This window comes from Streptomyces erythrochromogenes, assembly GCF_040684695.1.
In the GTDB taxonomy this organism is placed as follows: domain Bacteria; phylum Actinomycetota; class Actinomycetes; order Streptomycetales; family Streptomycetaceae; genus Streptomyces; species Streptomyces erythrochromogenes_C.
Map to the genome: position 1 here is coordinate 57,100 of NZ_JBFBGM010000032.1, position 44,473 is coordinate 101,572.

Sequence of the window (44,473 nt, forward strand, 5' to 3'; positions counted from 1 at the left end):
CGGGAGCGCAGGGCGGTGTGCCGGGCGGCGAGCCTGCGGGCGGCGGCCCCCAGGCGTTCGGGGTCGACGGTTCCGGAGGGGAAGGCGAAGAACATCGGCACCAGGTCGGGGCGTCCCGTCGGGTCCAGCGCACGCACCAGCACGAAGCGGCGCTGCGCCCCGGTGACCGGGAGGAGGGTGTCGGACCGGTCACCGGCGAGACGCCGGTAACGGGCCAGGTACTGACTGGTGATGCTGAGCACGTGGTCCTCTTCGTCGTGGCCGCGGCCGCACGCAACGGTGTGCGGCTGTGGCGGCTGTGGCGGCGCTCCCCCGGGCGCCGTGGTGCGGTGGTCAGCCGGCGGTGGTGGCGGCCGGCCGTTCGTCGCTTTCGGCGCGGGCCGCGTCCCGGGGGGTCCCGGGGGCGGCGTCGGCGCCTTCTTCGTCCTGCGCGGCGGGCAGGTCCCGCATCCGGCGCAGCGGGGAGAGCAGCAGCGGCAGGGGTACGGCGAGGATGCCGACGGCGCACCAGGCGAGCGCCGTGCGGGATCCGTACGACTGGGCGAGGGCTCCGCCGAGGAGTGCGCCGAGCGGCAGGGTGCCCCACATGAGGAAGCGCAGGGTGGCGTTCATCCGGCCGAGCAGGCGTGGCGGGCACATGCCCTGGCGGAAGCTGACCTGGGCGACGTTGTAGACGACGGCGCCGAAGGAGACGACCGCGGACCCGGCGGCGAAGAGGACCGCCCCGGCGACGCCGTGCCCGGACAGGGGCCACAGCAGTGCGAACGGGCCGGTCACGAGGAGGGACAGCAGGATGACCCGGGCCTGCCCCAGCCGGGCGGCGATGCGTCCGGCGGCGAGGGCGCCGAGGAGGCCTCCGACGGCCGACGCGGACAGCACCAGGCCGAGTCCGCCGGCCTCCAGGCCGACGACGCGGACGAGGTGCACGGTCTGGGTCGCCATGAGGACGGCCGTGAAGAAGTTGGCGAGGCCGGTGGTGAAGGCGATGACGCGCAGCAGCGGGTGGCCGAAGATGAAGCGGACGCCCTCGCCGATCTCCTTGCGCAGGGAGCCCCCGGCGGTGCGCTCGGGCGCTTCCTCGGTCGTGTCGATGCGCAGGAGGAACAGGGCGGAGAGCAGGTAGCCGACGGCGTCGACGACGACCGCGAACTGCGCGCCGACGAGCTGGACCAGGCCGCCGCCGATGCCGGGTCCGCTCACGTGGGCGGTGGAACGGACCGTCTCCAGCGCGCCGTTGCCGGCCACCAGCTGCTCACGGGGCAGGATCTGCGGCAGGTAGCTCTGGTGGGCGACGTCGAAGAACACGGTCGCCACGCCGGTCACGAGCGCGACGACGTAGAGCTGGGCCATGGTCAGTACGCCGCCGAGCGCCGCGGCGGGGATGCTCGCCATGGCGACCGCGCGCACCAGGTCGGCGCGGATCATCAGGGGCCGTTTGCGCATGCGGTCGGTGAGGGCGCCGGCGGGCAGCCCGACGAGCAGGAAGGCGGCGGTCTCGGCGGCGGTCAGGAGGCCCACCTGGAAGGCGGGGGCGTCGAGTACGAGAACGGCCACGAGGGGCAGCGCCACCAGCGTCACCTGGGCACCGAACTGTCCCGTGGCGGCTCCCGCGAGCAGCAGTCGGAAGTCGCGCAAGCGCAGGGGGCCACCTCTGGCGGCTCCGGATGTGTCGGACATGTGAACGACATTCACGGATCCATCGATCAGGAGTCAAAGTAAACCTGTCACTTTCGGACTTGTTTTGCGGCTCCTCGGACGTGGATCGGGAAATTTTTCGCGCTACTCGGGGTAAGGCGACGTGAATTCCTGTCGTTTCCGCACACGGCGCGCGCAGGCGGGGCAAGGGGGGACAGGGGGCACGGCGGGGCGGCGGGCGGCCGCACTTACCCTGAGTAACGGGTTCCACCCTGACCGAAAAGGATCATCCGGGATCGCATGCCAGCGGAGGCACACATTCCGTCCGTTATGAACAACGCCTGAAATAGGGGCAGTTGTCGCCCGCCGTCCCCTGACGTCCGCTATGGGTCGGTCAGCTGTGGCTGACGGCCGGCGGGAGCACGGCGGGGCGGTCGAGGAACGCCAGCACGGCCCGCTTCTCCGGGAGGTACACCTCGGGCAGGTCGATCTCCGGCAGGGTGATCTCGCTGTGCCCGACGAAGCCGAGCCGGTTCAGGAGGGCGACCGCCTTGGCGTTGGAGGCGTCGGGCTCGGCCACCGCGCGCAGGACGGCCGGGTCGCGGAAGGTGAACCGGGTGAGCGACCCGATCAGGGTCCTGCTGAACCCGGGCCGGGGCCGGCCCGTCGCCGGGGCCAGCATCAGGTGGACGCCGATGTCGCCCTCCCGCACCTCGTAGCAGAGGCTGACCCGGTCCTCGGTGGGCTCGTAGGTCTGGAAGAGCGCCACGGGCTCGTCGTCCAGCCGGACCATGTACGCGTGGTGGGTGTCGCGGCGGTCCACGTCCTCGTAGATCTCCTGCACCAGCTCCCGGGTGGCGCCGTTCATGCCCCAGAACTGTGCGCGCTCCTCGACGACCCAGGCATGCAGCACGGCGGAGTCCGCGGCGGGGTCGACCGGGGTGAACCGGACCGTGCCGAAACCTTCGACGGTCTCGGTCATGACGTCCGCGCGGGCGGAGACGAGGGAGGTGGACTCGGGTCTCATACGGGTTCCGTTTCTGCTCGGCAGGCAGGGGCCGGCGAGGGCGAGGAGCACTCACGCGCCCCAGGAGTTAGGGTGCCCTAACTATAGGGTTCCCTAGAAGCGGCTCTGCCCAGGGGGGTACGGACCCGTACGGGACGGTGCTCAGCCCAGGAAGCGCTCCAGGGCCTCGCGGGCGCGGGCGTTCGAGGCCGCCGCCCGCGCCAGGGACCGGGCCAGGGCGTCGACCCACTCGTCCAGTTCCACTTGGCGCCGGGAGAGCACGATGCCCCGTACCTCGTGCAGGACCTCTCCGACCACCCGCCCGCGCTCCAGGCGCAGCGCCAGCCGCTGCTCGCCGAGGGCGACGTCCAGTTCCACGACGGAACCCTCGCGCCCGGCCACCCGTTCCGCGAGGGAACGCCTGCGGCGGACCCGCACGGCGCCGCCCGGCAGGGAGTCCGCCAGGTTCGCCGACAGCACCTGCGCGTACAGGTCCAGGTCAGCACTGTCCCGGCGCAGGGCCGCGGCCAGCAGCTCCACGTCCGTCTCAGCCATCGAGGCTCACCACCAGGGCCGGCCGGTCGATGACGTGGTCGTCGCGCAGCGGGCGCACGGCCGTCCCGACGGCGAAGAACTCGGTGGTGTGGCCTCCCCAGCCGTGCGTGTGCTGCTTCAGCCGCACCGCCACGATGCCTTCGGCCTCCAGGGCCTCGCCCTCGGCCCGCATGCGGCTCATGGCCAGTTCGCGCGCGTCGTAGAGCGCCTGCGTGAAGGGCTCGATCTCGACGTTGCGCCCCGCGTTGCCCAGCACTTGGGTGAAGCGCTGGTGCGCCACGTGGTAGACGCACGAGCCCATCACCAGGTCGAGCGGCGCGTAGCCGGCCCGGATCAGCGTCCAGAACTCCTGGCCGGACAGGTCGGAGGTGAAGGGCCTGCCCTTGTTGTTGAGCCACGTCCCGCCCGGGCCCGGGTCCGCACCGTCCGCCTTCACGGCCGTGCCGACCGCGATGAACTCCGCGATGTCCGAGCCGAACTCCTTGAACTCGATGTCCAGCCGGACGCCCACGACGCCGTCCGCCCCCAGGGCGCTCGCCTCGGCCTCCATCCGGCTCATCGCGAGCTCGCGTGCGTGGTACATGGCCTGGGACAGCTTGGTCAGTTCCTGGTTCTTCGACCACCGGCCGAGCTGCAGGCCGACGTGGTAGACGGAGGAGCCGAGGACCAGGCCGAGCGGGCGGAAGCCTGCCTCGCGCACCAGCAGGAACTCGTTCACCGTCAGGTCCGAGGTGAACAGCGGGCCCTTCTCCCCGGGCCGGTGGCGTGCGAGTCGGCGCATGGCGTCCTCGGCGGCGTCCTGTGCCGCCGGCCGCGCGGCTTCCCCGATCGTATCCGGCCCCGTTCGTTCGCTCATCTCAGCCCTCTCGCTCCAGTCTCATGATGGTCAGCGGCGGTCTGGTGCCGGCGGGCCGTTCGGAGCGGCCGAACCGGGCGATCGAGGTGCCGACGAAGACCGCCTCGGCGGTGAGGTCCCGCGTCGATCCGTACGAGGGGCACTCGCTCTCGCCGACGCGAAGCTCCAGGTCGTTCACGACGACCCCGTCGCCGCCGTGCTTCTCCGTATCGAGGGCCAGTTGCTTGCGGGCCTCCCGCCGGACGTGGCCGATCAGCTCGGTGTAGCAGTCGACCTCTTGGTTCCGGGCCGCGAAGGGGATCCGGAAGGAGGTGCGCCAGTCGTCGTGCCGGATCGCGAAGGCGACGCCGAAGGCGAGTGCGACGGGAACCCACCCGGCGTCGATGAGCCGGGCGAAGTCCTGGCCGCCGAGGTGGGAGGTGAACGGCGCGCACGGCCGGATGCGCGATCGGGCCCGGACCGCGGTGCCCCGCACCGTGAACTCCATTCCGCCCGCGGCGAATTCACCGACCTGCAGGTCTACGCCGACGATCCCGTCGCCGCCGAGCGCGCCGCATTCGGCCACCGCGCGGGCCAGGGCCGACCGGCGCGCCGCGTACATCGTCCTCACCAGCTGCGACAGGGAGGGCGCCCACCTCGACGACGGCACCGGTTTGCCGTCGTCGGTGACCGCCCAACGGCCCGGGCAGCCCCAGACCCCCGTGTACCCGATGTTGAAGACGGCCGTGCCGAGCACCTGCCCGACCGGCTCGAAGCCGACACCGCCGATCGCGGTGAACTCCTCGCCCGACAGCGCCGAGTCCCAGGTCGGCCCCGACCGCGGCGTTGCACCGCCTCCGGCGCTGGATCCCGGCGGACCGGCGTTCCCCGGATGTGTCATCGGCCCCCGCCATCGGTCTCCGGCTCCCCGCGCGGATCGCGCCCCCGTTCGGCCGATTATGTCACCACCGGGCGGACGCGGCGGTGATCACGAGCGCCGACTGCCCGTCCGGCCCGGGGTCTTGGGCCCTCGTGCGGCGGCGTGCCGGGGGTGCCACGCCATACCGATGGTCAGCGGCGACGCGCCCGCGCAGGTCCCGCTCGGCCGGCGCGGCGTCCAGGGGCCCTTCTTCGAGACGGGACAAGCCGGGTGCAAGTGGCCTGCAACAGGGCTCCGAAGACTGGGTGTCATGACTTCGAGCAACACTTCCGCCCCCACCGTCCACCCCCACCCCTACACCCGCGAGATGGCCATGATCCACCAGGTGTTCCGCCGCGAGTCGCGGCTGCTGGCCGAGCTCGTGCAGGACGTGAACGCCCGCGACACCGCGCGTTCCCGGGTCCTCGCCGAGCACTGGCGCCAGTACGCCGTCGGTCTGCACGCCCACCACACCGGTGAGGACGAGGTGCTCTGGCCGGTGCTCCTCCCCCACCTGGACCTCGACGCCGAACAGGTCCTGGCGATGGAGGCCCAGCACCGCGCACTCGACGACACGATCGCCGAGGTCCAGGGGCTCATGGACCGGTGGGAGGCGCAGGCCCTGGCCGAGGACCGCGACGAGCTGGCGGAGGCCCTGCGACGGCACCACCGGCAGCTCTGCGCGCACCTCGACGAGGAGGAGCGGGAGGTCATGCCGCTGGTCGCGCTCCACGTGAACGAGAAGCAGTGGCACGCCGTGGGCGAACGGGGCCTCGCCGAGACGCCCCGCGACCGGCTGATGATCGCCCTGGGGGCGATCCTGGAGGACACCCCGCCCGAGGAGCGCCGGGAGTTCCTGGCGCGGCTGCCCCTTCCCGCCCGGGTGCTGTGGAAGCTTCTGGGGCAGCGGCAGTACCGCCGCGAGACCGACCGGATCCGCGGCCGCCGCACGGCCTCCTGACGCACCGTCCCCTCCCGCCACCGCCCCGTCGATCGAGGAACTCCCGCCGATGCGCATCGGATTCTCCGTCCCCCAGTTCGGCCCGTTCGCCGACCCCGGGCTCGCCGCCCGGATGTGCACGGAGCTGGAGGCCCTGGGCTGTCACAGCCTCTGGGTCGCCGACCGGCTCCTGTCCCCGCTCGTGCCGCCCCAGGGCTACGCCGACGGGAAGCCGATGCCCCTGCGGTACGGGACCCATCTCGATCCGCTCCTCGCACTGGGCGTGGCGGCCGCGGCGACCGAACGGGTGCGGCTGGGCAGCAGCACCCTGAACGCGCTGTGGCAGCCGCCCCTGGTGCTCGCCCGGGCGCTGACGACCCTCGACCTGATCAGCCGCGGACGCCTCGACGTGGGCATCGGGCTGGGCTGGATGCGTGAGGAGTACGAGGCCGCCGGGGTGCCCTGGCAGGGCCGCGGAGCGCGGCTGGAGGAGACCCTCGACGTCCTCGACGCCGTGTGGGGGTCCGACCCGGTCGTCCACACCGGTCCGCTGTGGACGATCCCCGAGTCGACCGTGCTCCCCAAACCCCTCCAGGCACCGCGTCCGCCGGTCCTGCTGGGGGGCTTCAGCCCGCCCGCGCTGGAACGGGTGGGCAGGCGGGCGGACGGCTGGCTCGCCGCCTCGATGCCGCTTCCGTACTTCACCGGCCTGTGGGCGGTGGCCGTCGAGGCGGCCGAGCGCGCGGGCCGGGACCCGGCGGGGCTGCGGCGGGTGTTCCGGGTGAACCCGGAGGTCACCGGTGCCGAGGCCGCGCCCGAGGAGGCCCATCACCGCGGGACCGTCCGCCAGATCTGCGACCACCTCGGGACGATGTGCGCGGCGGAGACCGACGAGGTGCTGGTCGACCTGCAGTTGACCACGGACTCGCCCGGGGAGTTCCTCGACCTGGCGGGCTCGTTCATGGCCGAACTGGCCGGTTCCGCCCCGTGAGGGACCGCCCGCCGCACAGGCCACCGCACCGTCGACCGCGCCGCCCGCCGCACCGGCCGTTCGCCGCTACGCGGGGGCCGGCGGCAGGGTGGCCAGTGCCGACCGGGCGGCGTCCGCCCAGAGGGGCGACTCCCAGGCGGCCGCCACCCGCGCGGCTTCGTCGTAGTGGCCCCGGGCCTGTTCCGGGCGGCCCAGGAACTGGGCGAGTTCGCCCAGGGTCTGTGCGACGGGCCGGAAGACCAGGCTGAGGCTGGCGGCCCCGCCGGCCAGCCCCTGGAGGGGCAGCAGGTCGCGGTAGACCTCGGCGGCCGCCTCCCGGTCGCCGAAGGCGATGGCGGCCGTGCCGCGCAGCGCGGCCAGGATGCCGTAGGCGAAGTCGCGCCGGAGCGGCACGCGCATGCCGAACACCTCCCGTGCCTGCGCGGGGCGTCCGGCGGCCAGCAGCGCGAGGGCGGCGAGGGCTTCGTTGTGCGGTTTGTACTGCTCCCAGACCACGAGCAGAACGGGCAGCATCTCGGCGAGCCGCCCCTGCTGCAGCCGCATGCACCCGACGCCGAGGGCGGCCAGTCCGCTGAGGTCCACCGCGCCCCGGGCCCGCAGTTCCTCCACCGCCGCCGCCATGTCCTGCTCCGCCTCCTCGAAGCGGCCCCTGGCCATGGCGACCATGGGGCGGCGCAGCCTGGCCACCGCGAACGCGCCCTGGAGTCCGTACCTGCGGGCGATCTCGTCCGCCCGTACGAGGCACCGCTCCATCTCCGCCGGGTCGTTGCCGGCGGCCGCGATCCGGGCGGCGATGTAGGCGTCCATCCACGCGTACTCGGGACGTTCCCGGACGTCGGCCACCTCGGCGAGTTCGAGGTGGAGCTCCCGGTAGGCGGCGGGTTCGAGTTCGCCGTCGACCTTGCGCAGCAGGGACGTGAGGGTCAGCCCGCGCAGGCGCGGCTCGCCCAGGCGCCGGGCGAGCTCCACGGCCCGGCGGGCCACGGCCACGGCGTGGGGATCGGTGTCGTCGAGCGCGTCGGCGAGCTGGTCGAGGAGCAGGCAGCGCTCCCGGTCCGTCGGCTCCGGGCGCTCCAGCAGCATGCGGAGCTCCTCGCCGGCCTCGGGGTCGGACGCCGCGTACGCGCGCACGCGCCAGGGCGTCGGTTCGGTCCACGTCGTATAGGCGGCGATGAGCAGATCGGCGCGGCCCTCGGCGCGGGCCACCCGTACGGCCTGCTCCTGTGCCTCCCGGGCGGGTACCACGGCTCCCATCCGGATCCGGCAGTCCACCAGCCGGCCCAGCAGGGTGACGCGGAGCAGGGCGGCGTCCTGGCCGGCGAAGGCGGACGGATGCTCGTCGAGGAGCCCGAGAGCCGCGGTCAGGACGGTCTCGGCGTTCTGCGGGACGTAGCGCCGCACCGCCTGTTCGCCCGCCAGCAGGGCGTGATGGACCGCGGGCGCGGCGTCGGCGGTCACCACCGCGGCCGCCCGCAGCAGGTGGTGGGCCGTGGCGGCGACGTCGTCCGAGGCGAGGGCGATCAGGCTCCGGCCCAGCCGGGAGTGCATCCGGGCGAGCCTCAGCCGCGTGAGGTCGCCCTCCAGCGCGTCCCGGACTAGGGCGTGGGTGAAGCGGACCGTGCCCGGGCGCGGCTCGGTGAGCAGCCCGGCGGTGACCCCCGCGTCGAGGGCGTCCAGGAGCTGCTCGGGATCGCTGTCGGCGGCGTGGACGAGGAGGGAGACCGGGCTCTCGCGGCCGGCGACGGCCGCCAGCCGCAGTCCGGCCGTGACGGCCGGCGCGAGGAGGGCGAGCCGTCGCCGCAGTACGTCCTGGACTCCCTGCGGGACGTGGGCCAGCGCCCGCCGCTCGCCCTCGCCGGCCAGCAGGAGCGAACTCTCGCGCAGGTAGAAGGGGTTCCCCCCGGCTCGTTCGGCGAGGGCCACCGCGGCCCGGTCGCTCATGCCGGTCGCACCGCGCCGCAGCAGCTCCGCCGCGTCGGCGTCGGACAGTCCGGCGAGGGGCAGCCGTACGGGCTCGCAGGCGGCCAGTCGGGCCAGTGCGGCGGTGAGGTCGCCCTCGCCGGTGCGGTACGCGGCCACCAGGAGCAGGGGTACGTCCCGCAGCTGTTCCGCGCAGAGGAGGAACAGCTCGATGCTCTCGCGGTCGCCCCGGTGCAGGTCGTCCAGCACGATCGCCAGCGGCTGCCGCAGGGCGGTGTCGCGGAGCCAGCCGAGCAGCGCCTTGTGCAGGCGGAAGCGCTGGGCCGGGCTGCCGTCCTGCTGCGCGGAGCGGGGCGCGGTGCCCGGGGCCAGGAGCGGGGCGAGTTCGTCCGCGTACGGGCCCGCGGGCGCGGCCCCGGCGAGGCGCGGCAGCATCTCGAACCAGGCCCGGCCGGGCGGTGCGCCGTCGGTCTCCGGACACTGCCCGGCCCCGACCAGCCAGCCCTGCAGGGGCAGTTGGCGGACGGCGGCCTCCAGAAGGCTCGATTTGCCGATGCCGGCTTCGCCGGAGGCGAGGACCACCTGGGCCCGGCCGGCCCGTGCGCGGTCCGCCGCGGCGGCGATCCGGGCCAGCTCCCGGTCGCGGCCCAGGAGGCGGTCCGCCGTCAGCGCGGTCGGGACGGTGACCGCCGCAACGGCGGAAGTCACAGCGGCGGAAGTCACAGCGGCGGTCGTCGGGACGGCGACCGCGAGGTCGGCAGCGACGGCGGAGGCCTCTGCGGGGTCGGAGACCGCGGGGACGGGTACGACGGCGGCGGGTGTTCCGGTCGCCCGGTGGAGCACGTCGAGACGCTGGTGCAGCAGGGCCTGTTCCAGCTCCAGCAGCGCGGGCCCGGGCTCGACGCCGAGGTCTTCGCCGAGCACGTGCCGGGCCCGCCGCAGCGCTGCCAGGGAGTCCCCCTGGCGGTCGCGGGCCCACAGGGACAGGGCCAGCAGCCGCCAGCCCTCCTCGTGCAGCGGCTGCTCCCGGGTCAGCGCGCCCGCTTCGGTGAGGGCCTGCTCGGCCCGGCCCGAGCCGAGGCGGGCCGCGACGAGCCGCTCGCGGGCGGCCCGGTGCAGCTCCTCCAGGCGGACGCGCTCACCGGCGGTCCACGGCTCGTCCGAGAACTCCGCGTACGGCTGCCCGCCCCAGGAGGCGAGCGCCTCGGCCAGGGCGTCCGCGGCGGCACGGGCGGGCAGCCCCTGCGCGGTGGCGGCCGCGACCCGGCTCTCGAAGACCCAGGCGTCCACCGCGTCCTGCTCCACGGCGAGGGCATAGCCGTAGGGCGCGCTGACGAGCAGCCGAGCGGGCGTTCGCGGCGGGCGTTCCGGTTCGAGGACGCGCCGCAGACGCGCGATGTAGGCGTGGAGCGAGGACTGCGAACTCGAAGGGACGCGCGTCGGCCACAGCCGCTCGACGATCCGCTCGGTGGGTACGACCGCCCCGCGGGCGAGCAGCAGCTGGACGAGCACCATCCGGGAGAGCCGGCCGCCCGTGTCGACCGTGCGGCCGTCGACCTCGACCCGGAGCGAGCCCAGAACCTTCAATCTGATCATGACAAGTACATCGTAGGCGGAACCGTCGGCCGGTCCGGGCGGTGCCCGGCGTGCGGACGTTCGCCCGCCGGATTCGAGACAACCGCACGCCTTCCGCTGGACGGTGCCGGGCGGCTGGTGTTCCGTGGTCCCGGACTGTGCCGGGTTGTCCGCGGACGGATCAGGGGGAAGGCATGGCGCGAGCCGGACGCCCGCAGGGGGCCATGAAGGGCGCGACGGGGGCGGCGGACGAGCTCGCCCGGTTCCTCGTCGAACTCACCGCCGGGCTCACCGTGCGTGAGATGGCCCGGCGGTACGGCGGGGGCAAGACCAGTTGGGGCGAGTACCGCTCCGGGGTCAGGATCATCCCGCGGGGCCTGCTCAACGAAGTGGTACGGGACCGGGTGCGCGACGGGCGGGGCCGCACGGCCCTGCTGCGCCGGGCGGGTCGATTGCACGACGCCGCCCTGGTCGCCGGGGCGGAGGCCGGCCCGCCGCCCCGGCTGGACGAGGCGTTGCGGCGCGCGGAGGCGGATCTGGCGGAGTCGGAGCGGATCGTGCGGCAGCTGGCCACCCTGATCGCCGCACTGCTGGCGGAGCAGGAGGGCGCTCCCTCCGAGGCGCAGGGCCAGGCGCACGGCCAGCCGCAGGGCCAGGCGCAGGCACCGCCCGCGGAGCCGTGGCCGACGCCGGCCGCGTCCCGGCCCGCTGCCGGGCCGACGGCCGGACCCTGGGCCGGGCCCGGGGCCGGCGCCGCCGGGGGCGGGCTGCTGGACCGTGCGGCGGAGCAGCTCGCGGCGGTGTGGGCCGTCCGTGCGTCCGCCCTGCGGATCGCCTCCCTCCGGGGAACGGCCGCGCGGACGGTTCCCACCGCGTCCGAACGCAGGGCACTGCCTGCGGGGTCGGGCGGGCTCGCGCTCGAACTGGCCCGTACGACGGACGTGCTGGAGTACGCCCGGTGGGAGGTGGAGCGCCTGGAGCACGACGTGGAAGGGGAGCGCCGGGCGTACGGGGGGCCGATCGAGGGCGTGGTCCTGGAGCGCACCGACCGCCCGACGGCGGTACCGGTCGGCGCCCTGCCCGCCCGCTCCGGTGGCCCGCTCACCGTGGTCCTCCCCCCGCCTGCCACCCGGGCCGCCTCCGGCCGTACCGCTCTCGTCGCCGCGGCGGTGCTCTGCGTCGTCACGATCGCCGTGGTGGTGCTGGCCGTTCTCGGGGGCCGGCAGCCGCTGGTCGTTCCGGTCGGTGCGGGTCCCGTACAGCCGTACCCGCCGACCGCCGGCGGTGCGCAGGCCGGTTCCGGGACCGGTTCCGGGACTCCGTCCGCCGGGCCGTCCGGCTCCGCCCCCGCGACCACGACCGCCGCCGCTCCGTCGGGTCGGGCGCCCCTCCCGACGCCGCCCGCGCCGACGCCGGTGTCCCCGTCCGTTCCTTCACCGGGCGCCGTCGGTCCGGTCCCGCCCGCCCCCTCGGCCTCGCAGGCGCCTCCGGCCGGTGCGGAACCGACCGTACCGGCCGCCGGTCTGGTCCGGCTGGCCAACACGGGCAGCCGCAGGTGTCTGTCCGTACCGCAGGACAGCACCCTGCCCGCCGACCCTCTGCGCCTGGCCGACTGCGGTGAGCGGCACGAACAGCTGTGGCACCTCACGAAGGAGTCCGACGGACCGGCGGGGACCGTGTACTCGATCCGCAACCGGTTCAGCGGCCTGTGCCTGTCCGTGGACGCGGCCCGGGTCACCAACGACGCCGCTGTCACCCAGTACCTGTGCGGGGACCGGCAGGGGCTGTTCCCGGACCAGTTGTGGACGATGCGGTTCCACGCCGCCTCGGCCGCCTGGCAGCTGGTCAACGTCAACAGCGGCAAGTGCGTGGCGGCCCGGGTCGGGGGCGGAACGAGCGATCCCGCCTTTCAACAGGACTGCCGTGAGGACCCCTGGCTGACCTGGCGGCTGTGACCGCGACCTCCGGTTGCGGCACGGGCACCCGCCTGCCCCGTCCGGGTGGAATCTTTCCCCCGACCGGGGATCTCCGCTGGTCGCATGGGGTGAATGGGACACGCCACTCGTTTCCCGACCCCCTGCGGGCGGCGTTGAGCGGGACGTGAATACCTCGAGCACCGCCCCGATACTGTCCGCCCCTCTCGCGACCGAGGTCCCGCTCGCCGTGCACGACTCGGGCGCGGACACCGCGCCCGGCGTCATACTCATCCACTCCTGCACCACCCTCGGCAGCACCCTGGTGGTCCATCTCGCGGGCGAGATCGACCACTTCAGCGCCGCTCCGCTGCGGGCGTTCCTGGCCTCGGCGGCCGACAACGGTCATACCGGCCTGGTGCTGGACTGCTCGCGGATCACCTTCTGCGACTCCGGCTTCCTGGCCGCCCTCGACTGGTGGCCCCGACAAGGGCGCCGCCTCAGGCTCACCCGCCGCTCCCGGGCGGTGGAGCGCCTCCTGTACGCGGCCGGCAGGGCGGCCCGCCTTCCCTGCTACGGCCCTCCGGCACCCTGCCGCCCGGCACCCCGGCGCCCGGGCTCCACGCGGTAGTCGGCGCGAGGTGGTGGGCCCGCGTCACCCGCGGGCCCACCACCCGCACCACCCCAACTGTCCGCACCACCCGCACCGGCCGTCCCGTGGGACGGTGTCTCGGCTCAGCCTTCCGTCCACGCGCGGAGCTTCTCCGGGTTGCGGACGGCCCAGATGCGGCCGACACGGCCGTCGGCCACCTCGAAGGCGGCCACCGTCACCGCGACGCCGGTGTGCCGGGCGACCAGGCCGGGCCGGCCGTTGACCGTCCGCTCCAGGAGTTCCAGCCCAGGGGCCTTGTCCGCGATGTGGATCAGGTACTGGGCGATGCTCCTGCCGCCCTCGACGGGGCGCAGGACGGTCCCGACCATGCCGCCGCCGTCGGCGGTCATGACGGCATCGGGGTCGAGGAGGCCGACGAGGGCCTCGATGTCCTTGGACTCCCAGGCCTCCTTGAAGTGCCGGACCACGGTGGCCTGGCCGGCGGCCGGGGCCGCCGGGGGCCGCCCGGCCCCGATCCTGCGCCGGGCCGATGTCGCCAGCTGCCGGCAGGCGGCGGGCGTGCGGCCGACGATCTCGGCGACTTCGGCGAACGGGTAGCGGAACACGTCGTGCAGGACGAACGCGACGCGTTCGGCCGGCGTCATCGACTCCAGGATGACGAGGAAGGCCATGTTCACGGATTCGTCCAGGGTGATCTGGTCGGCGGGGTCCGCCGGTTCGCAGCCGCCGCCCGTCCGCCCGGCGAACCACTCCCCGCGGTCGGGCAGCGGTTCGGGTATCCACGCCCCGACGTAGCGCTCGCGCCGGGCCCGCGCCGAACCGAGCACGTCGAGGCAGATGCGGCCGGCGACCTTCGTCAGCCAGGCGCCGGGCGACTCGATGGCGTCCTGCTGCTGCGGCGACATCGCGTACCAGCGCGTGTACGTCTCCTGCACGACGTCCTCGGCCTCGGCGACCGAACCGAGCATGCGGTAGCCGAGATTGATCAGCCGGCGCCGCTCGCCGACGATCGCGCTCAGGTCTCCCGAGTCCTGCGGGTCCTGCAGGTCCTGCAGGTCCTGCAGGTCCTGCGGGTCCTGTGCGTCCTGCGTGGACTCCTGGTGCCCGGGCCCGGATGGGGTGTTCATGGTCGCGGCCGCTCCCTCGCTCGTCACATCGGCTTCTCTTCCGCCGCTACGACGAAACACGGCCCCGCGATGTGAGGCGGGTCCCCGCCTCACATTTCGCGGACCCGCGTCGTCGGACCGTCGAGACACCAATGATCCACAGCCGCAGGGCAGAAGAGGGGACCAGATCATGAGCGCGCAGATGACGACAGCACCGGGCAGGCTCACCTTCCAGGGGGTCGCGATCGCCCTGCAGACCCTGTCCCTGCTCTTCCAGGCGGTCACCGCGGGGCTGTTGCTGTCCACGTCCTACGGCGAGGTGCTGCACAGCGTCGGAGCGCGGGTGATGTACGGAGCGTCGATGCTGTACGTCCTCGCGGCGGTCCTGGCGTGGCGGCCGGGCGGTGGCTCGCCCCGGCCCGTGCTGCACGCGTCCGGCTTCCTCGCTCTGGCCTCGCTGCAGGTGGTCATCGGCATCGCGCACGTGCCGGGGCTCCATGTCCCGCTGGGCGTGGTGATGTTCGGGCTGAGCGTGCTCGCGCTGCACCGGTCCCTGGCCACCGGCCCGCGCGGGGCGGCGTAACCCGCTCGGGCCGCCCGTCCGCCCGTCCGCCCGTCCGCCCGAACCGAGCGTGCGGGCGGACGGGCGGGTCACCGCATCAGCCGAAGCTTCGCCGGTGTTCCCTGGTCTGCTGCGGTGGGATGGTGCGCAGCCGGCGGGCAGGGGGCCGGCCCGGGTCCGTCCTGCGTGCGTCCTCGTCACCGGATCGGGATGCGGTCTGGTCGGGTTGCGCGGATGCAACCCCCGGGACGAGCGCGATCGCAGCGATGGATGCCGCCACCACGACGAGGATGATTGCAATGCTCACGGACATGAATCCCGCCTTTCGCCTTGACCTTTACACCTTGTGGCTACTCAGCGTTTCCAGTATTGCCCGCTTTAAACACGTTAAGTGACGCCGGGTCGGGCTACGTCAGTTGTTCTCGCAGGTGAACGTCACCGGCCCGCTCCGCGCGCTCATCTTCTGGTCGGGCAGGTGCAGCGTGGCGTGGACCGTCACCGTCGAGGCGTTCGGCTTGGCCGGTACGTCGGCCACGTGCAGCAGGGCCTGTGTCGTGGTACCGGCGGGGAAGTCGGCCGTGCCGGGTGAGACCGGCTTGGAGCCGCCGTCGAGGGTCCAGTGGAATCGGACCTTCCCCGGCCCGGTGGCCGTGATCTTGCCGTCGAACTCCGCCGTCGTCGGCTTCGTGCAGTCGACGGCGGTTCCGGGCGGCGTCAGGACGACCACCTCGACCTTGCCGACCTTCACGGACTGCTTGCCGCCGCCCTGTTTGTCGGCGGGCGGGACGGCGCAGGTGACGGTTGCGTCCTTCTGGGACCCGCGGGCCTTGTACGTCACGCGGTACGCGCCGTGCTTCAGGCCCTGACGGTCCAGTTCGCCCTTGCCGTTCACGGTGGCCCGGAAGGACGTCTTCGGCCCGTCGACGCGGACCGCCTGCTTCGCGGGGAACCCGCCGAGACGCAGTGTGTAGCGCGCGTCGGCGCCCGGCTTGCCGCTGCCGGACACGACGAGCCGGCAGGAGGCTGCCGCGGGTGCGGCTCCCGGCTCGGCCTGCGGGCGGCCCTGGGCCGCGAAGGCCGGGGTGATGCCGACCGCGGAGGCGAGGAGCGGTGCTGCGAGAAGCAGGAGACGCCGATGCCGGTTGGTCTGCCGGTCCATCGTGCTGCCCTTCGTGAGGAGAGCCCCCGGGAGAGGACATCAGGATATCGGCCACCTCGCCGCACGGCACGGCGTCACGTCCACAGGTGCCGGCCGTCAGGCCTGCCGGCACGTGTGGAAGCGGCTGGAGCGGACGTGTCCGAAGGACGCCGCGAGCTGCGGGATCCCCTGGCCGGGCTGGACAGTCAGTCGTGCTCCGGCGTAGTCGGGCTTGTTGTACACGGTCACGCAACGGCCCAGGCGCACGCCGTTCGCGCTCCACGTCCTGCCCGCGTTCCACACCGACGCGGCGTCGTTGAATCCGACATAGGCGGTCGTCTCGGGGTACCGGCGCATGTCCTGCGCGACGAGGCTGGCCACACCGGTGTATCCGGGGCCGGTCCATCCGCACAGCCATCCCGGGGAACAGGGCGGTTCCGGGGCGGCCCGTGCCGCGGGGGCGAGGGCCGGCAGGAGGCACAGGACCCCGAGAACGCTCACCGTCCGCGCCCAGCGGCGGGCCACGCCGACGCAGACACTGGCACTGGCACTGGCACTGGCACTGGCGGCTTCGGAACGTGTCGTCACCGGACTCGCCTCCCGGCTGGTGGGAACTTCCGCGCTGTCTGCTTCCATCCCACCTCTCCCCCGCGGTGATCGCACGCCGTCCCGTTCCCACCCGCCGCTTGCGCACCGGGACGGTTCAGTCGCGCGCGAGCAAGGTACGGGCGAGCGTGCGGAGTTCTTCGTCGGGGTGGACTTCCGCGAAGGGCGTCGCGGGGAGCAGGCGCAGCGGCGAGGAGGCGAACGACCGGAGCGTCGGGCGCAGTTCTTCGGGGATCCGCCCGATGGATGCGAGGGCTCTGAGGGCGCGCAGTCCGACCGGGGTGGGGCCGATCAGGGCGGCGAGAACGGGGACGGCCCGCTCCGGGGAGCCGGTGACCGTGTGGTGGGCCTCGGCGGCCGCCATACGGGTCCACTCGTACCGGGCCGTCAGCATCGGCTCGATGAGCGGCAGGAGCGGGGCGGCGGCGCTGCCGAGCGGCTGGAGGCCGCTCAGGTGCCAGTGGACGGGGCCCGGCGCTGCGAGCAGGTCCTCGAAGACGCGCAGTGCCGTATCCGCCGCGCCGGTCAGCCGGTGGTGGGCCACGGCCGCGGCGGCACTGAGCGAGGAGTCGGTGCTCCCCGCCGCGTCGTCGAGCAGGGCGATGGTCTCCGGCGTCACGATGCCGGCCCGGCCGATCCGGCGGGCGGCCACGACGGCCGCGCGGCGGGTGCGCAGGCAGTCGAGGAGTTCGGGCTGGGCCTGCCGCGCGGCGGCGCCGCACCGCTCAAGGGCGCCGATGAGGGCGATGGCCCCGTTGCCCGTGGCCCCGGCGGCCAGCGTGCGGCGTATCGGGGGTACCAGCCGGTCGACCGCTTCGGGGAAGGCCGAGGCGGCCGCGCCGAGGGCCTCCGGGCCGGGGTTGCGCAGCACCAGATCCAGGGCGCGGGGGTCGCGCGAGCGCACCAGGGCGAGGAGCGCGGGTGCGGCAGCCTCGTCCTCCCCGCGGGCGTGGTCGTACAGCGCGTCCCTGAGGTCGGCGCCGGGCTCGGGCAGGCGCTCGATCCAGTCGCCGATGGTGGTGAGGCAGTGGGCCGCCGCCCGGGCGTCGCGCTGGTGCGGCAGGGCGGCGAGCGTCAGGGCCACCGCCTCGGGTTCCCGGTCGCGCCAGGTCTCCGCGATCCGCCGGACGAGCCGGGATCCGCGTGCGCCGAGGTCTCCGGCCGCGATCCACCGGGCGGCCGCGGTGAGTCCCGCGTCCGCGTCGCGGGTGAGGAGGTCGGTGAGCCGGTCCTCCTGCGACACGCCGCTCGCCCAGGGGAACTCGTCGTCCCCCGGGTCCGGTTCGGACCCGGCCCCGGCGAGGACGTCCACCGTCCGCCGCTCGTACGGCGGCCCGGAGCGTTCGGCGGCGAGCACGGCGGCGGCCAGCCTGACCTCGGGGAACGGGCTGTCGAAGGCCTCGGCCCCGCGGCCGAACCGGTCGAGGGCGACCAGGGCGTCCGCCCGTACCGCCGCGACGGGATCGGTGGCGTACAGCGCGTCGACCCGGCGCTCGGCCGTGGCCCGCACCTCGGCCGGCAGCCGGTCGGCGACGGCGGCGACCACCCGGAGCGCCGCCCTGCGGACCGCGCGCTCGGCGTCGTCCAGGCAGGGGAGCAGGTCCGGGAGCACCCGGGCGAGCTCAGTACAGACCGCGGCGGCCGAACTGCCCTGCCAGGAAGGCGACTCGGTGTCCTGCGGGTCGTGGTCGGCCAGGACGGCGAGCAGCACCAGCAACGCGTCGCGCCGGCCGGGGGCGTGGAGCACGGCGTGGGCGAGGAAGGGGACGGCGGGTGCGGAGGCCGGGTAGACGGTGCCCTGGTGGTGGATGGTGCCGTACAGCTCGTGGATCGCCTCGCCGACCGTGTCGTCGTCGTCCGCGTAGAGCGCCCTGATCAGCTCGGGCACGTCCTCGGCCGGGCCGTGGGCATGGGTCAGGTCGTGCCAGTGGACGTGGCCCAGCTCGGCCGGAGATCTCATGGTGGGCGCTCCTCAGCGATCAGGTGTGCCGACCGTAGCGATCACCACTGACAACGGCTGCGTCCCTGCTGGGGGGTGTGCCGAACTGCCGCCGGTACTCGCGGCTGAACTGCGACGGGCTGTCGTAGCCGACGCGGTGGGCGACGCCGGTGACGTCGCCGGGGCGCGTGGCGAGCAGCAGGCGGGCTTCCTGGAGCCTGATCTGCTTCTGGAAGCGGAGCGGGCTCATCGCGGTGACCGCCTGGAAGTTGCGGTAGAAGGCGGACTGGCTCATGCCGGACAGCCGGGCCAGGTCCTCGACCCGGAACGGCTGCGCGTAGTGGCTGCGGATCCACGCCACCGCCCGTGCCACGTGGCTGAGGCCGCTGTCGGCGAGACCGAGCTGGCGCACGGTGCAGCCCTGCTCCCCCGTCATCACCCGCCACAGGATCTCGCGTTTGACCAGCGGAGCGAGCACGGCCCGGTCGCGGGGCCGGTCGAGGAGCCGCAGCAGCCGCAGCACGGCGTCGAGGAGTTCGTCGGGCGCGTCGCAGACGGCGAGGGCCGGCACGCCGGTGCCGCCGGCCCGGGGGACGTCTCCCGGGCCGGCGAGCAGGAGCAGTTCGGCGATGTCGGCGGGCTCCAGGACCAGGCCGAAGCCCAGCGCCGGGCGGTCGGGGCCGACGCGCAGGAACTGGCCGGTGACCGGCAGGTCCACGGAGGCCACGAGGTACTGTCCGGCGCCGTACTCCAGGACCCGGTCCCCGAGTGCGAGGCGCTTGGTGCCCTGCGCGATGACCGCGAGCACGGTGCCGGTGGTGGCCGGCTCCGGGGCGTCCGACCGGTCCACCTTCGATACGAGCACCCCGTCCACGGCCGTGGTCGCGTCGGGGCGCGCGTGCCGGGCGATCAGGGTCCGCAGCTCTTCCAGATCCATGGTTCCAGTGCAGCACAGCACCGGCCCCGGCATCCCGCATGCGGGAGGATCGGGCAAGTCTCCTGGACGATCGTTCTACTGGAACAGCAGGTCAGAGGCGTCCAATGGAAGTACCGCATCCCACAGGACTCCCAGGAGGACCATCATGCAGGTAGCCATCGTCACCGGTGCGAGCTCCGGCATCGGACAGAGCGCCGCCGTCCGGATCGCCGCACGCGGGATCGGCGTGATCCTGACCTACGGCCGTAACGAGCAGGGGGCGGCGGACACCGTGGCCGCGATCGAGAAGGCGGGCGGCACGGCGGTCGCGCTCCACCTGGACCTCGGCGACAGCTCCGGCTTCGACCGCTTCCGCGACCGCGTGGCCGAGGCGCTGCGCACGACGTGGGACCGCGACACCTTCGACCACCTGGTCAACAACGCCGGCATCGCACGGACCTCGCTGATCGGGGAGACCGCCGAGGAGGACTTCGACCTGCTGATGCGCGTGCTGCTCAAGGGCCCGTACTTCCTGACCCAGCGGCTCCTGCCGCTGATGGCCGACGGCGGGTCCGTCGTCAACGTTCAGCAGCAACGCGGCGTCCGCAACCTCGGGGCTTGAGCCCGGCTACGGGGCGTACGCGGCGATGAAGGGCGGCCTGACCGTGCTGACCCGCTACATGGCCAAGGAGTTCAGTGCGCGCGGCATCCGCGTCAACGCGGTCTCGCCCGGCGCCACCCGCACCCGGCTGGCCGACGACGCGTTCACCCGATTCCCGGAGGTCGTGCCGGCCCTCGCCGCGAAGACCGCCTTCGGCCGGGTCGGTGAGCCCGACGACATCGGCTCGCTGATCGCGGCGCTGGTCGGGGACGACGGCCGCTGGATCACGGCCCAGGACATCGAGGTGTCCGGCGGGTACCAGCTGTAGTCGCCCGTCGGCCAAAGCCGTCAACCGGCGCCGTGTGCCCGTGACGTGGTTCGGCAGGGGCTCGGGGTCGGCGTACCGACCGGCTCCGAGCTGCACGGATCTCCTCCGCCGGGCCTCCCGCAGGCCCGGCACGGGGGCTCCCGGACCTGCGCCGACTCCCGTCCTTTTCAGGGCAGTCGGGTGATCACGGGCTCGCACCCTAGCGGACGGAGGTCCATATCCTGCCCGAATACCTGATGTTCGCCACGTACCTGGCCTCCAACGCGTAGCGTCCCCCGTGCAACCCGGCCGGAGACGTGAAGCCGGCCAGGGCCGTGAAAACGAGGAGGCTGCAACGATGGTGAACGTGGAGACTTCCCTCAAAGAGGCGATGACCTCGATCGAGGGGAGCGTGGGGGCGGCGCTGGTCGACTACACGAGCGGCATGGCCCTCGGCACGCTCGGGGGCGGCAAGGACCTCGACCTGACGGTCGCCGCCGCGGGCAACACCGATGTGATCCGGGCGAAGGCCCGCACCATGGAGATGCTGGGCATCAAGGAGGACATCGAGGACGTACTGATCACCCTCGGCAGCCAGTACCACCTCATCCGGCTGCTCAAGGGGCGGGGCGGGAACGGTCTGTTCCTCTACATCGTCCTGGACAAGGCGAAGTCCAACCTGGCCATGGCCCGGCACCAGCTCAAGCGGATCGAAGCGGATCTGGAACTCTAGCCGCCTTCCTGTACCCCGACTCTTTTTTTGCCCACGAGTTGAAGAAATCTTCAACTCGGCACATCCGAATGCTGTCACCGGAGGGTGGGGCGGAGCCGGGGTACAGGAGAATGGCTGGTCATGGTCACCGGGGGCGGGCCCGGCGGAAGCGAGCGCCGTCCCCGTCCATAGGTCAGAACCCGGGTAGGAGCGTTGCCACATGCAGGTCCCGCTGTACCAGGCCAAGGCGGAGTTCTTCCGGATGCTCGGACACCCCGTCCGGATCCGCGTGCTCGAACTCCTTCAGAACGGCCCCGTACCCGTGCGTGAGCTGCTGAACGAGATCGAGATCGAACCGTCGAACCTCTCGCAACAGCTCGCGGTCCTGCGCCGGTCCGGCATCGTGGTCTCCATACGCGACGGTTCGACGGTCAGTTACGCCCTCGCCGGCGGCGATGTGGCCGAACTCCTGCGAGCCGCACGACGCATCCTCACCGAGCTGCTGGTCGGACAGAGCGAGCTGCTCGCCGAGCTGCGGGATGCCGACACCTCGGTGCACTCGGGCCCTCCCGCGCTGTAGCCCGGGCGCAGCGCACAGCGCACCACCGCCGGGGCGCCTCGAGAGGCGCCCCGGCGGTGGTGCTGGAGGTGGTGGGGTGGTGCGTGGCCTCAGCCCTGGCAGAGGCCGCGGGCGTAGTCGTACGTGGCGGTGGCCTGCGAGTAGCGCCACTGCGGGTCCAGCAGGTCGCTCTTCAGCTGTCCGGCCGCGTCCGGGCTCTCGACGATGTAGCCGAAGTCCTGGAGCCAGGACGGGTACAGGTTCTTGGAACCGATGTAGAAGGCCGATCCGTCCACCGAGACCAGCTTGTGGTGCTGGGCGTACGGCTTGCCGTCGGCCCAGGTCGGCCGGTCGGACGCCCGGAAGGTGGCCAGCTGCAGGTTCTCGCACAGGGCCGTCCGCGCCCGGCCGCCGTCACCGGTCAGGGCCGCCACCCGGCCGCGCAGGGCGTCGCTCACCTCGCCCAGGGACTTGATCTGGGAGTAGCCGCCGCTGCCGATGGTGCCGCGGTTCGCCGGGTCGCTCACGACGATGCGGACCTTCACCCCGGAGACGAGCTTGGCGGCGAGGGCGTCGTAGAGCCGCACGTCGTAGCGGGGCAGCGGCGGGCAGGTGGCGTGCACGTCCTGCTGGGAGATCTCGATGTGCGAGGTCGCGCTGGCCACGAGGGCGCGCAGGGCGCTCTCCTCCGGGTTGACGGTGTCGTAGTCCCGGTCGGCGTTGGTCTTGTCGGGCACCCCGATCCCGCACTTGGTGTCGCCGGCCGTGGGCAGCACGGGGCGGAAGGCCGAGGTGGGGTCGTTCTGGCGGATACCGACGCCGAGACCGCCGACGGCGAGCGCGGGCACGTTCCCGCCGCCCGCCGGGGAGGCGGGCCGGGGCAGGGAGGGCATGCAGTCCGCGCCGGGCGAGGCGGCGAACCAGACCGAGCTCCAGCTGCTCTTGTTGCGGCAGGTCCAGTCCCACAGGGTGTCCAGGTAGCGGCCCGCGGAGCCGGCGGCGGGCCCGGACAGCGCGAGGTCGACGTCGGCCACCGGGTGGGTGGTCTCGAGGTAGTCGTCCTTCCAGCTGTTGATGCCGCCGGTGATCACCGAACCGCCGTCCACCACGACCAGCTTGGAGTGGTTCCAGGAGAAGGAGGTCTTCGAGGTGGTCATCGAGGCCACGTTGAGGGTGATGTTGGCCGCGGCGGCCGGACCGAGCTTCGCGAGCAGCTCGTCCCGGTAGGACGAGGGGATCACGGTGGAGTGGTAGATGGGCGCGGCACCCACCATGACGCGCACCTTGAGCCGGTTGCCCTTCTGGGCCGACTCCTTCAGACCCGCGACGATGGCGTCCTGGTAGCCGCCGTTCGGGAAGGGCGCGAGCGTCGATATGTCGACCGTCTCCCGGGCGGCGGCGATGTCCTGGCGCATCTTGTCCAGGAGGCGGCGCGAGCCGGGCCGGTCGGTGCAGGCCGCGTCGCCCCAGCAGCCGGGCGTCTGGAGCAGCCAGTCGGCGCCGCCGGGCGTGGAGGAGCCGAGGCGGTTGCCGGAGGTGCGCTCCCAGACCGAGCCCTCCAGGCCCGGGGAGACCTGCCGCAGGGTCTGCTCGACCGAGTCCAGGTGCGGTGTGGGCGCTTCCGCGGCGCGGGCGGGGGCGGCGGTGGCGCCGAGGAGGGAGATTCCGAGGGCGAGGGCCGAGGTGGAGACGAGGGCCGTCGTGCGGACGGTGCGTGCCAATGTGGTTCCTTGACTGGGGGGGTGGCTCGGGCCGGGAGCGCGGGTCGGCCACGCCTCCGACCTTGATCAACTCGCGCAAGTTACCAAGAAGTAGACTTCCGTTCACCTCGCTCGGACGAGTTCCGGCCACCCGGACCGGAGCGCCGGACGGACGGGTGTCCGCCGCGCTCGTTCCGTACGCTGGTCACATGCGCACGCGCCCCACCCTGAGCTGGACGCCCACCGAGGACCTGCCGCCCGGGACCACGGATCCGGGGCCGGTCGCCGACGCGCTGCGGGCCGGCGGCGTGCTGGTGCTCAGCGGGGCCGGCATCTCCACCGAGTCGGGCATCCCCGACTACCGGGGCGAGGGCGGGAGCCTGCGCCGGCACACCCCGATGACCTACCAGGAGTTCACCGCGAGCGCCCAGGCACGGCGCCGGTACTGGGCGCGCAGCCACCTCGGCTGGCGGACCTTCGGCCGCGCCCGGCCGAACGCCGGCCACCGGGCCGTCACGGCGTTCGGCCGGCACGGCCTGCTGTCCGGGGTGATCACCCAGAACGTCGACGGCCTGCACCAGGCCGCCGGCAGCGAGGACGTCGTGGAACTCCACGGCAGCCTGGACCGGGTCGTGTGCCTCTCCTGCGGCGCCACCCGCTCGCGCCGCGACCTCGCGCTGCGGCTTGAGGAGGCCAACGCGGGCTTCGAGCCGGTGGCCGCCCGGCTGAACCCGGACGGCGACGCCGACCTCACCGACGAACAGGTCGGGGACTTCTCCGTGGTGCCGTGCGCGCACTGCGGGGGCGTCCTGAAACCGGATGTGGTCTTCTTCGGCGAAACGGTTCCCCCGCGACGGGTCGAGCGCTGCCGCGAGCTGGTCGACGGCGCGACCTCGCTGCTGGTCCTCGGGTCCTCACTGACCGTGATGTCCGGCCTCCGGTTCGTCCGGCAGGCGGCGCAGGCCGGCAAGCCCGTCCTGATCGTCAACCGTGACCCCACCCGCGGCGACCGGCACGCCGTGACCCGGATCTCCCTCCCGCTCGGCACGGCCCTCACCACCGTGGCCGGCCACCTGGCCGTCCCCCTCGACGCCGACACCCCGGCCTGACCGCGAGGCAGGCCGGGCGCCGGCTGTCACGGGAAGTCCGGGCACTCCTCGACGAACCCCTGTGAGACGGGCTGCCACGCACCGCGCACGTCGTGCACGCTCAGTCGATCCGCCTCCTTCGCGGTCTCGATCAGCTGCGCGGTGGTCAAGGGGACGGCCGCCGCGAAGAGTCGCCCGAGGTGGTGGCAGTGCACCATCGGACGGAGTTCCTCCGAGTACGGCTCGTCGGCGACCGCGAAGAGGTCGGGCAGCGTCCAGCCCAGCGGCCCTGCCACGGCGCACAGCTGCTGAACGTTGTGCGGGCTCGGGCCCCAGCGCCACACCATGCCGTACAGCGTGCTGAAGGACAGCCCCATGAAGGGGAGTTCGGGGATGCCGAAGCCGCGGTTGCGGATCAGTTCTCCCAGCACGGCGGCGAAGCGGGTCTCGGCGGGACGGCGGCCGAGCCACGGCGGCTCCCCGGCAGGGCCGGAGGCGGCGATACGCGGCAGCGAGCGGACGAAGGCCTCCAGCGCGGCGAGTCGTGCATGGTCGCAGTGGCTGATGCGACGGGCGAACCGCTTCAGGACCTCGGCGTCGCGCTCCGGGGGACGGAGTTCCGCCGGCACCGGATGGCCCGCGACCACGAGGAGATCCGCAGCAGGTAGGCCGAGTTCGGCGGCAAGTTCCTTCAGTTGCTGCGGCGTTCTGCCGGTTCGCCGCGCGGCGAGGCCGCTCAGGACGGTGTCTCGTTCCATGCGAGGAAGGTAGCTGCCGCCCTTCAGAGGCAGCCGCAGTCGAAGGCGTAGAGCGTCAGGAAGGCCGCGGTCAATGCGGTCGCGGTGAAGACGGCCGTGGTCACGGCCGCGAGTCCGCGGCGACGGCGGCCCTTTGCCGGGGTGCGGAAGGTCCGCCAGGCTCCGTGGGCCACGGCGAGGCTCAGCAGTCCTGCGCCCGCGACGGTCGCGGGCGGGCTGAAGGACCAGCTCACATAAACGATCAGGCCCAGCAGGCCGAGCAGCACGCAGGCGAGCAGGCTCAGCACCACCTCGGCCACCACCTCGCCGACCAGCTCCACCAGGAAATCGCCGACGCTCTTCACCACTCTGCGCACTCCCACGAAACTCCCCCGTCCCCTTGTGTGCCGCATCGGGAAGGACTCGCGGGGCGCCCGAAGGGTTGCCGGACCGCGTACGGCGGTCCGCCATCATGGTCAGCGCCGCCGGCGCATCGGCGGCGTACGAGGGGGAAGGAGGTGGCGGGCGATGTCCGACGTGCCATCGGCCGGGGCGACCGGGATGCTGCACCACGTGGAGATCTGGGTGCCGGACCTCGGCCGGGCCGTGGCCTCCTTCGGGTGGCTGCTGGAGGCCATGGGGTACACGCCGTTCCAGAGCTGGAGCGACGGACGGAGCTGGCGGCTCGGGGCGACGTACCTGGTCCTCGAACGGTCACCGGCCCTGACGGCCGACCGCCACGACCGGTGCCGGCCCGGGCTGAACCACCTGGCCTTCCATGTGGAGGACCACGAGACGGTGGAACGCCTGGTCGCCGAAGGCCTGCAGCACGGCTGGAGCCTGATGTTCCCCGACCGCCACCCGCACGCCGGCGGGGACCGGACCTACGCCGCGTACCTGGAGAACGCCGACGGCTTCGAGGTCGAACTCGTCGCCGCTGCCCGCCCCGCGGCCGGGGCTCAGGACGGCGCCACGGCCTGAGGTCCCGTCGCGGTCCTCCGGTGGCGCAGGCCGATGGCAGAGAGTTCGACCAGCTCACCGCGGGCGGTGTCGTGGTGGGTGGGCCGGAAGCCGGGGAGGACGCCGAGGCGCGCGGGCAGTCGGTCTGCGCCACCGGTTCGAGGTGGTCACCATGGCACGGGGCTCTTGGCGCCGGCTTGGCATCGGCTTGACACGCCGGGTCCGGCGCCGCTCCGCCGCGGGCCGCCCGGCCTCGCCGGCCGTGGAGGGTGCTGGCCCGCACCGCTATCGTCGGCGCATGCTTCAACTGATCGAGCCCATGGCCCGCTTGCACTGCTCCTGGCTCGAAGCGCATCACGAGTGGGGCGCGGGCCTCCATGAGGACGGGTTCGGGCTGGAAGGGTCCGACGAGGTCGAGTCACCGGAGGGGTTCGCGGCATGGGTGGCGCGGCTGGCGGACGCGTCGGGTGCGAAATCCGCCGACGCGGAACGCGGTTGCGTGTACCGGTGGATCGTCGAGGGCTCCCGGGTGGAGGGCGGGATCGCCCTTCGGTACGGGCTCACCGACCATGTGCGGCAGTTCGGCCACATCGGCTACGGCATCCGGCCGTCTTCACGGGGGCGCGGAGTGGCCACCTGGGCGCTGGGCCGGATGCTCGAAGAGGCGCGGGCGCTCGGCCTGGACCGGGTGCTGCTCGTCTGCGCGGTCGACAACCTCGCCTCGGCGGGGACCATAGAGCGCAACGGCGGCGTCCTCGAAAGCGTCCGGGACACCCCGCACGGCCCCGCGCGGCGGTACTGGATCGCACTCTGATCCGCGTCTGGGCGGCACCGGACCGGCCGCACCGCGGCAGCACCCCTCGCCCCGCGTGTAGTCGAGGGTGTCGAGCCGCTACGACCCGTCACCGAGCCCGGGCCCTGGTGGACCGGTGGGCCGCCGTCGCACCCGCTGCCCGGGAAGCAGCCGTACCGTCGGTGGCCTACGAGCCGTACACCCCCGGCGGCATCCCGGTGTCGGCACGCCGCAGCCGGCGCAGGGCCAGTAGGCCACCGACCCCGGGGATCCAGGCCCGCCACCTCGCCGCCGGGTCCGCGGACGCCCGCCGGGCGGTGAGGACGACGATCAGGTAGGCCGTGCCGTGGACCGGGCCGCCGAGGGAGGCGACCGCTCCGGTGTGCGCGGTGAGGAGGTTGACCAGGAGCAGGGCCAGGGAAGCGGCCTCCACCTGCGCCGCGATCCGCAGGACGCGCACGCCGGTCACGCTCCCGTGGTGGAGCCGGGGCGGACGATCATCAGTACGACCACGACCGCCCAGAGCAGGTTGAACACGCCGGTGACCATGGCCAGCCGGGCCGCGCCCGACTTCTCCGGACTGTCGAGCAGCCGCTGCTGCCCCGGCAGGATCACCAGCGCGAGCAGGGCCGCGGCCGCCGCGGTGAGCACGATCGACACCAGGAGCCAGGCGTCGGTCAGCACACCGAGCCGAGCTCCGGTGGCGACGCCGAAGACGGGTACGGCGATGCCGACGAGCGTGTAGCCGCGGCAGATCCGGTGCAGCACCTTCGCCGTCTGCCGTCCCTCACCGTCCTCGGACGGGGTGCGGGTGTGGCGCGGGAACATCGAGGCCGCGACCGCGATCGGGCCGATCGCCAGGATCGCCGCGAGGACGTGGACGGACAGCAGCAGTTTGGTCACCAGGGCACTCCGGATCGCTCGGTCGGCGGGTCTGTGGATCGGTTGGCAATAGATTGCCAGGCAACCTATACGACGGTGACGCGGTGTGGGTAGGCTGCCTGACCATGAAGGCGAGTGAGGTACGCGGGCACCTGGACGGGCTGCTGCTGTCGGTGCTCGAATCCGGCCCCCTGCACGGCTACGCCGTGATCACCGCGGTGCAGGAGCGCAGCAACGGCGTGCTGGAGCTCCGCAAGGGCACCATCTACCCCGCCCTGAACCGGCTGGAGCGGCTCGGCCTGCTGTCCAGTACCTGGGAGTCCGTGGGCGAACGCCGGCGGCGCTGCTACGAGCTGACCGACGCCGGCCGGCGCAGCCTGGACAGCGAGCGGAAGGTGTGGCGGGAGTTCACCGCCGCGATCGGCTCGGTACTCGAACCGGTACAGCCGCGGACCGCGACGTGAGCGCGGAGGACGGGACCGACGGAGCCGGCGATCCGATCGAGGCCCACGTGGCCGAGCTGGCCGCCGTCCTGCGCGGCGCCGATCGCGAGAAGGCACGGATGCTGGCCGAGCTGCGCGAGGGGCTGCTCGACGCGGCGGCGGATTTGGCACCCGGTGGCGAACCCGGTCACGAGGCGGCGCGGGAGGCCGTGCGCCGGTTCGGGAGCGTCGCCGAACTCGCACCGGACTTCCAGCGCGAACTGACCATCGTCCAGGCCCGGCACACCTCCCGCAGGATCCTGCTGCTCGCTCCCCTCCTGCTCCCCTGCTGGTACCTGCTCGCCGCAGCCGGACCCACGGCGCACCGGCTGCCGTACGCGGCCCAGGTACTGCTCGCCCACCTGGGCGGCACCGCCGCGGCCACCGCCCTGGCGGCAGCGGTGTTCCTGGCCGCCACCGGCCGCCTCGCCCGCCGGCTCTCCACCCCGGACCGGCTGCCGGTCCTGGTCGCCTGGACGGGCACCACCGCCGCGGTCGCCCTGGCACTGAGCGCGTTCACGTTCGCCGCCGCGTCGCTGCTGACGTCCCGCTGGCCGCTCTGCGCCCTCGCGGGTGCGGTCGCCCTCGTCTTCCACGCGAAGATCGCCGCCTCGGCACGCGCCTGCCGCCGGTGCGCCCGGCCGGCGGTGATGGCCTGATCCGCCCTCCCGCCCGCGGCGGGCCGGGCCTCACGACGTAGGGTCCTGGTACGCCGGGGCGGGGACGGACCGAACCTGCCCGCGCGGCGGCATTTCGGGGGAAGGGGCGAGCAATGGGGTGGGGCAGAGCTGCTGCGGTCGGTACGGCCGTGGTGCTCATGGCGGGCGGGGCCGCCGGGTGCACGGGTGGAACGGGCGGGAAGGGCGATGGCGGGTCGCCCTCCGGGGCGGCGAAGCCGTCGGTCCCGCCGCCGCCCCCACTGGTGATCGCCCAGGCCGACGCGGAGAAGGTGTTCGGCCGGTTCGAATGGGAGCGCCGCACCCCGGCGGGGTGGAAGGAGACCGACGCCACGTCCCAGGTGGCGACCGGGCCGCTGCTCGCGGAGTGGAAGGCGAAGGCCTCCATCCGCACGTTGCGGAACACGCCCGGGACCGAACCCGACTCGACCGGTCTGGTGAACCCCTCGTTCGTGATTCCCGCCGAGCGGGACCAGCCGTCCTACCCGCGGTACTTCGTCGTGTTCAGCAAGGCGAACGGATGGGAGAACGGCCCGGCCACCGCAGTGCACTACTTCCAGCAGGAAGCGCCCGGCGGCGAGTGGAAGGCGGCCGTGGAGACGTGGGTGGCCATGGAGGCACCGGCACCCCTGGAGTCGACCAGCGTCTCTCGGTTCGCGTGGACGACGGTGCAGCTGCGCCCGACCCCGGTGGCCGCGGCCGGGCGCGACGCGGCCGGAGCGGCCGTGCTGTCGCCGACGGCGGAGGCGGACCGGGCGGTGTGCGGCCGCTTCGCCGACTACACGAGCTTCACGACCCCGGACGAGCCGGAGAGCGACGCGTTCGCGCCGGGTCCGCTCACGGGCGAGATGGTCGCCAAGCTCGCCGCGAAGGCCAAGGAGCCCGAGCTCAAGAACCTGCTCACCTACACCTTCGAGCACGAGGTGTCCGGCCCCGCGCTGCCGGTGCTCAAAACGGCCGGCGGATCCTCTCTGGTCGCCTGCCCGCTCACGCGCACGCAGAAGACGCGGGGCAAGGAGAGTACGGTCACGTTCACCTTCGGCGAAGGCTCCGACGACAGCGCGTTGCTGGGCGCCAAGGACAAGAAATGGCGCAGCGCCGACGCGAAGCAGAGCCTCACCGCGCTCATCGAACTCCCCGCCGCCGCCTCTCCCGGCCCGGCCCAGGTGGTGGCCTGCAACTGCCTCGACCCGCAACTGCTGGAGATCACCGGCAAGCGGGCCGGCTGACGCGGCCAGGGGGCGTCCGGCGGATCAGGCGGCTCCGGCGTGCCAGGGGATTTCGGCCCAGACCTGCTTGCCGCCGCTGAGCGGTACCGATCCCCAGGCCGTCGCGGTCGCCTCGACGATGAGCAGGCCGCGGCCGCCGGTCGACTCCCAGCTGACCGACACCGGTTTGACGGGGCTGCGCGGTGAGGCGTCGTTCACGGCGATCCGCAGCCGGTCCGTGGACAGGGTCAGGTCCATGCCCACCTCGCCCTGCGTGTGCGCGATCGCGTTGGTGACCAGCTCGGACACGATCAGCAGAGCGGTGTCGAGCTCCTCCACCACGCCCCAGGACCGCAGCGTGCGCGCGGTGAACCGGCGCGCGTGCAGGACGGCCTTGGGCAGGCGCCACACCGTCCAGTGGCTCCGCTTGGGCCGGCCCGCCGTGCCGTCGTAGCGCAGCAGCAGCAACGCCACGTCGTCGTCGCGGCGGCCCACGCCCGCGACCAGGTCGTCGGCCACCCCTCCGGCGTCGACCGGGTCGGCCTCGATGAGCGCGTCGCACACCCGCCGCATGCCCTCCTCCAGGGGCAGCCGGGCGGATTCGACCAGGCCGTCGGTCAGCAGGACCAGCAGGGTTCCGGGGAGCAGCCCCGCCTCGGTCATGGGGAATTCGGCTTCCGCGAGCACGCCCAGGGGCGGCCCGCCCTCGACCGCCATCTCCTCCGTGACGCCGTCGGGGTGGCGCACCACCGGCGGCAGGTGGCCGGCCCGGACCACCCTGGCGATGCCCTCCTCCATGTCGAGGTCCACGTACGTGCACGTGGCGAAGAGGTCGGTCTCCATGCCGACGAGCAGACGGTTGGCGCGCGCGACCACGACGTCGGGCGGGTGGCCCTCCACCGCGTACGCCCTGACGGCCGTGCGCATCTGGCCCATGATGGTGGCGGCTCCGGCGCTGTGGCCCTGTACGTCCCCGATGACGAACGCCACGTGTCCGTCGCCGAGCGGGATGACGTCGTACCAGTCCCCGCCGACCTCCAGTCCCGCGGTCGCGGGCAGGTAGCGGGCGACGGCGACCCCGCCCGGCAGCTCGGGGAGCTTGCGGGGCAGCAGACTGCGCTGGAGCATCGTGGCGAGTTCGTGGCCCGCGTCCAGCGCGTGGGCGCGTACCAGGGCCTGCCCCACCAGCCCCGCGGTCGCGGTCAGCAGCGAGCGCTCCTCCGGTGCGAACCGGTGCTCCTCGTCCCAGCCCACGAGGCACACCCCGACCATCCTGCCTTCGGCGGGCAGCGGCAGGACGGCGAGGCCGCCGGGCCCGACGCCGAGGAGCCCCGGCTCCAGTGCCGCGCCCGGCGGCCACAGGCTCATGTGGCCGGCGCGGAGCGCGCTCTGGAGGGTGGGCAGGTCGCCGAGCGGTACGTCGGGCCATTCGGAACGCCATTCCGCGCGCCAGACCTCGGGCCAGGCGTCGGGCTCCGGGGGGTCGAGGGCGGTGACGATGAGGCGCTCGGGCTCCAGTTCGCCGACGGCGACACGGGAGGCGCCGAGCGGTTCGCGCAGGGCCGCGACCGCCAGCCGGCTGACCTCACGGATGGTCGCCGCTCCCGCGAGGGTCGCCGACAGCCGCTGTACGAGGGACACTTCGTCCGCGCTCGGCCGCAGGTAGGAGGCGTCGGCCACCACGCCCAGGACGCGCCGCGGGGTGCCGCCGGCGTCGACCTCCACCCGGCAGCGCAGGCCCAGCCAGCGCAGTTCGCCGCCGGGGCGGCGGATACGGAACGCCAGCTGCTGTCCGCCGGCGGCCAGCCGGTCGGGCTCCACGACCGCCATCAGCGCGGGCATGTCGTCGGGGACGGCGCAGGCGAGCAGGGTCTCCACCTGTCCGTCGAACTGTTCGGGGGACAGGCCGAGCAGTTCCAGCACGTGGGCGTGGGCCTCCATCCGGCCGGTGCCCAGGTCCAGGATGAAGGCGCCGCCCTGGTCGGGGACCAGGGACTGGACGAGATGTGCCTGCGGGGCCCTGCGTCCGGCGAAGCGGGCGGCGACCGATTCGAGTCCGGCGGCCACCTGGTCGGCGTACAGCTCCAGCAGGCTGCGGTCGTCGGCGCTGAAGCCCTCCCCCACGTCGCCGGCGACGACCAGGCAGCCGAGCTCCTGGTCGCCGTGGCCCAGGGGCAGGGCGCCCAGCGAGATCCGGGCCGGCGAGTTCGGGGTGCCGTCCCCGACCCGGGTGGGGAAGTGGTGGGGGTCCTCCTCGATGAAGGCGGCGAGTTCCTTGGGGGTCAGCCACAGGGGGCGGCCGGAGCGGAAGGCGTTGGCGGCGGGCGAATGGCCGGCGACGGCGAGGATGGCGGGCAGGCCGTAGAGGACCCCGCGGTTTCCGGTCAGCTCGGCGAGGTGGAGTTCCCGGTCCTGGTCGGCGGCGACGTAGACGGCGGCGAGCTGCGCGCCGCAGAACGCGAAGCGATGTCTGGTCACTGTCCGTACCGCCTCCTCCCGTGGCAGTCCCGCCGAGCGCCCGCTCTCCCTCCATGCTGTCGCGCCCGGGTGCGTTCGGGCGAGTCGGAAGGCCGCGGCCGCTCGGCGGGTACGGCGGATCGTCGCCGCCCGTGACGAGGGGCAGCGGCGCGGCGCGGAGCCGCTAGGGCGTGCGGCGGGGCGCGGGGAGGGTGAGACGGGTGGCCGGGTCCGGGGCCGGCAGGGCGATGGGGCTGGCGCCGTCGTGGTCGTGCTCGACGTCCGCGAGCGGGCGGGTGCGTTCGGCCGCGTGGGCCAGCCACGGCCAGATCCGGAACGGGTCGTCGGGGGCGGCCGCGGCGGCCCCGGTGCCGCTGATCCAGGTCGTGAGGGTGAAGCGGTGGTCGGCGAAGTGCCCGCTGGGGCAGGTGGACGGAACGACCTCGTGGAAGGCCCCGGCCGGGAAGAACACGATGGTGTCGTGCTCGGGCTCGATGGTGCGGTAGGACTCCGCGGGCCGGGCTCCGCCGTCGGCGAGCAGGGTGTCGTACAGCCGGAGCTGGCCGCCGCCGAAGCCGCGCGGCCTGCGGTGGAGGTAGTACACGGCGGAGAGGGCGGTGCCGACGTCGCGGACCCGTGAGGCGTCGGTGTGGATGCCGTAGTGGCCGCCTTCGCCGTGCGACGTCAGGACCGTCAGGGTCTGCGTGAGCGCGGCCCGGTGGCCGAGGACCTCCTGGACCAGCGGCAGGCAGTCCGCCAGGTGGGCGCTGAACACGGAGCTGGTGACGGGGAGGACGAGGGAGCTGCGGCCCTTGTGGGAGACCTGGCCGGAGAGGGGGTCGAGGACCGTCCCCGCGTGGAAGTCGGCTTCCCGGGAGATCGCGTACTTCAGGAGGGAGCCGGCACGTTCCGCGCCGAGGAAGTTCTCGAAGCGACACACCGGCGCCGGGACCACGGGAGCCGTGGACCACTGATCGGAGGGGGGCAGGGCCTGGGTGCCGATTTCCGCCGGGGTGGCCGATTCCATCGCGTATCCGCTCATGGCCCGGAACCGTACGCGCGGCGGCCGTGGCCTCCGAAGGGGCACATGGGGGGCGCACGGGAGAACATCGGCCCCGCGCCATGCGCGTACTGGCAAGGGCGGGTCCGCCCCTGCGGCGCGACGTGGCGTAGTGCGGCCCGGGGCGTACGCCGGCGCACACCACCCGGCGACCGGCCGCGCGATTGCCCGAGGCATTGGCCGAGTTTCGCGGCTGGTCACACCACCCACTCATCCATTAGATTAGGCAAGCCTTACCTAACCGGAGGTTCCGATGAGTGCTGCCGCCCTGCCCGCGGCCGAGGCGACCCTCGCCGAGCAGACCCGTTCCGTGCTCGCCCGCGCGGTTTCGCTGACCGTCACCACGAACGGGCTGCGCTACGACCTGGTCGGCCTGCACTCCGTCAACGCGAGAGGCCAGGTGCGGCTGCGGCTGCCGGCCGACAGCCTGCCGGCGGCCCACGTGGCGTGCGCGCCGCGCGGGGCCCTGGCCGCGCTGGTGGAGTTCACCGACATCGCGCCCGTCGCCGTACGCGACCGGGTGCGGGCCCGGGTGACCCTGTCCGGCTGGCTGACCCGGTCCGGGCGGGAGACCGCGACGGACGACGTCGAGCTGCGCCTCGACGCGGCGCGCGTCACGCTGGCGACGCAGGAGGTGACGGTGAAGGTCGGCCTAGACGAACTCGTCCTGGCCGAGCCGGACCCGCTGGCCATCGACGAGGGCTCACTGCTGACGCACCTGAGCGACGCCCATCAGGACGCGGTGACCCGCCTGACCCGGCTGGCCGACCCCTGGCTCCTGCACGGCGCCGTCCGCGTCCTGCCCCTCGCCGTGGACCGCTACGGCATCACCCTGCGCTGCGAGTACGCCCGCAACCACCACGACCTCCGCCTGCCCTTCCCCGCACCGGTACGGGAGGCGTCCCAGGTCGGCGAGCAGATCCAGCTCCTGCTCGCCGCGGCCCAGGCCTGCCCGAGGCGCCGCCACCTGCCCGCCCGCTAGCGGGCGTCAGTCCAGCGGCCCCGCGATGGCCCGCAGCGCGTCCAGGTGGCGCCGACAGGCCGCGCGCCCCTCCCCCGTCAGCCGCAGCCAGGTACGGGGGCGCCGGCCCACCTGCCCCTTCTCCACCGCCACCCAGCCGGCCTCCTCCAGGCGCGAGACCTGCTTCGACAGGGCCGAGTCCGTGATCTCCACGAGATCCCGCACGTAGCCGAACTCGGCCTTCTCCACGGCGGCGAGGGCCGCGACGATCGACAGGCGCACGGCCGAGGCGAGGAGCGGTTCGAGTCCGTGCCGCGGATGCGGCTCCCGAACCTCCCCGTCCGCGGGTTCCGGGGTCATGCGGCGCGCGCCTCGCGCCGGGCGGCGACCGCGGCGGGCAGCGCACAGGCGAGGGCGGCCACGGCCGCGAAGGGGACGCTGTCCGGGAAGACGGTCAGCCCGAGCACGAGCGCGAGGACGTAGGCGACGGCCCACGCGCCGATCACCGCGAGGTGCGTGCCGGCGTGGCCGCGCGGGACCACGGGCTGCCGCGTGGCGAACAGCGACAGTCCGACGACCACGACGGCGTTGGCCAGCGCGCCGGCGGTCGCCCCGGCCGGCCCGTGCCACAGCAGCACCGCGGGGACGAGGACGAGCTGCCACGCGGCGAACAGCCACAGGTAGCCGGCGTACCAGCCGCTCCGCCCGCGCACCTTCCCCTCGATCCGCGCGATCCCCCGCAAGGATGCGGCCGCATCCGCCCGTTCGTTCACGGCATGTCCCCTCCCGTCGGTGCCGGGCTCTTCGAACCTGCCGGCCCGGCATCTACTTTCCACTCTAGCAAGTACTTGCCGAACAGGAATGGCGGCAGATCCCCGAGTGGGTGCGGTGCGCGCGGGCGGGACGGAAGATGGAGGAGGGCGGGGGTGACGCGACGAGGTGAGCGGCATGACCATGCAGACCCCCTATCCGCCGGTCACGGTGTCGGCCCGGCTGGACGCGCCGCTCTCGCGGTGGCTGTGGCTGGTCAAGTGGATCCTCGCGATCCCGCACTACGTCGTGCTCGCCTTCCTGTGGCTCGCGTTCGTGGTGATCAGCGTGATCGCGTTCTTCGCGATCCTCTTCACCGAGCGCTATCCGCGCGCCCTGTTCGACTTCAACCTCGGAGTGCTCCGCTGGTCCTGGCGGGTCTCCTACTACGCGTACGGCGCCCTCGGCACCGACCGGTACCCGCCCTTCAGCCTCGGCCCCGAGCCCGACTACCCGGCCCGGCTGGACATCGCCTACCCCGAGCGGCTCTCGCGCGGCCTGGTCCTGGTGAAGTGGTGGCTGCTCGCCATCCCGCAGTACCTCGTGATCGGCATCTTCACCGGCGCCTTGCACAGCTCCTGGTCGGCCGGCGGTCTGATCGGGCTCCTCGCCCTGATCGCGGTCGTCACTCTGGCGTTCACCGAGAAGTACCCGCGCGACCTGTTCGACCTGATCATCGGCCTCAACCGGTGGGTGCTCCGGGTCACCGCCTACGCCTCCCTGATGACGGACGCGTACCCGCCGTTCCGCCTCGACATGGGCGGCGACGAGCCCGTGGACGCCACAGTGTGAAGGGAAGAGAGACCATGCTGGGAGAGAGCAAGGCATTCAGCGGCTTTTCGGTGGACAGCATCGACACGGCGAAGGACTTCTACGGCTCGACCCTCGGCCTGCGCGTCTCCGAGGAGCACGGGATGCTGTCCCTCCACCTCGGCGGCGGCGCGGACGTACTGGTGTACCCGAAGGAGAACCACAGCCCGGCGAGCTTCACCGTGCTGAACTTCCCCGTGCCCGACGTCGACCGGGCCGTCGACGACCTCGCGGCGCGCGGCGTGGCCTTCGAACGCTACGACGGCTTCGGACAGGACGCGAAGGGCATCTCGCGCAACGAGGGCGGCCCCCCGATCGCCTGGTTCAAGGACCCGGCCGGCAACGTCCTGTCCGTGCTCGAGGTGGACGCCCCCTAGCCGGCTCCGGTTCGGGACACCGGGCCATGGCGTCGCGACGGGACGGCCCGGAGGCGCGGCTGCGCGCGATGGAGGAGGCCGCCGAGCGGATCGGGACGTCCTCGGACGAGGCCGCGATCTGGCGGGAGCTGACGGGATTCCTGCTCCGCGGCCCGTGCGGGGCCGCGGCCGTGGAGCTGACGGGCGGCAGCCCGGGCGGCCGGAGCCTGCCGGCCGGTCGCGTGGCCGCCGCGGGCGACACCGCCGGCCTCCTGGACGCCCCGGGCGGCGCGGCGGCGGCCGCGCACGTGCTCGCGGTGCCCCTGACCGGCCGCGGCGAGGTCTACGGACGGCTGCTCGCGGCCCGGGCGGGCTGCGCCCTCAGCGCGGACGAGGCGGCGACCGTGCACTTCGCGGCGCGCCTGGCGTGCGCGCACGTCGGGCACGCCCGCCGGCTGGTGGCCACCGAGAAGATCGCGCTCGACCTCCAGCGGGCCCTGGTCGCCGAGCCCGGCCGACCGCATCCGAACCTGGAGGTCGCCAGCCGCTACCTGCCGCTGGGCTCCCGCGCCCTGGTCGGCGGCGACTGGTTCGAGACCGTACGGCTCCACTTCGGCCGCACCCTGCTGGTGGTCGGTGACGTCATGGGCCACGGCCTGGAGGCCGCCGTGGACATGAACGCCTACCGCTCCGTCCTGCGCGAGGTGGCCTCCACCGACCTCGCCCCGCACCGCGTGCTGCGCCAGCTGGACGCCCTGTCGGCCGCGGACGACGACCGCCGCCCCGCGACCTGCCTCATCGTCCGGGTCGACCCCGCCCGCGGTACGGCCGCGTACGCGAGCGCGGGGCACCTGCCGCCGGCGGTCTTCACCGCGGACCGGCCCGGGGACCTGCTCGACGTGCCCGTCGGCCCGCCACTGGGCACCGGTTTCGGCGGGTACGAGGCCGTCGCCCTGCCCTTCACCGCGGACCGGACGATCCTGCTCTACACGGACGGACTCGTGGAGCGCCGCGGCGAGGACATCGACACGTCCCTGGCCCGGCTCGCCGCCCTGCGCATGACCGCCGGCTGCTCGGTCCGGGACGTGGTGGACGCGGTCTGCGCCGGCCTCGACGCGGAGCACGCCGAGGACGACGTCGCCGTGCTCGCCGCCCGGCTCCGCACCCGGCCGCCCCTGGAGGGGGCGACCGGATGAGACGTACGCCGGCTCAGCGCGCGGGAAGCGCAGACGGCGCGGGAAGCGCCGGCAGGGCCCCGTGGGCCGGGGACAGGGGTGCCAGGGACAGCGGTGCCGGGGACAGGGGTGCCGGGGCCTCGACGGAATCGGTCCTCGGGGCCTTCGGCGCCCGGGGCGGCTTCGGCGCGGTCCTGCCGCACAGCGCCTGGTCGCGGTAGTCGGCCATGGCCGCGTCGGCCGGGTGCGGGTCGAGTGCGGTGCCGGCCTCGTTGAAGCGCTGGTACTTCATCAGGTTGTACCCGAGGGCGAACTGCCGCGTGCCGTCCGGGCTGGACAGGGCCTGGGTGCCGGCGCCCCAGACGCCGCCGTCGTGGCCCCATGCCGGGCCGCACGGCGTGTCCAGGGAGTAGATGCCGAGGCCGTAGCGCAGGGTCACCTTCCCGGTCGGGTCCTTGATGTCGTACGTGGTGCGCATCTGGTCCAGCTGGCGGCGCGGCAGGAGGTCACCGGTGAGCAGGGCCCGGTAGAAGGTGTTCAGGTCCTGCGGCGTGGAGACGAGGGCTCCCGCGGTGCCGCCCCAGGTCATGTTGTAGACGCTGTAGTCGCGCGGCGGGTCGATGAGCCCGAAGAAGTTCTCGTACATGCGGGCATGGGCGCCGCGGATGGAGGGGTCGGTGCCGGGGAAGTAGGTGTCCCGCAGGCCGGCGCGCCGGATGACGTCCTTGGCGATGAGCTTCTCGGGGTCCTGGCCGGTCACCTTGCGCAGGATCTCGCCCAGCAGGATGTAGTTGGTGTTGGAGTAGCTCCATTCGGTGCCGGGTTCGAACCGCTGCGGCCGGGCCACGCCGTAGCCGATCAGCTCGGTGGGGCGGATCGTCCGGAAGCGGTGCTCGTCCAGGCTCGCGGTGGTGCCCTCCCAGAGTGAGGGGAAGGCGTCGGCGATGTAGTCCTCAATGCCGCTGGTGTGGTTGAGGAGCATGCGCACGGTCACCTTGCGGCCGCGCTCGCCGGGCAGCAGTTCGGGCACGTAGTCGCCGACCGGCCGGTCCAGGTCGATCCGGCCCTTGGCGTTCTGCTGGAGCACGGCGACGGCGGTGAACGTCTTGGTGACGCTGCCGACGCGGTGGCGGAGGTCGGCTCGGACGGGGCGTCCGGTGGACAGGTCGGCGATGCCGGCGGCCCCGTCGAAGCGCTCGCGGCCGTCCCGGGCCGCGGAGAAGACGCCGTACACGCCCGCGTCGCGGACCGCGTCGAGCCCGGCCTGGAGCGCGGCCCGGTCGAGCCGGTGACCGGCCGCCGCCGCCCGTGCGGCGTCCGGCTCACCGGCCGCCGAGGCGCTGGCGGCGGGGGCGAGGCCGGCCAGCAGGGCCACGGCGACGGCGGTCGCGGAGGCGGCGCGGCTCAGCCGCCGCGCGGGGCGGTCGGCGGAACGGGGGCGGGGACGGCTCATGGCGGCTCCTCGACGCGGGCCCGGTGGGGCCGGTGTTCGGTACACCTCGATTCTTTGCGACGGCCGGTGCCGGCACTTCCTCCGCCAGGACGAACCAGGCATCAACCTCCAGAAGGAGAAGCACCTTGACAGGCCATTACATTTGTCACGCCGCGGTCCAGCCGCCGTCCAGGGGGATCGAGGCGCCGGTGAGGTGGCCGGAGTGGGGGCCGCAGAGCCACAGGACGGCGGCGGCCACGTCCTCCGGTTCGATCAGCCGTTTCACGGCGGAGCGGCCGAGCAGCACCTCGGTGACGACCCGGTCGGCGTCGATGCCGTGGGCGGCGGCCTGGGCCGCGATCTGCCGCTCGACCAGCGGTGTGCGGACGTAGCCGGGGTTGACGCAGTTGCTGGTCACCCCGTGCGGGGCGGCTTCGACGGCCGTGACCTTGCTCAGCCCTTCGAGGGCGTGCTTCGCGGTCACGTAGCCGGCCTTGTACGCGCTGGCGCGCAGGCCGTGCACGCTGGAGATGTTGACGACGCGGCCCCAGCCCCCGGCGTACATGTGCGGCAGGATCCGGCGGAGCAGGAGGAACGGGGCGTGGACCATCACCCGCTGGAGGAGTTCGAAGCGGTCCGGGGGGAATTCCGGCAGCGGCGCGACGTGCTGGAGTCCGGCGTTGTTGACCAGGATGTCGACCTCGGCGGGGAGTTCCTCGACGGGGGCGGCCTGTGCCAGGTCGACCACGTGGGCACGGCCGCCGATCGCCTCGGCGACGGATGCGGCCCTGGCGGCGTCGATGTCCACCACGTGCACATGGGCCCCGGCGCGGGCGAGCGCGGTGGCGCACGCCCGCCCGATGCCGCTCCCGGCCCCGGTGACCAGGGCGGTACGGCCCGCCAGGTCGATGCCTGCGGCGGCTGCTGTCCCGGGGAGGCCGGGAGGGATGGCGCTCGTCATGGCGGGAATCATCGGCGACGCCCGGGGCCCGTTCCCATGTGCGCGGACACCACAGTCCCCGGCCGGGTTGTGTCGGCCGGAGCCTCCGCAGGAGGCGGTGTGCGGCTGGGGCGAGCGGGCGATCAGCGAGTACGGGACGGGGAGATGGGAGTCCCCGAACGGCAGCCGGTACAGACGTCGTCTACGGTGGCCCCCATGGGCATTCGGGGGCGCCCCCGCCGGGCCTACCGGTACGTGGGGCCGGCCGGGCCCCTGGCACTGGTCCGGCCGGGCAGCGGAGGCCGCGGGATCCGGTCGGCGGTGGACTTCGAGGCGTGGGTCTCGGCGCTGCCCGCGCGGGAGTTGGACGAACCGTTCACGTTCGTCGTCGACACCGCCGGTGTGCTGCGGCTCGCGCCGCGCCGCAGCGAGCACGTGGTGTGCGCGGGCGGCGGGCCGGTCCTGGCCGCCGGTGAGATGGGCTTCTCCCGGGCGTCCGGCGCGTGGGCGGCCTGCGAGGTCAGCAACCAGTCGACCGGGTACTGCCCCGACGTCGTCTCGTGGACGGCCGTCGCGGACGCGCTGGAGTCGGTCGGGATCGGGCACCCGGGCGGGTACACCCGCGAGGTGGTGTTCCGCAGGTGTCCCGCCTGCCGGGAGCTGGGCATCGTCCGCGAGGACGACTTCGTGTGCGTGTTCTGCGACGGGCCGCTGCCCCTGGGGTGGAACGTCGACGGCGGCCCGGCGCCGGCGGCTACCCCAGCAGGTCCAGCAGGGGGGTGAGGCCGTCCGGCCGCCGGTCGGCCGGCAGGTGGTCGACGAAGTGCACCGGGCAGCCGAGCGCCGCGGCGCCGCCGTCCGCGGTGCGGTCGTCGCCGACCATCAGCACCTCGGCGGGCGGCAGGCCGAGTGCGTCGCAGGCGGTCCGGAAGATCAGCGGGTCGGGCTTCTGGACGCCCAGCTCGTAGGACAGCACGTACACGTCGACCAGCTCGTCCAGGCCGTGCGTGCGGAAGATCGGCCGCAGGTCCCATCCGATGTTGCTCACGACGGCCACCGGGATTCCCCGTCGCCGCAGTTCGCGCAGCGTCGCGGAGGTGTCCGGGTAGGGCCGCCAGGCGGCGGGGCTCATGTGGCGGTCGTAGAGCGCCCCGGCGAGCTCCGGCTTCGGCAGGCCGGACGCCAGCGCCAGGCCGCCGTAGGCCGCCCGGTGCTGACCGGCGCTCACGTCCCGCTCCCGCCACAGGGCTTCGAGGTGGGCGGGGATCCGCCGGGGCGCGCCGCCGCCCGGCAGGGCGCCGTACTCCGTCAGCCGCCCCGCCGTCTCGCGGAACTCCTCGTCGGACAGCCGGATGCCGGTCGCCGCCAGGCCCGCGCCGAGCCAGTCCTCGGTCGACTCGATGCGCAGCAGCGTGCCGGAGAAGTCGAACATCACTCCTCTGATCATGTGTTGATCGTAAGCCAGGCCGCGCTCCGGGCGCCCCGGTCAGGTGGTGGGGTGCAGCCGGGACGGGGTGCGCGGTGCTGTGGGCGGGGCCGCGTCCACGTCGGCGAGCGCGCTGCCGGCCAGCCAGCTGCGCCAGTCCACGTTCCAGTCGCCGAAGCCGTTGTCGAAGGGGGCCATCTTCTCTCCGCCGCTGTTGACGACTTCCACGATGTCGCCCTCGCGGACGGTCTCGAAGAACCAGGCGGCGTTCTCGGTGCTCATGCCCGTGCAGCCGTGGCTGACGTTCTCCTCTCCCTGCGCCTCGACCGACCAGGGCGCGGCGTGGATGTACTCGCCGCTCCAGGTCACCCGGGTCGCATAGGAGACGGGCAGGTCGTAGAACTCCTTGGTGCCGCGCTTGATGCCGACGGTGTCGCCGCGCATGCGGACCTTGGACTCCTTGCGCAGGACGACCTTGATGCCGCTGCGGGTCCGGAAGCCCTCCTTGCCGGTGGTGACCGGGATCGTCCTGATGACGCGTCCGTTGCGGCGTACGGTCATCCGGTGGGTGGCGGAGTCGGTGACGGCCTCGATCCGGTCCCCGATGGTGAACTGCAGGTCCTCGGAGGGACCGCCGTAGGCGTGGTCCCCGACCTGGACACCGTCGAGTCCGCTGCGGACGCGGACCACCGTGTGCGCGGGCCAGTACGTGCGGGGCCGGAAGTGCAGGGTCGATGCGTCGACCCAGTGCCAGGCGCCTTCCACGTGCGGTTGCGAGGTCACCTCCAGCGCCTGCTCCAGGCGGGCGCGCGCCACGCGGTCGCCGGCGGGGACGGGCCGGCTGAGGGCGGCCGTCACGATCTCCCCGGCTCCGTACGTGCCGGGGCCCGGCCCGAACTCGACGGTCAGCCTGCCGCCGTCCGCGGGCGGCGCGGTCCGGAAGGCCATGGTCACGCCGACCGGGCTGCCGGCCGCGTCCTGCGCGCCGACCCGCACGGTGTACGTCTCCCCCGCGCGCAGCGACTCGGTGTTCAGCCAGCGGTCGCCGTGCGGGCCGAGTTCACCGGACAGGTGGCGGCCGTGCCCGTCGTGCACGCTCACGTCGGTGATGCGGCCCGGTTCGGTGAGGGTGATCTCCAGGGGTCCGCCGGCGTCGGTCGGCAGGGCCTGCGCCCAGGCGGCGTCGGCGACGGCGGGCTCTTCGAGCACGGATCCCCTCCCGCGCGAGGTGGCCCGTACCCGCTGTTCCTGCCAGCCGTCGCACAGCCCGCGCCGGAACACCCTTGCCGCGCACCGCCCTTCGCCGGCCCCGTGGGCCCCCTCCAGCACTCTCCCCAGCAGCAGGGTGACCGCCGCCTCCCCCGGGCGGCCCGCAGGCTTGGCGTCCGCGGTGCCGGCATCGGGGGCCGTACCGGGCGCTGCGGCGACGACCAGCATGGCCCCCGTCACCGCAGCCGCCGCGCCCCACGCCCTGGTCGGTCGTGTCCGTCGCATTCGTGGCATAGCCGTATCAAACCGATGGAGAGCCAACCCGATGATCATGCGCTCGGTGCTGGGGCCGAACGGGCACCCGAAGTGAACTCGTACGGAGCACACACCGCCGCGGCCGGACGGGCCGCGGAAACCCGCGTGCCTCGGGGCGGATCCGTGCGGACAATGACCGCATGCCTGTACGCGCGGTACACCGGGACGAACTGACCGTCCTCCAGGACATCGAGAGGGCGGCCGGTCGCTGCTTCCGGGACATCGGCATGCCGGAGATCGCCGACGACGAGCCGCCGACGCTCGCCGAACTCGCCCCCCACCGGGAGGCGGGGCTCGCCTGGGTGGCGGTGGACGGGGCCGACGCCCCGGTCGCCTACCTGATCGCCGCACGCGTGGAGGGCCACCTCCACGTGGAGCAGGTGTCCGTGCACCCCGACCACGCCCGCCGGGGCATCGGCCGGTCCCTGCTGGAGCACCTGGCGGGGGTCGCGGTGCGCGAGGGCGTGCCCGCGCTGACCCTCACCACCTTCACCGAGGTCCCCTGGAACGCCCCGTACTACGCCCGCTGCGGGTTCCGCGCCCTCGGCGAGGACGCGCTCACTCCCGGCCTGCGGGAGATCCGCGCGCGCGAGGCGGCCCACGGCCTGGACCGCTGGCCGCGCGTGTGCATGCGGCGCGACCTGTGAGCCCGGGGCCGGCCCCCGGACCCCCGGCAGCCCGTCCTTCGCCGACCGCGAACCGGGGTCGCGGTCGCGCCGGCGCTGTGCTGGGGTGGGCGGATGGACCTTCTGATACTGGGCGGGACCGCGTGGCTGGGCCGTGAGATCACGCGGCAGGCGGTGGCGCGCGGGCACGACGTGACATGCCTGGCACGCGGCGAGAGCGGTGAAGTCGCCTCCGGAGCACGGCTGGTGACGGCGGACCGGACGGACCGGTCCGCGTACGCCGGGCTCCTGGACCGCGACTGGGACGCCGTACTGGAGGTGTCCTGGCAGCCGGCGTTCGTCCGCGACGCGCTCGTGGCCCTGGCGGAGCGGGCCCGGCACTGGACATACGTCTCGTCCGTCAGCGCCTACGCCGACCACGGCGAGGTCGGCGCCGACGAGTCGGCCGCCCTCCTGGCACCCACCGAGCAGCAGTACGCGGGGCGGGAGGAGTACGGGGAGGCCAAGGTCGCCTGCGAGGCCGCGGTCCGCGCGGCCGTCGGCGACCGCCTCGCGGTCGCCCGGGCCGGCCTGATCGGCGGACCGGGAGACCACACCGGGCGCTCGGGGTACTGGGTGGCCCGCGCCGCCCGCGCGGTGGACCGGCCCCTGCTCGTACCGCACTCCCCCGGCCTGCCGACGCAGGTGGTGGACGTACGCGATCTCGCGTCCTGGATGGTGGACCTCGCGCAGGAGGGCACGGTGGGGACCTTCGACGCCGTGGGGCCCGTCGTGCCGTTCGACGAGTGGGTCGACCTGTCGCGCCGGGTGGGCGGCCACACCGGGGACGTCGTGCAGGCGGACCCGAAGTGGCTGCTGGACCGGGAGGTGGCGCCGTTCATGGGGCCGGAGTCGCTGGCCATGTGGATGCCGGACCCGCAGTGGGCGGGCTTCTGCGCGCGCAGCGGAGCCGCGGCGCGGGGGGGCGCGGGGCCGGCCCCCCCCCCCCCCCGGCCTAGGAGGCCACACGGTGGTGGTGGGG

Annotated in this window: 47 protein-coding genes (1 of these 47 cut by a window edge); 22 read left to right on the plus strand and 25 right to left on the minus strand. The window is 73.7% G+C overall.

Annotated features, from left to right (window positions below; translation table 11 throughout):
• The 6 genes from AB0O53_RS33210 to AB0O53_RS33235 form a co-directional block, all read right to left on the minus strand.
• A protein-coding gene (locus tag AB0O53_RS33210) for a condensation domain-containing protein (RefSeq protein ID WP_365200626.1) crosses the window boundary here: on the minus strand, nt 1-242 show its 5' end (the start). It extends 1,060 nt beyond the left edge of the window; 242 of the gene's 1,302 nt are visible here — the first part of the coding sequence; the start codon lies at nt 240-242; its stop codon lies beyond the left edge, outside the window.
• 91 nt (nt 243-333) lie between these two features.
• The gene (locus AB0O53_RS33215; RefSeq protein ID WP_350993283.1) at nt 334-1,677 is read right to left on the minus strand and encodes an MFS transporter; all 1,344 of its coding nucleotides are present in this window, start codon (nt 1,675-1,677) and stop codon (nt 334-336) included.
• 352 nt (nt 1,678-2,029) lie between these two features.
• Nucleotides 2,030-2,662 (minus strand): GNAT family N-acetyltransferase, encoded by a 633-nt coding sequence (locus tag AB0O53_RS33220; RefSeq protein ID WP_365200630.1) that lies wholly within the window; start codon nt 2,660-2,662, stop codon nt 2,030-2,032.
• Nucleotides 2,663-2,803: 141 nt separating this feature from the next.
• Nucleotides 2,804-3,196 (minus strand): hypothetical protein, encoded by a 393-nt coding sequence (locus AB0O53_RS33225; protein WP_350993287.1) that lies wholly within the window; start codon nt 3,194-3,196, stop codon nt 2,804-2,806.
• Nucleotides 3,189-4,052, minus strand: coding sequence for a heavy metal-binding domain-containing protein (locus AB0O53_RS33230; RefSeq protein WP_365200634.1), 864 nt, complete (start codon nt 4,050-4,052; stop codon nt 3,189-3,191). Before AB0O53_RS33230 ends, AB0O53_RS33225 begins: the two co-directional genes overlap by 8 nt.
• A 1-nt stretch (nt 4,053) precedes the next feature.
• Nucleotides 4,054-4,932, minus strand: coding sequence for a heavy metal-binding domain-containing protein (locus AB0O53_RS33235; protein ID WP_365200637.1), 879 nt, complete (start codon nt 4,930-4,932; stop codon nt 4,054-4,056).
• A 289-nt stretch (nt 4,933-5,221) separates the two neighbouring features.
• Here AB0O53_RS33235 and AB0O53_RS33240 point away from each other — a divergent pair, with 289 nt between their 5' ends.
• Both AB0O53_RS33240 and AB0O53_RS33245 read left to right on the plus strand, forming a co-directional pair.
• Entirely contained in the window at nt 5,222-5,911 is a 690-nt protein-coding gene (locus AB0O53_RS33240) for a hemerythrin domain-containing protein (RefSeq protein ID WP_365200640.1), read from the plus strand.
• A gap of 49 nt (nt 5,912-5,960) precedes the next feature.
• Entirely contained in the window at nt 5,961-6,881 is a 921-nt protein-coding gene (locus AB0O53_RS33245) for a TIGR03619 family F420-dependent LLM class oxidoreductase (protein ID WP_365200643.1), read from the plus strand.
• Between the two features lie 66 nt (nt 6,882-6,947).
• On the opposite strand, the gene AB0O53_RS33250 is transcribed toward AB0O53_RS33245, so the two are convergent.
• The gene (locus AB0O53_RS33250) at nt 6,948-10,397 is read right to left on the minus strand and encodes an ATP-binding protein (protein ID WP_365200646.1); all 3,450 of its coding nucleotides are present in this window, start codon (nt 10,395-10,397) and stop codon (nt 6,948-6,950) included.
• A gap of 173 nt (nt 10,398-10,570) precedes the next feature.
• On the opposite strand from AB0O53_RS33250, the gene AB0O53_RS33255 reads away from it, so the two are divergent.
• Complete coding sequence (locus AB0O53_RS33255) at nt 10,571-12,331, plus strand: RICIN domain-containing protein (RefSeq protein WP_365200649.1); 1,761 nt, start codon at nt 10,571-10,573, stop codon at nt 12,329-12,331.
• A gap of 145 nt (nt 12,332-12,476) precedes the next feature.
• Nucleotides 12,477-12,920: an STAS domain-containing protein gene (locus AB0O53_RS33260; RefSeq protein ID WP_365200652.1), complete on the plus strand. Its 444-nt coding sequence runs from the start codon at nt 12,477-12,479 to the stop codon at nt 12,918-12,920.
• 104 nt (nt 12,921-13,024) lie between these two features.
• On the opposite strand, the gene sigJ is transcribed toward AB0O53_RS33260, so the two are convergent.
• The gene (sigJ, locus tag AB0O53_RS33265) at nt 13,025-13,870 is read right to left on the minus strand and encodes an RNA polymerase sigma factor SigJ (protein WP_434094407.1); all 846 of its coding nucleotides are present in this window, start codon (nt 13,868-13,870) and stop codon (nt 13,025-13,027) included.
• 328 nt (nt 13,871-14,198) lie between these two features.
• Between sigJ and AB0O53_RS33270 the strand changes: the two genes are divergently transcribed.
• A complete protein-coding gene (locus AB0O53_RS33270) occupies nt 14,199-14,591 on the plus strand; it encodes a hypothetical protein (protein WP_350993305.1) in 393 nt (130 codons plus the stop codon).
• A 391-nt stretch (nt 14,592-14,982) separates the two neighbouring features.
• Here the strand turns inward: AB0O53_RS33270 and AB0O53_RS33275 are convergent, their stop codons facing one another.
• The 4 genes from AB0O53_RS33275 to AB0O53_RS33290 form a co-directional block, all read right to left on the minus strand.
• Nucleotides 14,983-15,729: a hypothetical protein gene (locus AB0O53_RS33275; RefSeq protein WP_350993307.1), complete on the minus strand. Its 747-nt coding sequence runs from the start codon at nt 15,727-15,729 to the stop codon at nt 14,983-14,985.
• A 96-nt stretch (nt 15,730-15,825) separates the two neighbouring features.
• The gene (locus AB0O53_RS33280) at nt 15,826-16,296 is read right to left on the minus strand and encodes a peptidase inhibitor family I36 protein (RefSeq protein WP_350993309.1); all 471 of its coding nucleotides are present in this window, start codon (nt 16,294-16,296) and stop codon (nt 15,826-15,828) included.
• Between the two features lie 115 nt (nt 16,297-16,411).
• Nucleotides 16,412-18,274 (minus strand): hypothetical protein, encoded by a 1,863-nt coding sequence (locus AB0O53_RS33285; RefSeq protein ID WP_350993312.1) that lies wholly within the window; start codon nt 18,272-18,274, stop codon nt 16,412-16,414.
• Between the two features lie 19 nt (nt 18,275-18,293).
• On the minus strand, nt 18,294-19,190 hold the full coding sequence (locus AB0O53_RS33290; RefSeq protein ID WP_365200659.1) for an AraC family transcriptional regulator: 897 nt from the start codon (nt 19,188-19,190) through the stop codon (nt 18,294-18,296).
• A gap of 145 nt (nt 19,191-19,335) precedes the next feature.
• On the opposite strand from AB0O53_RS33290, the gene AB0O53_RS33295 reads away from it, so the two are divergent.
• From AB0O53_RS33295 to AB0O53_RS33310, 4 genes are all read left to right on the plus strand, one after another.
• Nucleotides 19,336-19,791 carry an SDR family NAD(P)-dependent oxidoreductase gene (locus tag AB0O53_RS33295; RefSeq protein WP_365200662.1) on the plus strand — a complete coding sequence of 152 codons (456 nt, stop codon included), beginning with the start codon at nt 19,336-19,338 and terminating at the stop codon, nt 19,789-19,791.
• 25 nt (nt 19,792-19,816) lie between these two features.
• Nucleotides 19,817-20,098, plus strand: a complete 282-nt coding sequence (locus tag AB0O53_RS33300) for an SDR family oxidoreductase (RefSeq protein WP_365200664.1) — start codon at nt 19,817-19,819, stop codon at nt 20,096-20,098.
• A 337-nt stretch (nt 20,099-20,435) separates the two neighbouring features.
• On the plus strand, nt 20,436-20,810 hold the full coding sequence (locus AB0O53_RS33305; RefSeq protein WP_030848047.1) for a hypothetical protein: 375 nt from the start codon (nt 20,436-20,438) through the stop codon (nt 20,808-20,810).
• Nucleotides 20,811-21,009: 199 nt separating this feature from the next.
• Nucleotides 21,010-21,369: an ArsR/SmtB family transcription factor gene (locus tag AB0O53_RS33310; RefSeq protein WP_350993318.1), complete on the plus strand. Its 360-nt coding sequence runs from the start codon at nt 21,010-21,012 to the stop codon at nt 21,367-21,369.
• Between the two features lie 89 nt (nt 21,370-21,458).
• Here AB0O53_RS33310 and AB0O53_RS33315 read toward each other — a convergent pair whose 3' ends face one another.
• The gene (locus AB0O53_RS33315) at nt 21,459-23,069 is read right to left on the minus strand and encodes a phospholipase D-like domain-containing protein (RefSeq protein WP_350993320.1); all 1,611 of its coding nucleotides are present in this window, start codon (nt 23,067-23,069) and stop codon (nt 21,459-21,461) included.
• Nucleotides 23,070-23,257: 188 nt separating this feature from the next.
• Here AB0O53_RS33315 and AB0O53_RS33320 point away from each other — a divergent pair, with 188 nt between their 5' ends.
• Nucleotides 23,258-24,157 (plus strand): NAD-dependent protein deacetylase, encoded by a 900-nt coding sequence (locus AB0O53_RS33320; RefSeq protein WP_350993322.1) that lies wholly within the window; start codon nt 23,258-23,260, stop codon nt 24,155-24,157.
• A gap of 26 nt (nt 24,158-24,183) precedes the next feature.
• Here the strand turns inward: AB0O53_RS33320 and AB0O53_RS33325 are convergent, their stop codons facing one another.
• On the minus strand, nt 24,184-24,894 hold the full coding sequence (locus tag AB0O53_RS33325; RefSeq protein ID WP_350993324.1) for a hypothetical protein: 711 nt from the start codon (nt 24,892-24,894) through the stop codon (nt 24,184-24,186).
• Nucleotides 24,895-24,917: 23 nt separating this feature from the next.
• On the minus strand, nt 24,918-25,241 hold the full coding sequence (locus AB0O53_RS33330) for a lysine transporter LysE (protein ID WP_365200669.1): 324 nt from the start codon (nt 25,239-25,241) through the stop codon (nt 24,918-24,920).
• A gap of 160 nt (nt 25,242-25,401) precedes the next feature.
• On the opposite strand from AB0O53_RS33330, the gene AB0O53_RS33335 reads away from it, so the two are divergent.
• Both AB0O53_RS33335 and AB0O53_RS33340 read left to right on the plus strand, forming a co-directional pair.
• Nucleotides 25,402-25,854 (plus strand): VOC family protein, encoded by a 453-nt coding sequence (locus AB0O53_RS33335; RefSeq protein ID WP_365200671.1) that lies wholly within the window; start codon nt 25,402-25,404, stop codon nt 25,852-25,854.
• 277 nt (nt 25,855-26,131) lie between these two features.
• Nucleotides 26,132-26,647: a GNAT family N-acetyltransferase gene (locus AB0O53_RS33340; RefSeq protein WP_365200674.1), complete on the plus strand. Its 516-nt coding sequence runs from the start codon at nt 26,132-26,134 to the stop codon at nt 26,645-26,647.
• Between the two features lie 166 nt (nt 26,648-26,813).
• On the opposite strand, the gene AB0O53_RS33345 is transcribed toward AB0O53_RS33340, so the two are convergent.
• Complete coding sequence (locus AB0O53_RS33345) at nt 26,814-27,095, minus strand: DUF3817 domain-containing protein (protein WP_435886707.1); 282 nt, start codon at nt 27,093-27,095, stop codon at nt 26,814-26,816.
• Nucleotides 27,092-27,529: a hypothetical protein gene (locus tag AB0O53_RS33350; protein ID WP_365200677.1), complete on the minus strand. Its 438-nt coding sequence runs from the start codon at nt 27,527-27,529 to the stop codon at nt 27,092-27,094. The genes AB0O53_RS33345 and AB0O53_RS33350 overlap by 4 nt, the downstream gene beginning before the upstream one ends.
• Before the next feature lie 104 nt (nt 27,530-27,633).
• Here AB0O53_RS33350 and AB0O53_RS33355 point away from each other — a divergent pair, with 104 nt between their 5' ends.
• From AB0O53_RS33355 to AB0O53_RS33365, 3 genes are all read left to right on the plus strand, one after another.
• Complete coding sequence (locus AB0O53_RS33355; protein WP_031157596.1) at nt 27,634-27,972, plus strand: helix-turn-helix transcriptional regulator; 339 nt, start codon at nt 27,634-27,636, stop codon at nt 27,970-27,972.
• Nucleotides 27,969-28,649: a permease prefix domain 1-containing protein gene (locus AB0O53_RS33360; protein ID WP_365200680.1), complete on the plus strand. Its 681-nt coding sequence runs from the start codon at nt 27,969-27,971 to the stop codon at nt 28,647-28,649. The genes AB0O53_RS33355 and AB0O53_RS33360 overlap by 4 nt, the downstream gene beginning before the upstream one ends.
• Nucleotides 28,650-28,762: 113 nt before the next feature.
• Complete coding sequence (locus AB0O53_RS33365) at nt 28,763-29,896, plus strand: DUF8094 domain-containing protein (protein ID WP_365200683.1); 1,134 nt, start codon at nt 28,763-28,765, stop codon at nt 29,894-29,896.
• A gap of 24 nt (nt 29,897-29,920) precedes the next feature.
• Here the strand turns inward: AB0O53_RS33365 and AB0O53_RS33370 are convergent, their stop codons facing one another.
• Nucleotides 29,921-32,353, minus strand: a complete 2,433-nt coding sequence (locus AB0O53_RS33370) for a SpoIIE family protein phosphatase (RefSeq protein WP_350993338.1) — start codon at nt 32,351-32,353, stop codon at nt 29,921-29,923.
• A gap of 163 nt (nt 32,354-32,516) precedes the next feature.
• Nucleotides 32,517-33,374 carry a 2OG-Fe(II) oxygenase gene (locus tag AB0O53_RS33375; RefSeq protein WP_350993340.1) on the minus strand — a complete coding sequence of 286 codons (858 nt, stop codon included), beginning with the start codon at nt 33,372-33,374 and terminating at the stop codon, nt 32,517-32,519.
• 271 nt (nt 33,375-33,645) lie between these two features.
• On the opposite strand from AB0O53_RS33375, the gene AB0O53_RS33380 reads away from it, so the two are divergent.
• Nucleotides 33,646-34,374 (plus strand): DUF2470 domain-containing protein, encoded by a 729-nt coding sequence (locus tag AB0O53_RS33380; protein WP_350993341.1) that lies wholly within the window; start codon nt 33,646-33,648, stop codon nt 34,372-34,374.
• A gap of 6 nt (nt 34,375-34,380) precedes the next feature.
• Here the strand turns inward: AB0O53_RS33380 and AB0O53_RS33385 are convergent, their stop codons facing one another.
• A complete protein-coding gene (locus tag AB0O53_RS33385) occupies nt 34,381-34,713 on the minus strand; it encodes a winged helix-turn-helix domain-containing protein (RefSeq protein WP_350993342.1) in 333 nt (110 codons plus the stop codon).
• Nucleotides 34,710-35,126 carry a hypothetical protein gene (locus AB0O53_RS33390; RefSeq protein ID WP_350993344.1) on the minus strand — a complete coding sequence of 139 codons (417 nt, stop codon included), beginning with the start codon at nt 35,124-35,126 and terminating at the stop codon, nt 34,710-34,712. Before AB0O53_RS33390 ends, AB0O53_RS33385 begins: the two co-directional genes overlap by 4 nt.
• Before the next feature lie 175 nt (nt 35,127-35,301).
• On the opposite strand from AB0O53_RS33390, the gene AB0O53_RS33395 reads away from it, so the two are divergent.
• From AB0O53_RS33395 to AB0O53_RS33405, 3 genes are read left to right on the plus strand one after another with little or no spacing between them, the layout of a single operon-like run.
• Nucleotides 35,302-35,955, plus strand: coding sequence for a DUF4389 domain-containing protein (locus AB0O53_RS33395; RefSeq protein ID WP_350993345.1), 654 nt, complete (start codon nt 35,302-35,304; stop codon nt 35,953-35,955).
• 14 nt (nt 35,956-35,969) lie between these two features.
• Complete coding sequence (locus AB0O53_RS33400; RefSeq protein ID WP_350993347.1) at nt 35,970-36,350, plus strand: VOC family protein; 381 nt, start codon at nt 35,970-35,972, stop codon at nt 36,348-36,350.
• Between the two features lie 26 nt (nt 36,351-36,376).
• Nucleotides 36,377-37,525 (plus strand): PP2C family protein-serine/threonine phosphatase, encoded by a 1,149-nt coding sequence (locus AB0O53_RS33405; RefSeq protein WP_365200689.1) that lies wholly within the window; start codon nt 36,377-36,379, stop codon nt 37,523-37,525.
• Between the two features lie 13 nt (nt 37,526-37,538).
• On the opposite strand, the gene AB0O53_RS33410 is transcribed toward AB0O53_RS33405, so the two are convergent.
• A complete protein-coding gene (locus AB0O53_RS33410) occupies nt 37,539-38,957 on the minus strand; it encodes a serine hydrolase domain-containing protein (protein ID WP_365200692.1) in 1,419 nt (472 codons plus the stop codon).
• A 145-nt stretch (nt 38,958-39,102) separates the two neighbouring features.
• Entirely contained in the window at nt 39,103-39,897 is a 795-nt protein-coding gene (locus AB0O53_RS33415) for a 3-hydroxybutyrate dehydrogenase (RefSeq protein WP_350993353.1), read from the minus strand.
• Nucleotides 39,898-40,092: 195 nt separating this feature from the next.
• On the opposite strand from AB0O53_RS33415, the gene AB0O53_RS33420 reads away from it, so the two are divergent.
• The gene (locus tag AB0O53_RS33420) at nt 40,093-40,659 is read left to right on the plus strand and encodes a P-loop NTPase family protein (protein WP_365200694.1); all 567 of its coding nucleotides are present in this window, start codon (nt 40,093-40,095) and stop codon (nt 40,657-40,659) included.
• On the opposite strand, the gene AB0O53_RS33425 is transcribed toward AB0O53_RS33420, so the two are convergent.
• Entirely contained in the window at nt 40,631-41,323 is a 693-nt protein-coding gene (locus AB0O53_RS33425) for an HAD family hydrolase (protein WP_350993356.1), read from the minus strand. The genes AB0O53_RS33420 and AB0O53_RS33425 overlap by 29 nt on opposite strands.
• Before the next feature lie 39 nt (nt 41,324-41,362).
• Nucleotides 41,363-42,796, minus strand: coding sequence for a L,D-transpeptidase (locus AB0O53_RS33430; RefSeq protein WP_365200697.1), 1,434 nt, complete (start codon nt 42,794-42,796; stop codon nt 41,363-41,365).
• A gap of 170 nt (nt 42,797-42,966) precedes the next feature.
• Between AB0O53_RS33430 and AB0O53_RS33435 the strand changes: the two genes are divergently transcribed.
• Together AB0O53_RS33435 and AB0O53_RS33440 are read left to right on the plus strand one after the other, a co-directional pair.
• Nucleotides 42,967-43,473 carry a GNAT family N-acetyltransferase gene (locus tag AB0O53_RS33435; RefSeq protein WP_365200700.1) on the plus strand — a complete coding sequence of 169 codons (507 nt, stop codon included), beginning with the start codon at nt 42,967-42,969 and terminating at the stop codon, nt 43,471-43,473.
• Nucleotides 43,474-43,566: 93 nt separating this feature from the next.
• Nucleotides 43,567-44,473, plus strand: a 907-nt coding sequence (locus tag AB0O53_RS33440; RefSeq protein ID WP_365200703.1) for an NAD-dependent epimerase/dehydratase family protein, incomplete at its 3' end; no start/stop codon positions are given.

Bases quoted from the DNA above. Each gene is read 5' to 3' on its own strand.
- AB0O53_RS33215 (WP_350993283.1), bottom strand. From the start codon at position 1,677: ATGTCCGACACATCCGGAGCCGCCAGAGGTGGCCCCCTGCGCTTGCGC.
- AB0O53_RS33220 (WP_365200630.1), bottom strand. From the start codon at position 2,662: ATGAGACCCGAGTCCACCTCCCTCGTCTCCGCCCGCGCGGACGTCATG.
- AB0O53_RS33225 (WP_350993287.1), bottom strand. From the start codon at position 3,196: ATGGCTGAGACGGACGTGGAGCTGCTGGCCGCGGCCCTGCGCCGGGAC.
- AB0O53_RS33230 (WP_365200634.1), bottom strand. From the start codon at position 4,052: ATGAGCGAACGAACGGGGCCGGATACGATCGGGGAAGCCGCGCGGCCG.
- AB0O53_RS33235 (WP_365200637.1), bottom strand. From the start codon at position 4,932: ATGACACATCCGGGGAACGCCGGTCCGCCGGGATCCAGCGCCGGAGGC.
- AB0O53_RS33240 (WP_365200640.1), top strand. From the start codon at position 5,222: ATGACTTCGAGCAACACTTCCGCCCCCACCGTCCACCCCCACCCCTAC.
- AB0O53_RS33245 (WP_365200643.1), top strand. From the start codon at position 5,961: ATGCGCATCGGATTCTCCGTCCCCCAGTTCGGCCCGTTCGCCGACCCC.
- AB0O53_RS33250 (WP_365200646.1), bottom strand. From the start codon at position 10,397: ATGATCAGATTGAAGGTTCTGGGCTCGCTCCGGGTCGAGGTCGACGGC.
- AB0O53_RS33255 (WP_365200649.1), top strand. From the start codon at position 10,571: ATGGCGCGAGCCGGACGCCCGCAGGGGGCCATGAAGGGCGCGACGGGG.
- sigJ (WP_434094407.1), bottom strand. From the start codon at position 13,870: ATGCTCGGTTCGGTCGCCGAGGCCGAGGACGTCGTGCAGGAGACGTAC.
- AB0O53_RS33270 (WP_350993305.1), top strand. From the start codon at position 14,199: ATGAGCGCGCAGATGACGACAGCACCGGGCAGGCTCACCTTCCAGGGG.
- AB0O53_RS33275 (WP_350993307.1), bottom strand. From the start codon at position 15,729: ATGGACCGGCAGACCAACCGGCATCGGCGTCTCCTGCTTCTCGCAGCA.
- AB0O53_RS33285 (WP_350993312.1), bottom strand. From the start codon at position 18,274: ATGAGATCTCCGGCCGAGCTGGGCCACGTCCACTGGCACGACCTGACC.
- AB0O53_RS33290 (WP_365200659.1), bottom strand. From the start codon at position 19,190: ATGGATCTGGAAGAGCTGCGGACCCTGATCGCCCGGCACGCGCGCCCC.
- AB0O53_RS33295 (WP_365200662.1), top strand. From the start codon at position 19,336: ATGCAGGTAGCCATCGTCACCGGTGCGAGCTCCGGCATCGGACAGAGC.
- AB0O53_RS33300 (WP_365200664.1), top strand. From the start codon at position 19,817: ATGAAGGGCGGCCTGACCGTGCTGACCCGCTACATGGCCAAGGAGTTC.
- AB0O53_RS33305 (WP_030848047.1), top strand. From the start codon at position 20,436: ATGGTGAACGTGGAGACTTCCCTCAAAGAGGCGATGACCTCGATCGAG.
- AB0O53_RS33310 (WP_350993318.1), top strand. From the start codon at position 21,010: ATGCAGGTCCCGCTGTACCAGGCCAAGGCGGAGTTCTTCCGGATGCTC.
- AB0O53_RS33320 (WP_350993322.1), top strand. From the start codon at position 23,258: ATGCGCACGCGCCCCACCCTGAGCTGGACGCCCACCGAGGACCTGCCG.
- AB0O53_RS33325 (WP_350993324.1), bottom strand. From the start codon at position 24,894: ATGGAACGAGACACCGTCCTGAGCGGCCTCGCCGCGCGGCGAACCGGC.
- AB0O53_RS33335 (WP_365200671.1), top strand. From the start codon at position 25,402: ATGTCCGACGTGCCATCGGCCGGGGCGACCGGGATGCTGCACCACGTG.
- AB0O53_RS33340 (WP_365200674.1), top strand. From the start codon at position 26,132: ATGCTTCAACTGATCGAGCCCATGGCCCGCTTGCACTGCTCCTGGCTC.
- AB0O53_RS33355 (WP_031157596.1), top strand. From the start codon at position 27,634: ATGAAGGCGAGTGAGGTACGCGGGCACCTGGACGGGCTGCTGCTGTCG.
- AB0O53_RS33365 (WP_365200683.1), top strand. From the start codon at position 28,763: ATGGGGTGGGGCAGAGCTGCTGCGGTCGGTACGGCCGTGGTGCTCATG.
- AB0O53_RS33375 (WP_350993340.1), bottom strand. From the start codon at position 33,374: ATGAGCGGATACGCGATGGAATCGGCCACCCCGGCGGAAATCGGCACC.
- AB0O53_RS33380 (WP_350993341.1), top strand. From the start codon at position 33,646: ATGAGTGCTGCCGCCCTGCCCGCGGCCGAGGCGACCCTCGCCGAGCAG.
- AB0O53_RS33385 (WP_350993342.1), bottom strand. From the start codon at position 34,713: ATGACCCCGGAACCCGCGGACGGGGAGGTTCGGGAGCCGCATCCGCGG.
- AB0O53_RS33395 (WP_350993345.1), top strand. From the start codon at position 35,302: ATGACCATGCAGACCCCCTATCCGCCGGTCACGGTGTCGGCCCGGCTG.
- AB0O53_RS33400 (WP_350993347.1), top strand. From the start codon at position 35,970: ATGCTGGGAGAGAGCAAGGCATTCAGCGGCTTTTCGGTGGACAGCATC.
- AB0O53_RS33405 (WP_365200689.1), top strand. From the start codon at position 36,377: ATGGCGTCGCGACGGGACGGCCCGGAGGCGCGGCTGCGCGCGATGGAG.
- AB0O53_RS33410 (WP_365200692.1), bottom strand. From the start codon at position 38,957: ATGAGCCGTCCCCGCCCCCGTTCCGCCGACCGCCCCGCGCGGCGGCTG.
- AB0O53_RS33415 (WP_350993353.1), bottom strand. From the start codon at position 39,897: ATGACGAGCGCCATCCCTCCCGGCCTCCCCGGGACAGCAGCCGCCGCA.
- AB0O53_RS33420 (WP_365200694.1), top strand. From the start codon at position 40,093: ATGGGCATTCGGGGGCGCCCCCGCCGGGCCTACCGGTACGTGGGGCCG.
- AB0O53_RS33425 (WP_350993356.1), bottom strand. From the start codon at position 41,323: ATGATCAGAGGAGTGATGTTCGACTTCTCCGGCACGCTGCTGCGCATC.
- AB0O53_RS33430 (WP_365200697.1), bottom strand. From the start codon at position 42,796: ATGCGACGGACACGACCGACCAGGGCGTGGGGCGCGGCGGCTGCGGTG.
- AB0O53_RS33435 (WP_365200700.1), top strand. From the start codon at position 42,967: ATGCCTGTACGCGCGGTACACCGGGACGAACTGACCGTCCTCCAGGAC.